The 57671-nt window shown below is 45.1% G+C and carries 38 protein-coding genes and 1 tRNA gene (2 of these 39 running past the window's edge); 8 read left to right on the forward strand and 31 right to left on the reverse strand.

The features are described from left to right. Nucleotides 1-872: the 5' portion of an alanine/glycine:cation symporter family protein gene (locus tag BC643_RS04695; RefSeq protein ID WP_120271999.1), read on the reverse strand. 808 nt of this gene lie to the left of the window's left edge; the window shows 872 of its 1680 coding nt (coding positions 1-872); it begins with the start codon at nucleotides 870-872; its stop codon lies off the left edge, out of view. Nucleotides 873-1188: 316 nt separating this feature from the next. On the opposite strand from BC643_RS04695, the gene BC643_RS04700 reads away from it, so the two are divergent. Then, nucleotides 1189-1449, forward strand: a complete 261-nt coding sequence (locus BC643_RS04700; protein WP_120272000.1) for a hypothetical protein — start codon at nucleotides 1189-1191, stop codon at nucleotides 1447-1449. Nucleotides 1450-1466: 17 nt separating this feature from the next. Beyond that, nucleotides 1467-1676 carry a PspC domain-containing protein gene (locus BC643_RS04705; protein ID WP_120272001.1) on the forward strand — a complete coding sequence of 70 codons (210 nt, stop codon included), beginning with the start codon at nucleotides 1467-1469 and terminating at the stop codon, nucleotides 1674-1676. 20 nt (nucleotides 1677-1696) lie between these two features. Here the strand turns inward: BC643_RS04705 and BC643_RS04710 are convergent, their stop codons facing one another. From BC643_RS04710 to BC643_RS04735, 6 genes are all read right to left on the reverse strand, one after another. Beyond that, a complete protein-coding gene (locus BC643_RS04710; protein WP_120272002.1) occupies nucleotides 1697-3832 on the reverse strand; it encodes a Tex family protein in 2136 nt (711 codons plus the stop codon). 237 nt (nucleotides 3833-4069) lie between these two features. Continuing rightward, nucleotides 4070-4414, reverse strand: coding sequence for a 50S ribosomal protein L20 (gene rplT, locus BC643_RS04715; protein ID WP_120272003.1), 345 nt, complete (start codon nucleotides 4412-4414; stop codon nucleotides 4070-4072). Between the two features lie 98 nt (nucleotides 4415-4512). After that, nucleotides 4513-4710, reverse strand: coding sequence for a 50S ribosomal protein L35 (rpmI, locus tag BC643_RS04720; protein ID WP_120272004.1), 198 nt, complete (start codon nucleotides 4708-4710; stop codon nucleotides 4513-4515). 55 nt (nucleotides 4711-4765) lie between these two features. Further along, nucleotides 4766-5287: a translation initiation factor IF-3 gene (gene infC, locus BC643_RS04725; protein WP_120272005.1), complete on the reverse strand. Its 522-nt coding sequence runs from the start codon at nucleotides 5285-5287 to the stop codon at nucleotides 4766-4768. Nucleotides 5288-5345: 58 nt separating this feature from the next. Then, the gene (gene thrS / locus BC643_RS04730) at nucleotides 5346-7295 is read right to left on the reverse strand and encodes a threonine--tRNA ligase (protein ID WP_120272006.1); all 1950 of its coding nucleotides are present in this window, start codon (nucleotides 7293-7295) and stop codon (nucleotides 5346-5348) included. A 367-nt stretch (nucleotides 7296-7662) separates the two neighbouring features. Next, a complete protein-coding gene (locus tag BC643_RS04735; protein WP_120272007.1) occupies nucleotides 7663-8748 on the reverse strand; it encodes a DUF6588 family protein in 1086 nt (361 codons plus the stop codon). A gap of 198 nt (nucleotides 8749-8946) precedes the next feature. Here BC643_RS04735 and BC643_RS04740 point away from each other — a divergent pair, with 198 nt between their 5' ends. Beyond that, the gene (locus BC643_RS04740; RefSeq protein ID WP_120272008.1) at nucleotides 8947-11148 is read left to right on the forward strand and encodes a S9 family peptidase; all 2202 of its coding nucleotides are present in this window, start codon (nucleotides 8947-8949) and stop codon (nucleotides 11146-11148) included. A 22-nt stretch (nucleotides 11149-11170) separates the two neighbouring features. On the opposite strand, the gene BC643_RS04745 is transcribed toward BC643_RS04740, so the two are convergent. Continuing rightward, nucleotides 11171-12445: a hypothetical protein gene (locus tag BC643_RS04745; protein ID WP_120272009.1), complete on the reverse strand. Its 1275-nt coding sequence runs from the start codon at nucleotides 12443-12445 to the stop codon at nucleotides 11171-11173. Nucleotides 12446-12698: 253 nt separating this feature from the next. Here BC643_RS04745 and BC643_RS04750 point away from each other — a divergent pair. Next, nucleotides 12699-12782: transfer RNA gene (locus BC643_RS04750), tRNA-Leu, on the forward strand. Nucleotides 12783-12866: 84 nt separating this feature from the next. On the opposite strand, the gene BC643_RS04755 is transcribed toward BC643_RS04750, so the two are convergent. The 13 genes from BC643_RS04755 to BC643_RS04815 form a co-directional block, all read right to left on the reverse strand. Beyond that, complete coding sequence (locus BC643_RS04755) at nucleotides 12867-15194, reverse strand: GH92 family glycosyl hydrolase (RefSeq protein WP_120272010.1); 2328 nt, start codon at nucleotides 15192-15194, stop codon at nucleotides 12867-12869. Between the two features lie 66 nt (nucleotides 15195-15260). Next, on the reverse strand, nucleotides 15261-16754 hold the full coding sequence (locus BC643_RS04760; RefSeq protein ID WP_120272011.1) for a RagB/SusD family nutrient uptake outer membrane protein: 1494 nt from the start codon (nucleotides 16752-16754) through the stop codon (nucleotides 15261-15263). Between the two features lie 22 nt (nucleotides 16755-16776). Then, entirely contained in the window at nucleotides 16777-20073 is a 3297-nt protein-coding gene (locus BC643_RS04765) for a TonB-dependent receptor (protein WP_211337984.1), read from the reverse strand. Between the two features lie 279 nt (nucleotides 20074-20352). Then, nucleotides 20353-21360: a FecR family protein gene (locus BC643_RS04770; protein ID WP_120272012.1), complete on the reverse strand. Its 1008-nt coding sequence runs from the start codon at nucleotides 21358-21360 to the stop codon at nucleotides 20353-20355. A 57-nt stretch (nucleotides 21361-21417) separates the two neighbouring features. After that, the gene (locus BC643_RS04775) at nucleotides 21418-21996 is read right to left on the reverse strand and encodes an RNA polymerase sigma-70 factor (RefSeq protein ID WP_120272013.1); all 579 of its coding nucleotides are present in this window, start codon (nucleotides 21994-21996) and stop codon (nucleotides 21418-21420) included. A gap of 143 nt (nucleotides 21997-22139) precedes the next feature. Beyond that, a complete protein-coding gene (locus tag BC643_RS04780) occupies nucleotides 22140-23024 on the reverse strand; it encodes a DUF808 domain-containing protein (protein ID WP_120272014.1) in 885 nt (294 codons plus the stop codon). Between the two features lie 205 nt (nucleotides 23025-23229). Beyond that, nucleotides 23230-24699 carry a glycoside hydrolase family 1 protein gene (locus tag BC643_RS04785; protein ID WP_211337985.1) on the reverse strand — a complete coding sequence of 490 codons (1470 nt, stop codon included), beginning with the start codon at nucleotides 24697-24699 and terminating at the stop codon, nucleotides 23230-23232. Nucleotides 24700-24748: 49 nt separating this feature from the next. Then, entirely contained in the window at nucleotides 24749-28126 is a 3378-nt protein-coding gene (locus BC643_RS04790; RefSeq protein ID WP_120272015.1) for a glycosyl hydrolase, read from the reverse strand. A 63-nt stretch (nucleotides 28127-28189) separates the two neighbouring features. Next, nucleotides 28190-31384 (reverse strand): TonB-dependent receptor domain-containing protein, encoded by a 3195-nt coding sequence (locus BC643_RS04795; RefSeq protein WP_120272016.1) that lies wholly within the window; start codon nucleotides 31382-31384, stop codon nucleotides 28190-28192. A gap of 92 nt (nucleotides 31385-31476) precedes the next feature. After that, complete coding sequence (locus tag BC643_RS04800; RefSeq protein ID WP_120272017.1) at nucleotides 31477-32712, reverse strand: FecR family protein; 1236 nt, start codon at nucleotides 32710-32712, stop codon at nucleotides 31477-31479. Between the two features lie 89 nt (nucleotides 32713-32801). Then, a complete protein-coding gene (locus tag BC643_RS04805; protein ID WP_120272018.1) occupies nucleotides 32802-33392 on the reverse strand; it encodes an RNA polymerase sigma factor in 591 nt (196 codons plus the stop codon). A gap of 233 nt (nucleotides 33393-33625) precedes the next feature. Then, nucleotides 33626-34390 carry a GDSL-type esterase/lipase family protein gene (locus tag BC643_RS04810; protein ID WP_120272019.1) on the reverse strand — a complete coding sequence of 255 codons (765 nt, stop codon included), beginning with the start codon at nucleotides 34388-34390 and terminating at the stop codon, nucleotides 33626-33628. 164 nt (nucleotides 34391-34554) lie between these two features. Further along, the gene (locus tag BC643_RS04815; RefSeq protein WP_120272020.1) at nucleotides 34555-35781 is read right to left on the reverse strand and encodes a glycoside hydrolase family 27 protein; all 1227 of its coding nucleotides are present in this window, start codon (nucleotides 35779-35781) and stop codon (nucleotides 34555-34557) included. Nucleotides 35782-36164: 383 nt separating this feature from the next. Between BC643_RS04815 and BC643_RS04820 the strand changes: the two genes are divergently transcribed. Next, nucleotides 36165-37286 carry a dipeptidase gene (locus tag BC643_RS04820; RefSeq protein ID WP_120272021.1) on the forward strand — a complete coding sequence of 374 codons (1122 nt, stop codon included), beginning with the start codon at nucleotides 36165-36167 and terminating at the stop codon, nucleotides 37284-37286. 252 nt (nucleotides 37287-37538) lie between these two features. Here BC643_RS04820 and BC643_RS04825 read toward each other — a convergent pair whose 3' ends face one another. Further along, nucleotides 37539-38408, reverse strand: a complete 870-nt coding sequence (locus tag BC643_RS04825; RefSeq protein WP_120272022.1) for an AraC family transcriptional regulator — start codon at nucleotides 38406-38408, stop codon at nucleotides 37539-37541. 170 nt (nucleotides 38409-38578) lie between these two features. Between BC643_RS04825 and BC643_RS04830 the strand changes: the two genes are divergently transcribed. The 3 genes from BC643_RS04830 to BC643_RS04840 all read left to right on the forward strand — a co-directional run bounded on the left by BC643_RS04830 (nucleotide 38579) and on the right by BC643_RS04840 (nucleotide 44240). After that, nucleotides 38579-39955, forward strand: a complete 1377-nt coding sequence (locus BC643_RS04830; protein ID WP_170154453.1) for a TolC family protein — start codon at nucleotides 38579-38581, stop codon at nucleotides 39953-39955. Between the two features lie 71 nt (nucleotides 39956-40026). Beyond that, nucleotides 40027-41094 (forward strand): efflux RND transporter periplasmic adaptor subunit, encoded by a 1068-nt coding sequence (locus tag BC643_RS04835; RefSeq protein ID WP_120272024.1) that lies wholly within the window; start codon nucleotides 40027-40029, stop codon nucleotides 41092-41094. A gap of 32 nt (nucleotides 41095-41126) precedes the next feature. Next, a complete protein-coding gene (locus BC643_RS04840) occupies nucleotides 41127-44240 on the forward strand; it encodes an efflux RND transporter permease subunit (protein ID WP_120272025.1) in 3114 nt (1037 codons plus the stop codon). A gap of 396 nt (nucleotides 44241-44636) precedes the next feature. On the opposite strand, the gene BC643_RS04845 is transcribed toward BC643_RS04840, so the two are convergent. From BC643_RS04845 to BC643_RS04885, 9 genes are all read right to left on the reverse strand, one after another. Next, nucleotides 44637-46199 carry a glycoside hydrolase family 28 protein gene (locus BC643_RS04845; protein ID WP_211337986.1) on the reverse strand — a complete coding sequence of 521 codons (1563 nt, stop codon included), beginning with the start codon at nucleotides 46197-46199 and terminating at the stop codon, nucleotides 44637-44639. After that, nucleotides 46192-47172 (reverse strand): pectinesterase family protein, encoded by a 981-nt coding sequence (locus tag BC643_RS04850; RefSeq protein ID WP_120272026.1) that lies wholly within the window; start codon nucleotides 47170-47172, stop codon nucleotides 46192-46194. Before BC643_RS04850 ends, BC643_RS04845 begins: the two co-directional genes overlap by 8 nt. A gap of 90 nt (nucleotides 47173-47262) precedes the next feature. After that, nucleotides 47263-49746 carry a glycoside hydrolase family 95 protein gene (locus BC643_RS04855; RefSeq protein WP_120272027.1) on the reverse strand — a complete coding sequence of 828 codons (2484 nt, stop codon included), beginning with the start codon at nucleotides 49744-49746 and terminating at the stop codon, nucleotides 47263-47265. A gap of 197 nt (nucleotides 49747-49943) precedes the next feature. Next, on the reverse strand, nucleotides 49944-51149 hold the full coding sequence (locus BC643_RS04860) for a glycoside hydrolase family 27 protein (RefSeq protein ID WP_120272028.1): 1206 nt from the start codon (nucleotides 51147-51149) through the stop codon (nucleotides 49944-49946). 143 nt (nucleotides 51150-51292) lie between these two features. Beyond that, entirely contained in the window at nucleotides 51293-52777 is a 1485-nt protein-coding gene (locus BC643_RS04865) for an MFS transporter (RefSeq protein WP_120272029.1), read from the reverse strand. Between the two features lie 6 nt (nucleotides 52778-52783). Beyond that, on the reverse strand, nucleotides 52784-53992 hold the full coding sequence (locus BC643_RS04870) for an AGE family epimerase/isomerase (protein WP_120272030.1): 1209 nt from the start codon (nucleotides 53990-53992) through the stop codon (nucleotides 52784-52786). Between the two features lie 11 nt (nucleotides 53993-54003). Further along, complete coding sequence (locus tag BC643_RS04875; RefSeq protein WP_120272031.1) at nucleotides 54004-55197, reverse strand: glycoside hydrolase family 130 protein; 1194 nt, start codon at nucleotides 55195-55197, stop codon at nucleotides 54004-54006. 10 nt (nucleotides 55198-55207) lie between these two features. Continuing rightward, nucleotides 55208-56332 carry a glycoside hydrolase family 26 protein gene (locus tag BC643_RS04880; RefSeq protein ID WP_120272032.1) on the reverse strand — a complete coding sequence of 375 codons (1125 nt, stop codon included), beginning with the start codon at nucleotides 56330-56332 and terminating at the stop codon, nucleotides 55208-55210. A 28-nt stretch (nucleotides 56333-56360) separates the two neighbouring features. Beyond that, nucleotides 56361-57671: the 3' portion of an acetylxylan esterase gene (locus BC643_RS04885; protein ID WP_120274148.1), read on the reverse strand. The gene runs 453 nt beyond the window's last position; 1311 of the gene's 1764 nt are visible here — the last part of the coding sequence; the start codon falls outside the window, past its right edge; it ends in the stop codon at nucleotides 56361-56363.

Below are 57671 nucleotides of genomic sequence, written 5' to 3' on the forward strand. Positions count from 1 at the left end.
GCTGCCGCGTGTGCAATTGGTGCAGACCCCTGCCCTGCTTCGTTGGAAAACAAGCCACGGTTCACACCCCGGTTAAAGGCAAAAGCAAAACCGGCACCTAAGAAACCACCGGTAGCTGCTGTTCCCGTGAAGACATTGCTGAAAATAGCAATGATCGACGGGATAATATTTTCGTAGTTGTACCCGATAACGGCAATGGCGCCAACAAAATAGATGAGCGCCATCAACGGAACCAATCGCGAGGTTACTTTGGCAATCCGCTGGATACCACCAATAATTACAAATCCCAAAAGAACCGCCAATACGAAACCTGTCAACACCTTGTTAATACCAAAGGTGGCAAACAAGGAGTTCGAGATGGAGTTAACCTGTGGCAAACTTCCGGTTCCGAATGACGACAAAACGGTTGCAATTGCGAAAATGACGGCCAGCCACTTCATGTTCAAGCGGTTTTTCATGTAGTACATCGGCCCACCGGCCATCGTACCGTCATCCGTTTTTTCGCGGTATTTATGAGAGAGCGTGACCTCTACAAATTTAGTCGTCATACCAAGGAGCGCTGTCACCAACATCCAGAATAAAGCAGCAGGCCCTCCCAGGTGAATGGCCAATGCCACACCGGCGATATTACCGGTTCCGACAGTGCCTGAAAGTGCTGTTGTCAAAGCCTGAAAGTGCGACGTATCACCAGTATCCCCTTCCCGGTCGAACTTACCCCGAACGATGCGGACTGCGTATTTCAAATAACGAAACTGCGGGAATTTCAGATAAATTGTGTAGAATAAACCCGTACCTAAAAGTAAGTAAACAAACCAGGAGCTACCTCCGATATATCCGTCTATTAAGGCAAGAATATCATTAAGCTTTGACATACATGAGATTTTAATTAGCGACTAAAATAGCATTTTGTCTTCTACAGCCGAAATTATTGATTCGATTAATAACATTTATTTCCAATTTGTAGAAAAAAGATGATTAACATCAGTAAAACCGCTCAGTCAACCTATTTTTAAACAAATAGAACACAATGGAATAGCCAATCGAAGTCAAACTAATTTGAAGATTTCAACGGAAAACTTCAACCTTGCTCCCGTGCCAACGTACTTCAAGAAAAATATAAATTGAAAAACAGCTTTTGAATGGCTTTTTCTCTATTTTTGCTCTATAACAATTAAACAAAAACGATTTATGTTACCAAAATTTTTACTTGCCGACAACTCACAAGAGTGCCCCGACACGATTTTCGTCGTTCACACTGAAGAACCGAAATTCATCGTTGAAAGTGACATTGAAGATTTTTGGACTAATCAGAAAGTTCATTGGTTAAGTGAGCCTCCTGTTTCCGAAGAAGTAATCAAAGCGTTGTTGGAAGATGCAGAAACCTTCCTGGACGATGAGTTTGAAAACCAGGATAACTTGTACGCAGAAGACGAAGACGACGAAGATTAATCGGATAAAATCGAACTATGAATACATTCGACGGCAAGAAAAGACTTACCCGTTCGAACGATAGGATGCTTGCCGGTGTACTTGCCGGTATAGCTGAATATTTGGACATGGACCCGACGATTGTCCGGATCATTTTTGTGTTACTCGCGGTCTTTAGCGCCGGATTCCCCGGCCTGTTGCTTTACATCATCCTTTGGATCGTTATTCCGGAGAAACCTCTCAACTAAAAATATTGAATTCAGCAAGGCTAATCCTGAGGGACATCTTTCAGGCTTAGCTGAATTCTCTTTCTGGCCAGATCCACTTCAGTTACTTTCACTTTCACATGCTGATGCAGTTTCACAATTTCGTTGGGGTCGCTGATAAAACGATCTGCCAATTGCGAAATATGAACCAATCCATCCTGCTTCACACCAACATCGACAAACGCACCAAACTTGGTAATGTTGGTGACAATACCCGGCAGCACCATACCAACCTGTAAATCTTCAACCTTATAAATTCCGTCGGCAAATTCGAAAACCTTGATGCCTTTGCGCGGATCCCTGCCTGGCTTGGCTAACTCAGCAACAATATCATTCAAGGTTGGCAAACCAACTTCCGGAGTCACATATTTTTTCAGATCAAGCGTTCCGAGTAAAGACGTATTGGCAACCAATTCGGCTACGGAACACTTCAGATCTTTAGCCATTTTCTGAACAACTGTGTACGATTCCGGGTGAACAGCTGAATTATCGAGCGGATTGTCCGCATCCGGGATTCGCAAGAAACCGGCTGATTGCTCAAATGCCTTTGCTCCCATGCGTGGTACTTTCATCAGCTCTTTTCGCGAACCAAAAGCGCCGTTTTCCTTTCGGTAATCGACCACATTTTGCGCCAATTGCGGACCAAGGCCCGAGATATAGGTCAACAAGTGTTTAGAGGCTGTATTAACATTCACGCCGACCTTGTTTACTGCCGACTCGACAACCGTGTCCAAACTTTCCTTTAACATTTTCTGATCAACATCATGCTGGTACTGCCCAACCCCGATCGATTTCGGATCGATTTTAACCAGCTCAGCCAAGGGGTCCATCAAACGTCGACCGATCGACACCGCTCCACGCACGGTAACATCGTATTGCGGAAACTCGTCGCGGGCAACCTTTGATGCTGAATAAACAGAAGCACCATCTTCAGAAACCACAAACACTTTCAAGTCGCGATCGTAGCGGAGCTTTTTCACAAAGTGCTCCGTTTCACGACTGGCTGTACCGTTTCCAATAGCGATCGCTTCAATTTGGTATGCACTCACCATCGAAGTGAGTTTCTTCGCGGCCATCTTGGTTTCTTCCTGTGGTTTGTGCGGATAAATCGTTTCGTTGTGCAACAGGTTACCCTGCGCATCCAAACAAACCACCTTGCAACCGGTACGATAACCGGGGTCAATTGCCAGCACGCGCTTTTGCCCGAGCGGAGCAGCCAGCAACAACTGCCGCAAATTTTCGGCAAAAACCTGAATCGCTTCCTGATCCGCTTTCCCTTTCGACAAATTGGAGAACTCTGTTTCCATCGAGGGAGACAAGAGACGCTTGTAACTATCTTTTAAGGCCAACGCTACCTGATCAGCAGACTCGTTCTTGGCACGAATAAACAACCGATCCAGACGTTCCAGAGTATCGGCGTCATCTGGAGAGATGCTAATACGCAGAACGCCTTCTGCTTCGCCACGACGCATCGCCAACAACCGGTGAGAAGGACAACGTTTGAGTTGCTCTTCCCAGTCGAAATAGTCGCGGTATTTGGCACCTTCTTCTTCTTTACCCTTCACGAGCTTTGCCCGGATAACAGCACCAACTTCAAACGACCGGCGTACAACCTGCCGTGCGCGTTCATTCTCATTCATCCATTCCGCAATGATATCGCGTGCACCAGACAGTGCTTCATCTGTTGATGCAACATCGCCTTTCACAAACGTCAACGCGCGACTTTCAACATCGCGCTCCTGTTGCTTCATCAAGATTTTGGCCAGTGGTTCCAAGCCTTTCTCGCGTGCGATTGTTGCCTTTGTTTTCCGCTTCGGTTTGTATGGAAGGTAGAGATCCTCCAGCTCGTTACTTTCCCAGCATTCTTCAATCCGCTTTTTCAACTCACCAGTCAACAGACCTTGCTCGTCAATGGTATTCAGGATGGTTTCCTTCCGCTTCGTTAGTTCCTCAAAACGGCTTTTCTCATCCTTAATCGCACCGATCTGAACCTCGTCCAAACTACCGGTTCGTTCTTTCCGGTAGCGCGAAATAAAGGGAACGGTAGCACCGTCGTTCAATAATTCGATGGTATTTTTTACCTGGTGTGAAGCAAGATTAAGCTTGCCCGATATGAGTTGAATGATTTCTGAAGTCATGGGTCAATTTTGAAAATGCACCCGAAGATAATAGAAAATTTGGGAGTTTTCAGTGACCAGTCGCAGTGTTCAGTGAAGAAGGATTTCTAGATTATCAGATTGCTGGATTCTTGGATATTCAGACAGTCTGACAATCCGAATATCCAATAATCTGAACGTCCGAACATCTAAAAAAGAAAGCCCCGCTCCGGATCCGGAACAGGGCTCTATGTTTATTTCGACCTTTTCTGTGATTTGTTATTTCACCTTATCAACGATAGCTTTGAAAGCTTGTGGTTGATACACAGCTAAATCAGCTAAAACTTTACGGTTGATTTCAATGTTTGCTTTTTTCAACAAACCAATCAATTGAGAATAGCTGAGTCCTTCCATACGGGCTGCAGCGTTGATACGCTGAATCCACAATGCACGGAAGTTACGTTTTTTGGCTTTGCGGTCGCGGTAAGCATATTGTAAACCTTTTTCATAGGTGTTTTTTGCTACCGTCCACACGTTTCTGCGGGCACCAAAGTTACCTTTAGTTTGCTTTAGAATTTTCTTTCTACGAGCCCGAGATGCGACATGATTTACTGATCTTGGCATAATCTTAAATTTTAAGTGCTAGCGCCCTGTCTTCACAGGAACTTTGTTGGCTAAATCACTTGTTACTAACTTTAATTCTTTAACTCTCCTGAAAAGGATTACTTCATTGCAAGCAACAGCTTAACGTTTTTCTCGTCTGCTTTGTCAACCAAAGTTGCATGAGTCAAGTTACGTTTTTGCTTTGTTGACTTTTTAGTCAAAATGTGACTTTTGAAAGCATGTTTCCTTTTCAATTTACCGGTACCGGTCAATTTGAACCGTTTTTTTGCACCGGAATTGGTTTTCATTTTTGGCATCTTGTCCTAAATTTAAATATTCAAAGAATCTGAAGCTCCGTCCAAAGTGTCCGGTTTACTTTTTCTTCTTAGGTGAAATAAACATCGTCATTCTTTTTCCTTCTAACTGAGGCATCTGCTCTACCTTGCCGATTTCTTCCAGCGCCTGAGCAAATTTCAGCAAAAGAATCTCGCCTTGTTCTTTAAAGAGGATTGAACGTCCTTTAAAGAATACAAAAGCCTTCACTTTTGCTCCTTCAGCTAAGAACTTTTCAGCATGCCGCAGCTTGAACTGGAAATCGTGATCGTCGGTTTGAGGACCGAAACGAATTTCTTTCACAGTTACTTTTACGGCCTTAGCCTTCATCTCTTTTTGTTTCTTTTTCTGTTGATAAAGAAACTTTTGATAGTCGATAATCTTACAAACAGGCGGATCGGCGTTTGGAGAAATCTCTACCAGGTCCAACTCCATTTCCTGAGCCATTGCTAAGGCTTCTTTCAGTGGAAAAACACCTTGATTTTCGATATTATCACCAACAAGACGTACCTGGTGGGTACGAATCCTTTCATTTAATCTATGCTGAGGTGTTGTATCCACACGTCCACCTCTGCGATTTGGCCTATTGACTGCGATAAGAAAAACCTCCTATTTCTTTTTAGTTATAAAATGCAGATAATTGTTCTTTAACTTCATCGTTCAGGAACTGAGCAAACTCTTCCATTGTCATATTGCCTTTGTCTCCTTCGCCTTGTTTACGAACAGAAACCTGGCCTGTTTCAGCCTCTTTCTCCCCGACAATCAGCAAGTAAGGAATTCGTTTAAGCTCATTATCCCGGATTTTCCGACCGATTTTTTCGTTCCGGTCGTCAATCAGGCTGCGAATATCGGAATTATTTAGATAATCTGAAACTTTTTGAGCATAATCGTTATATTTTTCGCTGATCGGTAACACCACTACCTGATCGGGAGTTAACCACAACGGGAATTTACCAGCTGTGTGCTCAATCAACACTGCCACAAATCGTTCCATAGATCCGAACGGTGCACGGTGGATCATAATCGGACGGTGACGTTTGTCATCCGCTCCAATATATTCCAGCTCAAAACGTTCCGGCAGGTTATAGTCAACCTGGATGGTACCCAACTGCCAGCTACGTCCCAAGGCATCTTTCACCATGAAATCCAATTTCGGTCCGTAGAATGCAGCTTCGCCCAACTCAGTTACTGTTTCCAGCCCTTTTTCGGCACAAGCTTCAATAATAGCAGCTTCTGCTTTGTCCCAGTTTTCGGGAGAACCAATGTATTTGTCCGGGTTGTTCGGATCACGCAGTGAGATTTGTGCTGTGTAATTATCCAATCCCAAACTGTTGAAAATAATGAAAACAATATCGATTACTTTCTTGAATTCGTCTTTCAACTGATCCGGACGGCAATACAAGTGTGCATCGTCCTGGGTAAAGCCACGTACACGCGTCAACCCGTGCAACTCACCACTTTGTTCGTAACGGTAAACAGTACCAAACTCGGCATAGCGAACCGGCAGGTCTTTGTACGAGTGTGGTTTGCTGGCGAAAATCTCGCAGTGGTGCGGACAGTTCATCGGCTTCAACATGTACTCTTCGCCTTCTGCCGGTGTTTTAATGGTTTGGAATGAATCCGCGCCATATTTCTGAAAGTGACCAGATGTTTTGTACAAAGCCACATCACCAATATGCGGAGTCATGACCTGCTGGTAACCGAATTTCTTCTGTACCTTTTTCAGGAAATCTTCCAGCTGCAAACGCAATTGGGTTCCTTTCGGCAACCACAACGGCAAGCCTTGTCCTACTTTCTGCGAGAAAGTGAACAGTTCCATTTCCTTACCGATTTTGCGGTGGTCGCGTTTTTTGGCTTCCTCCAGCAATACCAGGTATTCGTCCAGTAATTTTTGTTTTGGGAACGTCACCCCGTAAACACGGGTCAACATTTTATTTTTTTCGTTACCTCGCCAGTAAGCTCCGGCAATCGATGTCAATTTTACAGCTTTGATGTACGAAGTGTTCGGCAAGTGGGGCCCGCGACACAAGTCGGTAAAATTCCCCTGGTTATACAAAGTAATGGTACCATCTTCCAACTCGCTGATCAATTCCTGCTTCAGTTCATCGTGCTTTTCGGTGAACATGGCCAAGGCATCAGCTTTACTGATACTGCTGCGAACGATGTCGTTTTTCTCGCGCGAAAGCTCGATCATTTTTTTCTCAATCTGAGCCAGATCTTTCTCAGTCAACTGCTTGCCTTCCGGCAGATCAATATCGTAATAGAATCCCGTATCAACAGTTGGGCCGATACCGAATTTCGTGCCCGGATAAAAGAATTCAATGGCTTCGGCCATCAAGTGGGCAGACGAGTGCCAGAAAGTTTCTTTTCCTTCGCGATCGTCCCACGTGAATAATTTGATAGCTGAATCCTGATTAATGGGACGGTTTAAATCCCAAACTTGACCATTTACTGATACGGCCAACACGTCTTTGGCCAATCGACTGCTGATCGAATTGGCAATTTCGAGGCCGGTTACGCCGCTTTCGTATTCGCGGACACTGTTGTCAGGTAATGTAATCTTTATCATCTGTCAATACATGAAGAGGCTTTACACCTCAATTATTTTTAGCTTATAGCTTGTTTTACTGAAAGTTGCGAACCAATCGACTGAACAACTAGCGTTGACCCGCATTTTCAGCCTGCAAAGATAATGATTCTTGCTTGTTAGCGATGAGATTCAATGGATTTTATAGGAATTTAAAAGCTTGGGCGAACACCAATCGTTTTACTCGTCCCCTTCTAAAATCACAAACATGTTTTCCGAGAATCATAAGCATCATTTAAAAAACGGTAGGCATGAAATTTTGACCACAACTGCAGTAAGCCAAAACAAAAAAAGACGCCCACCAGGAGCGCCTTCAACTTAATTATTGTAACTGCGAAACTTGAAATCGTTAACGGAAACCAAAACTGAGACCAGCATTGTAAGTCACATAGTTTGTTTTGGCGATAGAACCAAACAAACTGAAGAAAGCCAACTTTAAACGGAAACCGGCATCAAGTCCTATGTAATTGTCTTTGTAGTGCAAAGCAATCGGATCTTCTTCATCAACCATCGCATCAATCAGCAAATCATCAATACTGGTGTAATCGTCGCTCAAACGTTCCGGATCCGGTATTGGAAATCGTCCTAAAATATCGAATGTTGTTTTACTGCTGTTACCGGTTACCGAGGCAAAGAAAGTGATCACCGCAATTTTCTTGGACACGATCAAACCATACTTGAAGTTTTTCGATTCGAGTTCACCGCGTTGATTTTCATCAACCACATATCCGGCGGGGTTCGAGTAACCGTAGTTTGTATAGTCGAAGTGCATGGTCGACTCGCCGCTCATTTTAGAATAGGCAGCAAACAGCGCAATGTCGATTGGCAAATGTTTGATAAATGGCAACGACTTGCGGATGTTGTGTTTGAAACCAATACCCCACAGACCAACGTCTGCCTTTTCGTTGTCAATATCGAACTTCACTTTCGGGATGTACCGACCGATGATATCGGTATTGGGTAACAAACCAAATGAAGCCTGAATAATTGGAACCGGAACCACATCAAAGTCGCTACCACCGGGAGTCGAAAAATATTCAACCGGAATTGTCATTCCCTGGTAGTTAGCATCGTAATACAAAGGTACTCCACCTGTACTTCCTGCCGCTGTCGAGGCAATGCTGTTTCCTTCCTGTGCATACAGGTACTTCAATCCCAATTTATTTACATCGAAGGTCTTGTCCGAATCGGCCACTTTGAAAGCGCTCACCGAAAATGCCAGGTCAAAGCCCCACAACTTGTGTGTTTCAGCCGTGTAATACCACGAGTTATTCATTCCAACACCAAGTCCTTTAGCGTAAGGCTCAACGTAAGCTCCGATCAGCAAATTGGCATCGTGCGTACCAAACCGCAACATGTCAGCCACATCCGACTGGGCAAAAGAAAACTTAAAACCGGCCAAAGCCACAAGCGCAACAAGTAATATCTTTTTCATGATAAAAATGATAGATTATAAGAGTCTAATTATACTGCAAATTGATAAAACGACACGTCATCCCGCCTAAACAGCTTGAAAATCGAATCGTAAAATGACTTATTGAATAACTGAGAAAATTGTGTTTTCGTATGATTTCCCCTTTTTTTATTGGGAAATTTTTCCCTGTTTTGAGCATTCCAAAAAATTCATGAAAACATGCACAAGATTATTTTTCTCTTCATCCTTTTCTGCGGAATCGGGTTTAGTTCTCTCGCACAAAAGCAAATAAGTATTGAAGACGTCCAGGCATACGGTACATTCTCTGAGCAAAAAGTAGAAGGTTTGTACTCGATGAACGACGGTCTGCATTACACCACCTTGGAATACGGAAATAAGATTGTAAAATACAACTATAAAAACGGCGAAAAAGCGGGCGTTGTGTTCGATCTCTCGACCGTGAAAGATGCAGCGATCAAAAGTTTCTCTGAATACGAATTCAGCGACGATGAAACCAAGATTTTGTTGACAACAGAAAAGGAGAAAATATACCGCCACTCGTCTTCAGCCAATTATTACGTTTGGAACTCAGTGACACAGGAGCTTTCTGAACTTTCAGCAAAAGGCAAGCAACAACTGGCAACTTTTTCTCCCGACGGGGAACGCGTTGCTTTTGTTCGCGACAACAACATTTTTGTAAAAAGTCTGAAGTTCGGAACCGAAAACCAGGTTACTACCGATGGTAAAGTCAACGAGATAATCAATGGTGCTCCCGATTGGGTTTACGAGGAAGAATTCAGTTTCAACAAAGCATTTGCCTGGTCGCCCGACTCCAAATTCCTGGCGTTTATGCGTTTCGACGAGACCAATGTTCCCGAATTCACCTTTCCGATGTACAAAGGCCTGGCTCCCGAACACAAGGAAAATTCGCTGTACCCGGGCGAATACATTTACAAATACCCGAAAGCAGGAGAAACAAATTCGACTGTCAGCGTACTTATTTATGATTTGAAGTCGAAAACAACTGTTTCGTCCGACCTGGGTAATGAAACTGACCAGTACATCCCGCGCATCAAATGGATGGCCGATGCAGCCGACCTTGCCGTAATGCGGTTAAACCGTTACCAAAACCAGATTGATATATTGTTGGTCAACCCGTACACGGGCGACAGTCGTCCTTTTTATACCGAAAAGAACAAACGCTATATCGCCGAGACATTCCTCGATGCCTTCACCATTCTTCCGGATAACGATTACTTCGTGGTTAACAGCGAGCGTGACGGCTATTCACACCTTTATTTATACAACCGCCAAGGTTTCGAAGTGCGCCAGCTCACCATCGGCGAGTTCGACGTAACCCAGTTTTACGGCTTCGACCCGAAAAAGAAGATTTTTTATTACCAGGCAGCCAAAGAATCGGCCATGCAACGCGAAGTGTATTTCGTGAGTCTCGATGGAAAAAAACAAGGCAAACTGAGCAGTGAATCCGGAACAAATGAAGCCGAATTCAGCAAAGGCTTTCAATATTACATCAACACCTACACCAACCTGAGCACTCCGCTGCAAACAACCTTGCACAGCAGCGACGGAAAACTGATCCGGGTGCTGGAAGACAATAAGGCACTGGAAGAAAAAGTAAAACAGTATGCCGTTAGCCCGAAAGAATTTTTTCAGTTTGAAACTTCGGAAGGCGTGACATTGAATGGCTGGATGCTGAAGCCATCAAACTTCGACCCGAACAAAAAATACCCGGTGGTGATGACGCAATACAGCGGGCCAGGTTCAAAAGCGCAGGAAGTACTTGACGTATTTTCGGTGGACTGGTACAACTACCTGGCTCAGGAAGGATTTATTGTGGCCTGCGTTGACCCGAGAGGCTCGTTTGGCCGTGGCGAAGATTTCAAAAAAGCGACCTACATGCAATTGGGTAAATATGAATCGGACGACCAGGTTGAAACAGCAAAATACCTGGGCAGCCTTCCCTATGTCGACAAAAGCAACATCGCTATTTGGGGATGGAGTTTTGGAGGTTTCACAACCCTGTTGAGCATGGAAAAAGGCGGCTCCGTTTTCAAAGCAGGAATCGCTGTGGCTCCGGTGACACACTGGAAATTTTATGATACAATCTACACAGAACGTTACATGCGTACCCCGCAACAAAACCCTGACGGATACGACGACAACTCGCCGCTGCTTCATCCGGAAGGCATTAAAGGACGCCTGTTCCTGATTCATGGCTCGGCCGATGACAACGTACATGTTCAAAATAGCATGGAGTTCTCGGAAGCTTTGGTCCAAGCTGGCATTCAATTCGACATGGCCATCTACACCAACCGCAATCACGGTATCTATGGCGGCAATACCCGCGTTCATTTGTATCACCGGATGACGGACTTTTTGAAAGCCAATCTGATGAAATAAGAATCGAACAGAATCAAAGATATTAGCTCAAGCCTGCTGTTTCAGCGGGCTTGTTTTGTAAAAACGGGAAGTCTTCTTCCGGCTCTCCGTCCAGCGCTTGCTGAATGAGCCGTTCGAATAACTGATTTTGGTAAGGCGAAAAAGTTCCTGTTTTCTTTTCAATCAAATCGAAACTGATCGGGGAACGACGATCAAAGGCCTCGACATACTCCGGACTGAAAAAGCGACTGTTCGCCTGAACCGCTTCAACCAAAAACAGCTCAATGCTCTTTTGCATCAACGACTGAAAAACAGGCACCTCGTCAGAATCCATTTCTTCAGCCTGCTGAATCACTCGCTGTCCCAGGTGAAAAGTTCGATTTAAAATCTGATCGAGCTGTTCTCCTTTTGCCGCAAACGCAAAAGCCGTCCAAACACGTTCGTTCACATCATCGCTTAAATCCTGGAAATCATCCAACAGCTGCAAGTATGCACCATAAGCATACAAAAACGCTTCTTTCTCCCGGCTTAAATTACCGGCCAACAAGTAACCATCAGCTACAACCGAGGTTCCGCCTTTATGAATGCAAATTGCCAAACGCTGCTCAAAATTCAATTCTTTAACACCTTCAATCAAGCAAACGCTCTCGGACTGAGCAGCATGAATCTCCAATAAACTTTGGTACAAATTGGGATACAAATCCCGCGACCACTCGCCCTCAATCAGTTCAACCATCTCAAAGATTTTCTCTTCCTGACTATTCTGCGGAATTTCCGGTTCTCCTGCCAAGCGGTTGGCAAAACGATCGCCAAAAGCGAGCTTCTCCAAAGTAGAAATGCTGGCATCGTCCAGATAATTGTCGGTGTATGGATAGAGCATACTGTATGCAAAAATTGAAGCCGTTAGCTCAACCGGTTTTCCCAGCAACAACTGCAGACCATTTAGGATCCAAACATTTCGCAATGCCTGGAAAATACTTTCGTGTGACAAAGTCGGATCATACTTTTTCGCCGCCTTCATAAACGTCCAAGTACTGCTGACCATTTTATCCGAAAGAATGGTCTCCACCTGTTCTTCAGAATAGTCCAACGTATAGCGAAAGAACGTCGTCAACTCATTCAACAATTCCGCCTTTTGTTTCCGGATTGCCTCCAATGAACCTCTTGCCTGCTTTGCTCTTGCCTTAATTTTTGCTGAAAATTGATCAAGCCGCTTTTCACGCAGCGACTGTTCCCGCAGAGAATAAACCGGTAAGTCTTCGGGGAATTCCAGACTTGCCTCTTTCCACCAGTTTAGCATTTGATCCGTCTTCATCATCGTATTCAGTTTTAGCCGTTTTGTTTTCTGATACCAAAGAGAATCAATTCAGTTTCAGCATCCTGCTAATTTCCGACGAACAATCGGGATTTATCGGTAAAAGACGACTTGAAAAAAATTAAATCAAAACGCCATAATTTTTTAACGGACGATAGTACGGGGATAAAATTTTTCTATATTTGCATCGCCTTTGAGGAAAACACCAACTCAAGGCGATGCGCCGAAAAGTCGGCAACAAGCATCAAAGTTTAATGCCCAGATGGTGGAATTGGTAGACACGCTAGTTTCAGGGACTAGTGACCGCAAGGTTGTGCAAGTTCGAGTCTTGTTCTGGGTACAAAAAAGCCGCGAAATTCGCGGCTTTTTTCATTTTAGATTAGTTCTTCTCTGAATCCCCATCTACATTCGTTTCTACATTTTATCAGTTTATTCCCCAATTTTCGTTCGGCTCGTCTCCCATCTCCAATATTATTTTTCCTCCTCCTGTCAGGCTTTCCTGCGAGATCCGCCAATCGGTTAGTTCAGCTCCATTGAAAGTGGCTGACTGGATGTAACAGTTTTCGGGACTGTTGTTGATCGTTTCAATTTCAATCGTTTTTCCGGAATAGTACGCCGGGTTCAAATGAATGACAACCTTATCAAACAACGGGCTACCCAACTCCAGTTGAGGGTCTGCCAGACAACCGCCATCCATCGAGAACAAACCGAGCTTCATTAACACAGACAACGACCCCATGAGCCCTTGATCTTCATCGCCATTGTACCCACGCTCCGGACTCAGTCCTTCGTAAACTGTTTCAACCACTTTGCGCGACCAATACTGCGTTAGCCAAGGCTTGCCCAGGTAATTGAAGATGAACGCCGTTTGTATGGAAGGCTGGTTTCCGTAGTTGATTGGTACGCGGTTGTATTCAGGGTGGTGCTCCACATCGTGCGATGTACCGATGGTGAAACCCTGTTTTTCAGCCAGCAGGAAAGATTCGTTCAACTTTGCAGACGCTTCTTCGTCTCCTCCCATTAGCTCCGCCAGACCTTTTAAATCATGGGGTACAAACCAGGTCGATTGCGCGCCATTTGACTCATTGAAGCCATGTTCGTGTTGGTGCGGGTCAAATCCGACAAACCATTTCCCATCGACATCTTTCGGACGCATCCAGCCACTGCCGCTATCATAAACGTTGCGATAATTCTTACTCCGCTTCATGAAATATTCGCAATCGCCTTCGTAACCGAGCTTGTGCGCAAGCTGCGCCAAAGCCCAATCCTGGTAAGCGTACTCCATTGTCAAACTGGCCCCCTCCTGATGCAAGCCAAATTCTCCTTCCGGGATCGGATACGGAACGTAACCATTTTCAATGTAATATTTCAATCCGCCTCCGAGGCTTGTGTCGTGTTCGTAGCCGGCCTTCTCCATAATTCCGCCAGGCATGTGATCTTTCTTCAATGCCTGATAAATTTCGTCAAGGCTGTCTTTCACAATTCCTTTCTGAATTGCGCTGACAATAAACGGTGTCGCCGAAGCACCTGTCATTACGAAAGTGAAATTTCCACCCGATGGCCCTCTCGGAACCATCCCGCTGTCTTTGTAATACTGCATCAGTGATTGTGTGAACTCGCTCATCATTTCCGGATAAACCAGGCCCCACAAAGTATTAATCGTCCATTGGGCTCCCCAAAATGCATCCGAATTGTAGTGATTAAACAACGGCCTACCATTACCATCCAATGGGATTTGTCCAATCCGGAACTCCTTACCTGTATTATCCGGATAGGCTCCGTTTACATCGCTGATGGTTCTTCGTCCCTGCAGCGAATGCCACAGGTCTGTATAAAATCGTTTCTGTTGTTCTACGGTTCCACCCTGCACTTCGATGCGTGAAAGCAGGCCATTCCATTCGCTTCGTGATTCCTTTACGATCTGGTCAAAGTTCCACTCCGGGATTTCTGCTTTCAGGTTTTCTGCTGCATTTCCAACCGAGGTGTATGAAATGGCAACTTTCATCAGTAAATCCTGCCCGCCCGAAAGATCGAGATTAACCAGGTAGTTTTTCGTTTCATCATCCAAAACAATTGTTCGAATGGGCTTACTTAATTCAATATGAAAGAAAACAGAGCAATCTTTGGGCCGGCGCATTGTAGGCGAATTAACCGTTTTCCCTTCCAATGTGTATGCGTCGACCTGTTTCAATTCACCATCTTTCATCACACTTGGCCCCAACATGCCATTCAGATTGAACAGCAGTGCTGCTCTTTCTTTTTCCCCGAACGTGTAGCGGTGAAATCCAACCCGTTTCGACGATGTTAACTCGGCTTTAATATTGTAGCGCTCCAATTCAAGCGAATGGTAGCCCGGAAATACGGTTTCCTGCTCGTGACTGAACTTCGATCCGTAGTCGTCAAAAATATCGCGCCCCTCTGTCTCGGTTAAAACAACCGGCATGACGGACACACCCGCAAGTTGCCACGCGTGAATGTGGCTAAATCCCTTCACTGTATCGGTGTTGTACCGGTAACCGCTGCCCCATGCTCCGCCAACCTGCGTATCGGGACTGAGGTTCACCATTCCAAAAGGACGGCAGGCCGAACTGAAGAAAAACCAGCGGGAATTGGCGCTATCGACGGTTGGAACAACCAGATCAACCACATCCTGCTCTTCGTTCGACTTGGTTGACGAACACGAATATAGAGCCAGCAAAGTGATTAACGCAGCAGCGAAAATCCGAAGTTTTGAAAAATTGAATCGTATCATATCGAAGTTTTGGTCTTAAAAAAGAATAACAGGCACAAAAGGCCTGTTATTCAATCAGTAGTTTATTTAGTAACCCGTGTTTTGCCACATTACACTGGTGTTGTCATAGCGGTCCATTTCGGCTTGCGGGATAGCAAACACCGAACGGAATGACTGCACATTCGATGAATAGCGGCCGTTGCCCTCATCAGCTTCATCCAGGAAGTCAGACATTACCGTGACAAAGTCGCCCCACCGTACCAAGTCGAACCAACGCAAAGCCTCGAACATAAATTCAACCCGACGTTCTTGCTTGATAGCGGTCAGCAAAGATGCTGCGTCTCCTGTTTGTGTTGATAAAAGATCGGCCAGTTCAGCGCGATTTCTTACTTCATTGACATATCCGATCGCCTCTGATGTAGGACCTTCGGTTGCATTAATCGCCTCAGCACACATTAGCAGAACATCCGAGTAGCGAATGATGGGCAAGTTATTAGCCCAGTCGGTACTGGATTGTGGCTCGTAGGAATGACGGCTGTATTTTGTACACCAGGTGTAACCTTCGGCACCGGTACCGGTAATTTCATCCGACGTAGCAATGGTCTCACGGTAGTCGCCATCTTCAAATGCACTCACCATATTCGTTGAAACCTGCATAGCAGCACTTGACCCACGCAACGCGTAGCCTTCACTTCCGGTATAGCCTTCCGGCATACAGGATTCACTAAAGGTTTGACCTTCGCCTGTTAAGCCACCAATGTACTGAACCTCCCAAACGCGGTCCTTTGTAACATCATTATCATAAGCATCCGTGAAACAGTCCTCGTAGTTTTCGGCTAACGAGTAAATTCCTGAATTAATAACAGCTTCCAAATACGGTTTGGCATTAGCTGGTTCGTTCATGAACATGTACAAGCGTCCGAGAGCAGCGTCGGCCGCATATTCGGTAATCCGGCCTATATCATCGCTATCCCAGCTTTCGGGCAACAAGCTGATCGCTGCTTTATAGTCGCTCACTGCTTGCGCAAATGTTTCATCTTGTGTTGAACGTGCAATGGCATAAGTTTCTGCGGTTGTGTATTCAGCATCAACGATCAATGGCACACCACCAAAGAATTTAGCTAAATTGTCGTAAGCCCAGGCACGCATGGCATAAGCTTCACCTTTGATATAATTCTTGGTTGATTCATCGTCAAAATCCACATCATCAATACGAATCAGAATACTGTTACAACGGATAACAATCACAAACATGCTCTCCCAAACATTGGCGATACATGACCCCGTAGATGTATCAATGAAAATATCAGCTCCGTCTGAGTAGGTATTTGTATTAACAGCATTTGCATCGTCACTCCGTGCAGTCAGGAAATGCAGCATCCCTGTTTGCCCATCGTAAACATCCTGTTGTTCTGCGTAAACTGCTGAAATTGCCAATTCAAAATCGGTTTGAGATGTATAGAAAGTTTGAGTTGTGTACAAGGACTCCGGATCCGGATTTAAAAAATCGCTGCAACTTGTGATCAACGAACCCGAAATACAAAGGGTGAGGACCCATATTATTTTCGATATATTTTTCATTTTGACTATTATTAGGGGTTAGTTAGAAAATTAAATTGACACCTAAAGTATATCTTCTGCTCAGAGGATAAGTACTGTAGTCAACACCGAGCTGGGTTGTTCCATTACCATAACTACTTGTTTCAGGTGTATAACCCGGATAATCGCTGAAAGTATAAACGTTGTCAACTGAGCCATATACTTTCAAGCTATTTACTTTCAAACTCTTAAGAACCTTTGCAGGCATATTGTAGCTCAATGTTATGTTCTTGATTCGCACATAAGTTGCATCGTAAACACGCGAATTGGTATCATCGGCCCAGTTGAAGAAGTTCTGTGTTTTGCCGTCCCACGACATGTCGATACCGTGTGCTTCAGCATATTCTGTTGGAATGGCAGGTTGCAAATATTCAGGTTTGTAGGTTCTCACCCAACGGGCATAAGATGTACGTCCGAAATATCCGGCATCAATGTGACGGGCACCCAGGAAATAAATCTCGCCACCGTACTGACCTTGCAACAGAACGCTCAACTCAAAGTTCTTGTAGCTGAACTTGTTGGTCAAACCCCAAGTCAAATCAGGCAAGTTACTTCCGTAAGGAATAAAGTCTTCTGAGTTGATGCTTCCGTCCTCATTGGTATCAACATACTTGAAGTTACCATCTTCTTCACCGGCAAGGATTGGTACCAGTGCGTTCCCGTCAGAGTCGAAGTCACTTGTCGACAAGAAACCATCTGTAGGCAAAATGTAGAACTGAGAAACCTGACCGCCAACCTTTGTAATGAACTGACCTCCGTTGATTGAGGAAATGATTTGAGTGGTGTTTGCTCCCATCTCCAACACTTCGTTGCTGTTATGCGATAAGTTCAAATTGGTATCCCATTTGAATGCTCTGTCGATGTTGTGTGAAGTCACATCAACTTCCCAGCCTGAGTTGCGGATTTTACCGATGTTCGTCAAGGTTGAGCTAAAACCGGTAGTGTACGGAATTGGAACATCAAACAACAGGTTTTTGGTGATATTCCGGTAGTAGTCGAAGTTGAACTGCAAACGGTTGTTGAAGGCTGAGAGGTCGAAACCGATATCAGTTGAACCGGTTTGTTCCCATTTCAGGTCAGGGTTGGCCACGTTGGCAGCAGCTGTACCCGATTGCTTCGTCTCGCCATAAGCTGAATAATAGCTTCCCAATTGCGACATGTATTCGTAATCACCAATACGGTCATTACCTGATGTACCGTAAGAAGCACGAACTTTCAACAAATCAACCCAATCAACGTCTTCCATGAAACCCTCTTCATTCAGTTTCCATCCGGCAGAGAACGAAGGGAAGGTACCCCATTTGGCATCGGCACCAAAGCGAGAAGAACCGTCATGACGTACACTGGCCGTGAAAAGATATTTCTCCATAAAATCGTAACTCACACGACCAAAGAAAGAAGCGTTGGTATAAGTTGTTTTTTCAGTCGTCGCGGTCACCGCTGTTGAAGCCTGGTTCAAAGTCGTCACTGTTTCGTAAGGCCATCCCGAAGCTTCCAAAGTTGCAAGATAATACTCTTGTTTTTCAGCACTTTGACCGGCCAAAACATTCAGGTGATGGTTTCCAAATTGCTTGTCAAAAGTCAAGGTATTCTGGAATACTTTATCGTTAGTCGTTGAAGAATAGCTGTTACCCGACGACATATAAGCACTGCGGTTTACCGATGCAGGCTGGAAGTATTCGTAGGTTATACCGTCATAACTTTTGCTATACTGCATTTTGTAGGTCAACGCTTTCAAGATTTTCCATTCGCCCCACAAAGCTGCTTGAATACGTGTCGTATTTGTCTCGTCAGTCGTCTGTTTCAACTGCGCCAACGGGTCAATCCAGGTTGCGCCCCAGTCATCCGATGTTTCAGTCGATGTTGGCACACCGGTGTAGTTGTTTTCAGCTGTTCTCACAGTTGTGCCCGGAGTTACCAAAGGCGACATCATCAAAGCATGGTGAACCGGTGAATCTTTTCCCTGGCGGTCACCAAGGTTGGCACTACCCAATCCCTGCGACGCATCCGAGAATGAGATGTTAGTCCCTACTTTGAAATTATCAGTGATCTTCAATGTTCCGTTCAAACGAATGTTGTAACGATCGAACTCAGTAGACTTGATGATACCTTCCTGATTCATGTAGCCAATTGACATGAAGATACTTCCTATATCGCCGCTTGCAGAAGCTGAAGCTTCGTAGTTTTGGATTGGAGCAGTACGTAAAATCTCACTCTGCCAGTCGGTAAAATCTGTTGTTGTATTCCAGAAAGTCGGAATTTGGTAGGCAGAAGGTCTGGATGACATTGGATCGTCCATGGAACCTCCGGCACGAATGTATTGAGCATTTCTTAAATACATTTGGTAAGCAACCCACTCAGGGCCAGTCATCAAATCAAGTTTTTTCTCCGGTGTTTGAAAGCCGTAATAGGCATCGAATGTCACCGTTGGTTTTCCGGTACCGGTTTTCGTTTCAATCAGGATTACCCCGTTTGCACCACGAGAACCGTAAATTGAAGTAGCCGAAGCATCCTTCAAAACCTGAATTGTAGCAATATCAGAAGGGTTTACACCATTCATATCGTCGCGAGGAACGCCGTCAATTACATACAGCGGGCTACTGCTTCCGTTGATTGTATTGACACCGCGAATCCGGATTGTCAAATCCTGTCCCGGGATACCACCACCTGTAGCCTGCGCGTTAACACCCGCCAACTGACCTTGGAATGCTTCGCTGACGTTTGTTACCGGTCGGCTTTCCAACGCTTCATTTGTAATCTTCGAAATTGAACTGGTCAGATTCGACTTTTTCACCGTACCATAACCAATCGCGACAACTTCATCCAGGCCAATCGATTCTTCTTCCAATTCCACATTAATAACCGATTTACCGGCCACCGGGATTTCCTGCGCGTGCATGCCGACAAACGAGAAGACAAGAATCGCGTCGGAGCTGACATCTTTCACGGTATAATTACCATCGAAATCCGTAATTGTTCCTTCGGTACTTCCTTTTACAATTACTGTTACACCCGGAAGAGGAGCGCCCGAAGCATCGGTCACGGTACCTTTTACCGTCAGCTGTTGCTGTACCGATTCACCAGTCGATTTTCCCGCTTCAATCAGGATATTGCGATCAACGATCCGGTAGGTCACCCCCGCTTCAGTTAAAATTTCGTCGAGAATGGCATTCACCGACTCATTTTCAACGTCAACTGAAACCACTCGGGAATCATCAAATAAATCGCGGTTGTAAAAGAAATAGTAACCGGTTTTCTCTTCTATAGAATTAAAGACATCAGAAATTTTAGAATCTTTCATCCGTAGGGTAAGTTTCGCATTTTGTGAGTAAACACTAGCGGTTACGGATATTGAGGCAAACAAAATCAGCAGTACACTCAACCTCAGCATAAGCCATAGTTTTTTAAGCCAGGAGGTGTAAAACTCCTGAAATTCATGATTTTTTTTCATAGATTTGAATGTTTATTTATTTAAAATGATTTGCCTTGGGCAAACATTTTATCAAGAGGGAATGCTTCGACCTATTCCCTCTTTTTATGTCTGCGAGGCTACTTATTTTCAACTCATAGTCGTCAGGTTTTAGTTCATTTTACTCAGCCAAACTTTTTTGTTTTCGATCCGGTAATCAATGTGAGATGTACTTTTGATGCGTTCAAGCACATCAATTAGGTTATTATTGTAGCTGAATCTCCCGCGGAATCGGAAGTCAGCCAGGTCCTGGTTTTCAATTTGAAATTCGATGCCGTAAACGCGTTCCAGCTCCTGCATCAGATCCAGCAAGGTGGCATCCTTAAATATGATCTCTCCATCTCGCCACGAAGAGTAGCGATCAACATCGACCTTCTGTATTTCAAAACTCCTGGTGTTGGATGCAAAGGTTGCCAGTTCGCCCGGGCTCAGTTTTACCGATTCTTTATCCTCATTCTTCGCAAACAGTAAAACACTTCCTTCACTCAGTGCCGTCTCAAAAACACTGTCCTCAGCAATTGCTTTTACATTGAATGAAGTACCCGTAACCCGAACATCTGCGAGCGCCGTGCGAACAATAAACGGAACTTTCTTGTTTTTAGCGACTTGAAAATAAGCCTCGCCGTCCAAACTAATTTCCCGTTCTTTCGAATTGAAGTCGGCATCGTTGTATTTGATGGTCGATCCGGAATTGATCCAGACGGTTGTTCCATCAGGCAATTTGCAGGATGCAACATTCCCAAGCGGGGCCGAGATCTCGGCCAAAGTCGCAACGGTTTTCCGGGATTGTATTTGGGGGTAGAATAAAATGCTCAAAGCAATGGCAACCGGGAACGCCAGAATGGCAACCAGTTTATAGATGGCAATTGTACGTTTATTGGATTGCAGTTCCTTTAGAATAGAAGCATTCAGCCTGCTTTGGGTTTTTACTTTATCGGCACGAACATCTTTTTCTGCAAGCCAGGCACTACGAGCCCAGACTTTTTGACTTTTGCTGAAAGCAGTGGCATATTCTTCCGATTCCGACAGCAATTTTTGGTGCATCGCTTCGTCGGCAGCCGACGCATTGCCGGACAATATTTTACCAATCAGCAGATCAATGTCGTCAATTTCTTTCATAGGTGCCTTTTAAACACCCCTATGACGAACAAGCCCCGAAACACCCTGTAAGAAAAATCAGTTTTTTTTCAGGAAAAATCCAATCAGCACATTAAAATACTGGTAGTCTGCAAGTTTTTCGCGCAATCTTTTTAACGCGATTGCCATTTGCGACTCCACCGTCTTCACCGAAATGTTGAGTTGCTCGGCGCACTGACTGTATTTCAATCCTTCGAAACGGCATAAAATGAACACTTCGCGGCATCGCTCCGGAAGCTCGTTGATCGATTTATTGACACGCGCTGTAATCTCGGCCTCTTCCACCCGGTCGTCAAACGGAACAAGCAGGTTGTTTTCCACGCCTTCCGAAAACTCGACGTTCCTTTTATTTCGTCGAAGATGATCCAAAGCCCGGTTTCGAACAGCAAAATAGAGGTAAGATTTGATCGAAAATTTAGGTGAGATGTTCTCGCGCTTCGTCCAGATACTGACAAACACGTCCTGCACAACCGAACGGGACATATCCAAGTCATCCAAATACTTGTCTGCAAAAAAGCACAATGCTTCATAATATTGATCAAACAAGCTGCTGAAATTCTCTTCGTTCCAATCCAATTGCGAATCCTGATTGCCTTTTGTATTGAATATCTTGTTCAAGCTGGTTTTAAACGGTCACCACAAATGTATAAGAATTCAGCATTCCGCAATGCGCAGAGCTGACGGAGACTGAAAAATAGCAAAATCTTGCAGACTGGCCGCGCGGTGTGGATCAAAAGAAAATGACTTGGGGGAATTATTGCCTATTTCTTCACTTTCCGAATTAGCCAGGCCACGCTTTTTACAAGGGCCAGCACCACAAATCCCAGGAATAAACCAACCAGAATTTCGGCAACCAACGGAGGAAGGGCGTGCAACCACTCGTGCACCTTTTCAATATTATGGACGTAAATACCACCGGCCACTGCCAGCATGGCAATGGTACCGACAACCGACAGAACTTTGATAATTATCGGTAACGACTTCACTAAAATCACACCAAATTGGCGCATCAATTTGCGATGATGCTCCTTGCTTTTAGCAATCAACGAATAGCCCATATCGTCCAACCGAACGATGAAAGCCACAATGCCATAAACACCGATGGTAGTGACAACTGAAATCACAATCAGCACCGGGATTTGTATTTTCAGTGGCTCATTGATAACGATACTTAAACCAACAATGATGATTTCGAGCGAAAGAATAAAGTCGGTGAATATCGCAGATTTGATCTTTTGCTTTTCCTGAAGGACGATTTCCTTTTTCGTCAGATGGGCTTTCTCCTCAATCTTGCTATCCTTTGGGTGGTGACGATGGAAGAAAAACTCGTAAATTTTCTCGGCACCTTCGTAGGCCAGGTACAAGCCTCCGCACAACAAAATCGGGATAACCACCTGCGGAGCGTATATACTCAAGACGATGATAAACGGCAGGATGATCATTTTATTCAAAAACGAACCTTTGGTAATGGCCCAAATAACCGGCAACTCCCGGGCTGAGATAAAGCCGGTCGCCTTTTCGGCGTTAACAGCCAAATCGTCACCGAGCAAGCCAGCCGTTTTCTTGGTTGCAATCTTGCTCATGGTGGCTAAATCATCCATCAAAGTTGCGACATCATCAAAGAGCGCGAAAAATCCCGAAGCCATACATTTTGTTTTAGATCCTTCCCATCACAAAGGATTGACGTTCTTGTAAACTGAAATTTAAAGCAAAAAATCAGGACTACCGGAGTAATCCTGATTTTCATAACACATTCTTCACATGGTCGCCAAACTTTCGAAGATAGCCTGGCTATCATTTTTATTTTATTCGCAACAATCGCCTTCGGTTCTGCGCGTCTCCTCCATCCTCTTATTGCTTATTTAAAAATGACTGGTACCAGTAATAACTGCTTTTCGGCGTTCGCAGCTGCGTGTCAAAATCAACATGAATTAAGCCGAAGCGAACGCTGTAGCCAAAAATCCACTCGAAATTATCCCAACCACTCCAAACACAATAGCCTTTTAGCTTTACCCCATCCTCAACGGCTTTTTCAGCAGCTGCAATGTGTCGCAGAAGATACTCGGTGCGCAGGGTGTCATTCACGTTCCCATCTACAACTTTATCCTCACCATTTTCGAAACTTGCACCATTTTCAGTAATGATAATTTCCGGATCACCATATTCCCGTTTGATCCGAATCAACAAATTGTATAGCTCTTCAGGCCGCGCAGGTCCGTTAGCCATTTTTACAGCATCGGTATTATTGCCCATCCACGAGACACCAAGCGGAGCAGCATCATCTTTCTTCACGAGTGCGGGGGCATAAAAATTGATGCCCAAAAAATCAGGTTGATTGTCCAGAATAAACTGCATATCCTGCTCCGACGGATGAAAATCGGGATTGTACTTTTGAATAGCAGTCAAAGCTTTATCCGGATATTTCCCCTTAAAAACCGGGTCGAGCATAATTCGGTTCAGCAAATCATCCTGCAACGAGACGGCCTCTACGTCTCCCTGGTTTTCTGTGTCAAAGGGTAAACATGGCGAAAGGTTGAAAGTTATACCAATCTGCCCGTTCAGCCCCATTTCGTGATAGAGTTTTATAGCTTCAGCACTGGCCAACAATTGGTGATGCACATTGTCCATTTCTGTTGCATACCGAACACTTGCCGACTCTTGACTTTGAGTTGGATTCATCAGAAAATCGGCCACAAAAAACTCGATATACGGCTCGTTGAAGGTGATAAAATGACTCACTTCGTTCCCGAAATTTTCGAAAATTACCTTTGCATAGTTCTTGTACCACTGAACAGATTCGCGATTCAGCCAGCCACCTTTCTGCAATAAAGCAAGCGGCAAATCGAAATGATACAGCGTAACGAGCGGTTCGATCCCTGCTTCTTTTAAATCCTCAATCAACAAATGATAGTGGGCAATCGCTTTAGGGTTCACTTCGCCCGCTCCTTGCGGAATAATCCGGCTCCAGGGTATAGAAAAGCGATACGTGTTGATCCCCAACTCTTTAATTAGCTGAATATCCTTCAGATATTGTTCGCGATCGTACTGATTAATCGTCACATTTGCCGTTTGCTTCTCGCCTATTGTAAACTGAGTTACTCCGATTGTATTGGTAAAAAAGTCCCATTTACTTTCTCCCTTGTCATCGGCCTGCCAGGCACCTTCCACCTGGTAAGCAGCGCTGGCAACTCCCCACATAAAATCATCCGGGAATTGATCTCTCGAAGGTTCCTGTGCACGGACTTGTGCCACCGGAACCAAGACGGCAAACAGCCCCACAATCACACCCATTTGTCGTAGTATATTTTTAATGTCAATCATTTTGAATGCTGTTTAATTCAATTGGTTTTAAATGTCGTTTCTTTTTCAACTATTGAACACCTGCTTCTAACAAGCGCACTGGCCCCAACAAGCCGGAAGTCAGCAAACCGGATTCTGCCCTGTAAAAAGGCATTGTTGTGTAAGTTATTTTCTCAAAGACGCCTGGTTGCGCATCACCAATCAATCGGTTCACCCAAAGGTTGGTCACCTGAACTTCCAATTGGTTCTCGCCAGCCTGCACTGCATTCGTGATATCGACCCGGAATGGTGTTTTCCACACGATACCACAATTCTTACCGTTGACAATCACCTCGGCCAGATTCTTCACCTCGCCCAGATCGAGAATAATGCGACTTCCCTCCTGCATGTTATCGAGTTTGAAGCTGTTTTTGTAGCTGGCAGTACCCGAGAAGTATTTGATTCCCGCGTCTTCATTGTCCGTCCAGCTATCTAAATTCTCAAAGGTGCTTTCAGCCGGCGCACCTCTTTCAGGTTGGAAACCAACTTGCCATGGACCTTTGATTTCCTGAGCTACAGACTCAACAGTCATTGGTAATATCACAGACTTTTGTTTTGCTTTTTGTCCAAAGACTATAAAATCAGCATCATCCGGTTTTAGCGACAACGAGATGGTCGTCTGACCTTCTGCAATGTTATAGGATAGCGCAGACTTCTCTCCCGTTTCCGGGTTCCACAGTTCAGGTATTTTCCCATCAACCCTAAAAGTCAAGTCTACTTTTTCGCTCCTGGATTTTCGGTTATTCACCCAGTAAACTTCTGCTCCATCAACTGAACGATGCACATACATCAGGTCTGTATCCGGCTCAGGCATGCTGTATTCAAAATCAGGTTTCAGCCCGATCGCGTTCATGGCCGACTTAACCGTCATTCCCGAATAAACTGTACCATTGCCGATAGATTTTGCTTCACCTGCCACCCCGAATAAATCGTCGCACAAGCGGTTAAATTCAGTCTGATCATCTGATAAACTCAAATCCAAAGTTGGTCGGTTTCCAACAACAGTAGCGCCTGCCTGCACCAATTCGCGAATCTTCAGCAAAACCGGCAAAGTCATTTGCTTACAACTTTCGTCCAAAACCAGCACGCGATAAGTCGTTCCCGTTTTAGTTGTTAACCTTCCGTCCTGCACACCAATGACATTAATCAGGGCATCAGCATTGACAAAATCATAATTGTACCCCTCCGGAATTTCAGGTAGTTTATCGGCAAATAGCGCGGTAATATTTTGATCCTCCCCGTAGAGGTAAAGCACATCGGCAACGAAATGTCCTTGTTGCAGCAAATAGGAGCTGCGCGACAGATAGTCGCACCAAGCATGTGCCTGTTCGGCCCAGGTTTCGTGGCGATTAAACCACTGTCCGAAAGGTCCCAAGCCAAGTCCGGGAATTTTATCGTCTACCGGCTGATGCACTGAACAGTGAATGACAAATCGATTTAATCCGCTGGCTAACTCAAGATCGGCAGTCGGTTTTAAATTTTCTGGAGAATATTTCCAGGCAGCTTCCGGAACACCCAAAGCAGTTAAAGACTCTGCAGCTACTAAATTTTGGCCGTAAATATGAGCAACCGACGCCGATTCGCGGATATCCGCTTCGTGCCGGATCTGATCAGGACTGAGTCCTCCGGGCGTCCACATTGCTGCCATCGGCACTGCTGCCGTACGCTTCACCTCCATCCCGTCAGCGATCATCGCACGACCATTCTCGTGCGATTCAGAATAACGCTTCATCCCGTATTCATTCAAGATTGACGTTAAACCATCGTAATGATAATCGGACACCATTTCACTCAGGGTTTCGCGGAAATCAAACAAAAACTTCTCGCTCTCTTCCGCGCTTCCGACAATTGTGCCTGTTAAAACCGGCATCCACGGTAGCATGCTGTAACCTCTTCTCGCTTGAAACTCTTCGGGTAACTTCGCAGTCCAGTTTTGCGCCCCGGCTTCCCAACTATCGGTGACTAGGTATTGTAAGCCTCCTTGCTCTCCCATCAAGCCGCCAGTAGCATCCTTGTACTGATCGAGATAATTCGTGAAATATCTTCTGATGGCATCCGGGTCAAGCTTATCGACTTCCAAGCCTGTCGCTTCTTCCGATGCCGGGTGGTTTTCAATACCCAATAAGGAATAACCGAATCGAACGACTTTCCAACCTCCTTCGGGAGCTGTCCAGTTTAAATTCCCATCAGAATCCATCTGAGCTGTCAAATCCAAAATGGTAGCTGCATCTACGACATCGCTTGTTTCCCTTGTTAGTTTCTTATTCATAGCAGCAACCGGCGCATAAGCCGCTTTTTCTTCAAAACAGTTTACCACATCAATCGGATGCAGAACAATTTCAGCGATTTCAGTCCCCGGCAAAACTTCAGGCTTCACATCCATCCCAACGGCTGCTGCCAAGGGATTAAACTTCGGCGGTGGATTTTTGAAGGTTACGCGAAAATATTTAGCTGTTATTTCCGGGATGGCAAGCGTTTGTTGCAGGATCGCCCCCGGCGGAATATTACATACAAATTGAAATTCTTTTCCATCGTTACTCGCCAGCAACTGACGAGCGTCGGGAGCTGTAGCACCTTCGCCAAACATTCCGGGCTCTCCTCCTCCAACGACAGTTATTGCTTTGATTGTCTGCGCTTGTGGAAAAGCGAACTGAATCCAACCGGTTCCGGAAGAATGGTTTGGTAAAAGTGAGGTGGTTGCCAAATCACCGTCGGTTAGTTGATCGACCGTAAATTTGCCACCACTGGAACTTACGACTGCTCCCAAATCTTGTAGCGAACGATCGGCTTCAACGACCTTGTAAGCAACAACAGCCACATCCTGATAATAAGCAGGCAAGCGGGCAATATCCACAGGAACTCCAAACTCCGGCTGTTTCGGTATGTTTTGGAACGGCCCGGTCATATCTGATGGTTTCGCCAATTGAATGCCCGAATCTCCGGAATTCGCCCGGGTTTCAGTCCAAACCAATTTTTTCATGCCATCGGCAGGTTCAACCCAGGGACCTCCTGACTCGCTCCAGCCGGGAGAGCCGGCAATGGCCATTTCCAAATTCAGCGAATCAGCCAAATGGGCTGTCAGCTGAAAGGCTTCTTTCCATTCGGGCGTCATGTAAGTCAATCGCTTTTCTACGATTTGCGGCGTCATTAAAGCGGCATCAAAATTCTGAAAGCCACCAATCCCAACCCGCCTCATCCATGCCAGATCTTTACGAATACCATCCTGTGTAATATTGCCGTTCATCCAATGCCACCATACCCTTGGTTTGGCACTATCCGGTGGGCTCTGAAATTCAGTGTATAATTTATCGATCCGGTTATCACGTTGATCTGAACAACCAAAAAATCCAACGACTGCAACTGTGATGACGAGTGCCAGTATTCTTCGCTTAAAGGGTGCTTTTCTCATTTTTTACGGGTTTAGTAGTGCCCGCCATCCATATTGACTAAATGGCGGGCTATTGGTTTGTTATCAAAATTTATAAGACAATGTCACAAAATAGGCTCTTGGTGGCAAGCTCAAGGTTGAATAAACGGCGTCAGGATTGGCATCCAAGTCTTCCTGTGTAAATCCCTGGCGATCTAATGAACTCGGGAAACCACCCGGTGCCGACCAGCCCATCACACCATTTTGGTTGAACACATTGTTGATATTTAGCTGAATCTGCCATTTTGAGGTGAAATTATACCCAAAATTCAGATTTGTTTGGTTGTACGACGGTAAGTCGAAAACATTGGCCACATTTGCTGCCCGTTTTCCCAAGTAAGAGAAATCGGCAGAAACAAACATTTTGTCGGTGTTGTAGCTCGGAGATATCCGGATAATCGCATGAGCGCTGTTGTCCGTTTTATTTCCTGAAAAATCGATGATCACATCGTCGCCGCTTCCATTGTCACCCACATCCCAGGTTTGGAATTTTGTAGCAACTGCATCCTGGAACGTCGCGACAGTTCGTACGCTAAACCGATCTGTGAAATCATAAATACTCTCAATTTCAACACCAAAAGTGCGATATTCATTGTACAGTGTTGGCAAAGAATACATACCGTCTACACTTCCATCTTCACTTGCTACAGTTTGCTGTGGCACATTACTTAAGAAACTCAAAAATGGTGTCACAAATAAATTGTGCTTACGACCATTCATTTTATAACCAACTTCCAGCTGTTGAATTTTCTGACTTTGCGGGTCGAGATTGTCCAAAGCAAATTGATTGTCGATAGCAACAAAGATGCTCAGGTCCGGAGCTTTCTCCCCCTGTGAATAGCGACCGTAGACTGCAGATACATCTGTAAACTTGTAGTTCACACCGGCAGAAAATGAGAATGTATTCACAACCTGGTTATCATAAGAATACACTTCCGCAATATCCGATTCGTAATTGTCGTAAAGCGTGTAAATATTACCGTCATTCCCCCCATCATCGACCGCAGTTTCTGCTGCCCACTGGTTTTCTCCTTTTATCGCAATTCTCTCATAACGAATTCCCCAATCCAGGTTCAAGCCTTCGGTAATTTCCCAATTGTGCCCGAAGAAAAAAGCGGTCTGACTCTGCGTTGCTGCGATATAATCGAAAGGTGCACTGGCGCCAGTCCCGCCAATAATTCCATCCGGGTTCGTCACGTAATAAGTTTGTCCGTCAAATCCTTCCAACGTAATTTCAGTTTGGCTGGGGCGGGGTGAAGTCATTTGCGAGAATGACTCAGCGGCTCCAAAACCAGATAGCTGATCCAGCTTGGAATGGGCATAAAACATACCAGCGGTGAAACTCATGTTATTCAGCTTTTTCGAGATTGTCAGCTGATCGATGTATTCATCCATTTCATTTTCGAGATATACTACCGGGTTCATGAGCAACGAATTGGCCTGAATCGACTCTCCGGGAAAATTACTATCCAGCATGGTAAAATTGAATCCGGCAAAATTACCGTCAATGATATTTGGCGATTGCAATACTTTACCTAACAAATTACCGGTTTTCAGATCGTTAAAGGTATAAGTTCCAAAATGGCCCAATGTTCCGGCAATCGCATGGAAGATCAGGTTGTCAACTGCTATTGGATAGGCTACGGCAGTGGTATTCCAAACCGAGCTCTTCATGGAATAGCGCATTTTATTGTCGATTTTCCAGCCTTCGCCAAAATTCTGCTCCCAATTCATTCCGAATGATTTATCGATGGAATGAATTTTATCTCTTGAATCGAAATGGACGATCTTATCGGTTTGATTCACCCGAAAATCAGCTGTTACCGGTGGAATAAGCACGGAGTAATATTGTTTAACCCCATCAGCTAAACGTGGGTTATCGAAATCAACCGACGGTAAAAACTCAAACCAGGCATTTTTATCGTTTAAATATTTCGCATAAAATTTAATGCGTCCGGTAGTATAATTCTTAAGCAGGTTTGCTTTTATCTGTCCTCCCTCGTTCATCGGATAACCGGGATAACGCGCACCATCAGCACGACGGTAAAAACCCCCAATATTATAGCGCAATGTCTTCTCCGGATCGAGCGATCCTCCTAAGTCAAAATCGGCCCGATAATACGGATTCCGACCATTGCCTTCCAATCCGTACTTGGCCCGTACTTCGCCTTCAAACTTTTCACCACCGGTTTTCGACACGTAGTTGAAAATTCCACCCGGAGCATTATTTCCTAAAATAGAAGCGGTACCTCCGCGAACAGCTTCCAGTCTTCCTAAAGTTGCATCGGGACGTAAGTAGTAGTCGGGGCCATAGTTTCCAAAAGTAGCATTGGTTACCGGCAAACCGTCTTCCTGCATCGATACGTAATAGTAACCCGACTCACCATCGTTAGAACCAACAGAAACACCACGCGAATAAACGGTGTTGCGAATTTCACCTAAAGAAGTATTTACGAAAACACCCGGAACATTCTTCAATAAGTCGCCGGCACTGGTTACTGCAAGCTGTTCAATCTGCTGCGATTTTATGGCAGTGATTGCAACTGAAGCTTCCATACGGCTACGTGGGTCGAATACACCTGTTACAACAACTTCATCAACCCCCTGGGTGGATTCCTTTAAAACCACCTGAAACGAAGTTTGAGTACCGATAATAATGTCTTGCGATTCGAAACCAACAAAGGAGATTGAAAGAACCTGCGCATCAATGGGAACATCCAACGCAAAATATCCGTCCGGGTCGGTTATTGTACCAATGGTTGTGCCCTTCACAATCACGGTAGCACCAGGCACAGGATTCCCTTTGTCATCGTGAACAGTCCCTGAAATTTCCTTTTCTTTTTTCTGTTCGGCAGGAACAACAGAAGGCTCCGGACTGTCTTTCGGTTTGATAACGATTTGGCGATCGTAAATTTTATAAGTGGTGCCACTTCCTTCGAGCGCTTGTTCCAGAACGGCTTCGATATTGCCGTTTTCCACAATCACACTCACTTGCCGGTTCACATCCAGCTGGTTTTCGTTATAGAGTAATATGAATTCGCTGTTTTGCTCAATTTCCTGAAAAACTTCACCAACCGTCACCTTATTCAGTTTGAAGCTGAATTTGGTTTGTTGCGAGTAACTGCTGGCCGCCGACGAGACCAACGATATCAACACAAATAGAGTTAGCAGTTTCATTTTCAGCAAAATTTCGGACATACCTCTTCCGGAGAAGTACTTCCCTGTACGATTTTTTTTCATAATTTTGAACTGTTTAGATTTAACAATCGTAGTTTCTAAAACTACGTCAGTCGGTAAGTTTGCAGACTTGCCGACTTTTTTATTTCACTCGACTAGTTTGGTTTCATGCTAACATTGATTTGATTTCCCTGAATTTCGTATTGCATCCCACTTACGTCTGACAATACCATCAGCACGCTTTCCAAGGAGTCTTTTAAATCCAGTTTACCGGAGATGAATGCAAAATCGTCCATTTCTTGCACCTGCTTTTTTGCGCTTCCCTCAACAATAAACTTCACGTTATAATATCGTTCCAGTTTCGACATAACACGGTTCAGCGGTTGCTGGTGGAATTCCAGCCAGCCTTCAATCCAGGCAATCGACAAATCAGCATCAGGATCATCCTGGACCGAAATTGCCCGTTGCTCCTTGTTGAAACTCCCCTTTTGGTTGGGAGTTAAAATGGTTTCTCCCCTAAAAAGTTGATTCCGGGTCAAATCGCGCATCGCAACTTTCCCTTCCAGTAAAGTGGTTTCGATGACAGACTCGGATGAATAGGCGGTTAGGTTAAATTTCGTTCCCAGTACTTTCACTGCAATCGCCTCGGTGTTGACAATAAAGGGCTGTGCTGCGTTGTGAGCAACCTCAAAATAAGCCTCGCCCTCTAAAAATATCTTTCTCTCTTTCCCGTTGAACTGGTTTGGAAATGCCAGGCGACTTCCCGCGTTGAGCCAAACTTTAGTTCCGTCGGCCAACACAATTTTGGAGCGTTTGCCGTAAGGAATCACCACCTCGTTCATCTTTGTCGGATCGGTTGGCAGTTGTTTCATATCAATAACCCGTGTGCTGTCAATAATCAACTGCTCGTTGCCGGTCATTGCAATGTCCGAAGATTCGCTTTCCAACGGAACGGTTGTTCCGTCGGCTAAAACAATTTGCGATTGCTGTTGACCTGCCTCTTCCTGAGTGTTATTAAAAACATAGCCCGAAGGTTGTTTTTGTTGGCTGAAGTAGAACGCCGAAGCGCCAGCCACCAACAAACCAACAAATATGGCGGCGTAACGCATCGCCTTTTTGAACGGGTGAAGCTTGCGTTCTTTTTGGTACATCTGGTCGAACGATTCAATGTTCTTCCAGATCGTTTGAAAGTCTTCAGGCTTTAAGTTATCCGTCTGGTCGCGCAACATTTCAATCAAACGCCGGGCTTCATTCACAGATGGTTCAAAATCTGGATGATTGCTGAGAAACTGTTCCCAAAGCTCGTTGTGCGTTCCGTTGACAACCCAGGCGATAAAATCGCTGTTGTCAACCAATTCCTCAATTTTATAATGTAGATATTCTTTTTTCACGGTCGTATTCGATGCTTTTAACAGGATAAAGACACGGCCGTTATTTTTGTGGACAGGATTTTGGAGTTTTTTTCAAATTTTCACACAAATCACTGAAAATTAAGAACCAACAAAATCAATTGTTTGTCATTTTCAAGATGCTCCCGTAAAATTTTAATCGCACGGAATACCATTTTTCGGGCCGAATCGTATTTCAGCTTCATCAGCTCACAAATCTGTTCGTAATCGAAATCGCAGGTAAAACGATAATAGATAATTTCCCGCTGTTTGGGGCTTAGCTGTTGAAGGCTTCTCAGAATAATGCGTTCCCGATTATCCAGACTTTCCTTTTGCAGCAACTCTTCTTCCAGGTGATATCTGAGTTGCATTGCAGGCAAGTCGGTATTTAGTTGAAAGACTTTCGTATTCTCCGTTTTCTTCAAATTACGGCTCAATGCACGTCTATATGAACGTAGCAGATAAAAATAGACATTGTCGGTTGTTCCTAGTTTTGAACGGGTACGAATGAGATTGAAGAACAAATCCTGAATGGTGTCCTTGACGATTTCGCTATTGGAAGTGAATTTCTTGCCATAACTATAAAGCGAGTCTGCATAACGGCTATAAATTTCAGCAAGAGCATATTCCTCTCCATTCCTGAAATCATTCCACAGTAGAAAATCCTCGCTTGGTTTAGGCATTAGTAGGTTATTGTTTAACCAAAGATAGAATTTTGCGCATGATTGCAAAATGAGAAACAGCTATTCTGCAGGGGTAACTATTTTAAAACATCCGGATATTCGACGGGCGCCGCATTACCAACTGTTATTCCTCCATCATGATCAGAAAAGGTAGATTATTCAACTTTATCATTTATATGACGCTTCTCTTTTCTAAAAATCAACAGATAACAATCCTGCCAAATAACAGCTCGCTAGTTTCCAACCAACTCTTCCAGAATCGGCTTTTCAAAGGCCACCCACTTCTCATAGCCTTTCTCGCTCAGGTGAACGCCGTCAACCGTAAGTTCATTGGTTAATCCACCATCGGCATCAACAAACTGGGCGTACAGATCAATGAGCTTGTAATTTCCTTTTGCCTCGTTGGTTCTGATAATTTCGTTGACAACAAGAATATCGTCCTTCAGAAAAGGTCGGTTTGTTGGCAAAACTGTCCGAACAAAAATCCTGGTGTCCGGCGATTTACGATGAATCTCGCGGGCGATTTTCTCGATGTTTTTACCAACATACTCCGGCGAAGGCACAATCTTGTCGTACTTAAACCTTCCGCCGTCCATATCGTGATGCAGGTTAAACAAGTCATTGATCCCGATCAAAATGAAAACCGCCTTCGGTTTGAAATAGACAATCTCATCCATGCGTTTCAGCACACCATCGGTCAGGTCACCGGCAATTCCCCGGTTTCGAACTTCGACAGTCCCGAATTTCTCGCTCCAGTCCCGACCTTTCTCCGTGATGCTGTTACCAATAAACACGATGTCGCCAAAGTTCAGCGGCTCGCTCTTGAATACCTTAATGCGATCGCGGTAATGGCGTTGCGTCCAGTCGTTATGGTAGCGGGACACAATTTCACCACTTGGATACAAATTGTCCCTTTGCTCTGCTGAAAGTTCTATCGATTGCCCAAAGGATGCACTGCAGAAAGCGATCGTAAGCAGCAGGAATAGCGTTTTTTTCATGATCTTTAATTTGTTCTATTTTCTATTTAACAGACGAAAAAACAAGCTTAATCCCCACACTGAAGTTGCCGAAATACAGATAAAGAAGAATGTTTAGATTTTTAAAAACGCTCTGCCCAAATCCCGGTCTCCGACTTACTGTCGGCCATTCAAAACAGAAGTCACTATTTTACTTTTAAGACAACAATACCGTGTTCTGGAATTGAAAATTCCATCCCATCCTCTATCATTCCCAGATCTTCGTGCTTCCAAAGATCCCGAAAAGTTGCATTTTTATCAATTCCAAAGTCGCCGGTATTGAGTTCAAAATCAACCGCATCCTCTCCCCGATTCATAATAGCAATAGCCTTGGAATCACCGGCTTCACCCACCGGCTTTACCCAAACTTCAATACTACCTTCGGTGAGCACCCGTGTTGCCTGCTTAAAACCAGGATCCTGGTTTAGGGCGATTATTTCGGTATTTGTCAATATTTCGATGGTCTCCTCGGACATGTCGCGTAAATCATTGCCAGCCAGCAAGGGCGAGTTCAGCATGCACCACATCGAGAAGTGCGTTTTGTCTTCCTCGTAAGTCATTCCGCGGCCAACCTGCAGCATGTCCATATCGTTGTAATGCCCGGCTGAAGCGTATTTGGCTAAATCAACGTTGAGATCAATGATGTGTAAAATAGAAGAAAAATTAGCCTGAATATCTCCGGATATCCGCCAGGAGTCAGCTTTATGAATAGCCCATACACCTGGAAATTGCCACCTGCAAATATTGAAGACAATCGCACGATCAACGGCTTTCACTGCATCAATAATTTTCGTGTATTCGGTCTGCTCATCCAGTTGCATTTTCTCGCCACCGCACCAATCAACTTTCAAAAAATCATATCCCCACTTGTAGAAGAAAAGGTCGCAATCATCCTCCCAATGCCCGTAGATCCCGACACCAATACCGTTTTTATCATGGTCCCAAATGGAGCCACAGGTGTTTCGGCCAGCATCGGTGTAAATTCCGGCTTTCAATCCCAAACCATGAATGTAGTCGACTAACAGTTTCATCCCGGAGGGAAATTTTGCACGATCAACAAACAACTTGCCGGTTGAATCCCTTCCCCCGAAATATCCGTCGTCAATATTGATAAACCGGTAACCGGCATCATACAAACCGGAAGATATCATTGCATCAGCCTGCTCTTTGATCATCTCTTCATCAATATTCACGCGGAAATTGTTCCAGCTGCTCCAGCCCATGATTGGCGGTTTCGCTGTTCGAATTGTATCTGAATTCGTCCCCCCTGGCAACGTGTTCACATCCGGATTGTTTGCAGATGAATTATTTACGAAGGGTGACAACAATAGTACGGCTGCGGTAAACAGCGATCGATATTTCAATTTTTTCATCTTCTAGCAGGTTTGATTAGTTTGAAAAAAATAGTCGGAGACCGAAGCTAAAAAATTTAGCCCGGTATCCGACTATTCATTCACCAAAATCTACTAGCTGTCAACTTAATTGAAGTTGACGCCAGGCCGGAAATTGATGTCGCAATCCCCAAACCACCATTTACGAATATTTACATTTTAAGCCGGCAAATTCTCTAGAAACACCGCCTGACGCACATTTGAGTAATTTGAGAAGCGCACAACTCTTAATTTTACTTAAAAACAATTTTTTCAAAAACTTTTGCTCTTCCCGCTCAGTTAGAGGCTCTGACTTTCGTCCCATGTCGGGATGTGGTTTTATCAATCTTTGGTAGCGTTGAAAAACAAAATAGCATAAATCGATTATGGAGAGTACAAACAGAAATTGGTCGAGAAGACAGTTCATGGGAAGTATTGCCGGCGCAGGCGCCGCAGTGATGATGAATCCTTTTTCATCCTGGGCTAAAAGCCCCGTGGATCCGACAGTAGCGGCCATCATTGCCAAAACAATCGGAACTGACACGCACAACCATATGGATGTTCCGTTCAATGCGGAAGAATTCAAAACCCTGCAATATGATTTATTCGGAGAGATGAAGCAATCCGGCTTCTCGGCCATCTGCATGACCTTTTGTGTTGACCGCCCTAAGCTGACAAAAATGGGAGAAGCTTACGAGCGCTTTATCCTGAGCCTGGATGAAATGGACGAGATGCTGAAAGCCAACAAAATGAAGCGAGCACTGAATTTGGCTGATTTAAAGGAAGCACACAAAAAGAACCACCCTATCGTTGTTCAATCCGTTGAAGGCGGGCACTTTATTGAAGGAAAAATTGACCGGATTGAGGTGGCTTACCAAAGAGGATTGAGACATCTAGGCTTGCTGCATGATGGACAATCACTTGTTCCGCTTGGCGATATTTATACCAACCCGCCACACTTTGGCGGACTGACCGAATCGGGAATCGAAGTCGTCAAGGAATGTAACCGGCTCGGTATTTTGGTTGACCTCGCGCACTGCAGCAACGAAGGGATTGACGATGCGCTAAAAATATCAACCAAGCCAATGCTTGTTTCGCACACCGGGCTGAATACCCAGCTTGGCAGCAACGAAAAAATGGCCCAAATGATGATGCCCCGCCTGATCAGTAAAGAGCAGGCTAAAATATTGGCCAACGCCGGCGGTGTTATCGGCGTTTGGACGCACCTTGCCGACTCGCCAACCGTGTATGCTAAAAATGTCCGGGCCATGGTCGATGTGGTTGGTGCAGATCATGTTTGCATTGGCACCGACTCAAAAATGGCCCCGCCAAGTAATTCGAACGAACGATTTGGCAGAAAAACCAACCTGACATGGGGAGATGGACAGGAAGGATTCCTCTACTATGTTGTAGATGCGATGCTTAAAGTCGGTTTTACCGAAGATGAAATCGTGAAAATTGCGGGAGGCAACTACTGTCGCATTTTTGACGCGGCAACCAGCGTTTAATTTCGTAAGGCACCATTATATACAAGAAAGGTGTTCCGCAAATTTTTGCCGTACACCTTTTCTTTTTCCTTGATTTTCGAGCACCAACAACGCGGTCCGATTAATTATCAATGCCGGCGGCCTCAATGAGGCTAACGGAACATATAAGTTGGACACAAAAACTAAAAGGAATCGTGACTTGCATTCTCTGATGGATAAACATGGTGGTGTTGGAGACCGTCCACTTTTACACCACACAAATGATAAAACTGTTCAGCTTTCCCGGTAAGTTTTAGGAGACTCTCCGGAATAACGTTTGAAATATTTACCGAAAAAAGATTGTGAAGGGAAATTCAGGGAGTGACTAATTTGCTGGATAGTCATATTCGTCGACTTCAATAAGGCTTTTGCTTCCAGAATCACAAAATCGTTGATCCAGTCACTAGCCGATTTGCCACTAGTATCTTTCACTACTTTCGATAGGTACTTCGGTGTCAAAAACAACTCATCAGCATAGTAGTCAAGGCCTCGCTGCTCCCTGTACTTCTCCTTCACCAGGTGAAAAAAGCGTTCCGTCAACAATTCTTGCTTCGATTTCTTACTCTCCAAATCCAAATTCTGAAACTTGTGATTCAATGCATAAAAGAAGGCCCGGCTCAAATGCCTGATCATCTCAGCGCGATTCGAATTGTCCTTCATCCGCACCGTTTTTAAAAACATGTTATAATAATCCAATGCCAGGTCTAATTCATCTGGATTCAGTGGTAGCCATGGATGATCAGAAATAGACCGAAAAAGCGGAAAACGATCATAGGCATCAATTATAAGTGTATTCGAAAATTGTTTGGACATGGTAATAAATCGCCCTTCGAAATCATCGCTCGTCCCCTTGTTTTGCAGGATCTGGTCAGGCATAATAATCAAAATGCCAGGACCAGTCACGTTGTATTCCTTTAAATTGAGAAGTCCATTCAAGGTTCCCTTTATGCAAATAACAATAACACTGATATCGAGCTTAAACGGGTATTGAGTTTCAGGGAGGGCGACATACTCATCTTTTAAGATATAATCCAAATCAATGGAATCAATCTCCGAAAGCTGAATCTTACTTCGCCAGTTCAAAGGCGTAACAACATTTTCCATTTTCGACTTTTCAGACAAATTTAGGACTTATTTTCTCAATTTTAAATCTAAATACACCATATAGTCCAATTTAGTAGTCCTTTAAACCTTTTTTGGCCAATACCGCACTTATATCTTTGCACCCAACAAAAGTCTCAAAGCATATGAAAAGCAGAAAAGCAAGAACAATTATGAAATTAAAGTTACTCGTTTTGATTTTCCTATTTGCCATTCCCGGGGTAGAAGCACAGGACCAGCAAAAAATGAACATTTCGCAGATGCTGGAATTTGCAACCAAAAACAATTATGATTTACGCGAGGCAAAGTTCAACCAAATGCAAAGTGAACTGTCTGTCAGAGAAACCAAAGCACATGGACTTCCTAAAGTGGACGGAGAAATGGATTACAAAAACTACCTGAGTCTCCCGACGATAATCCTACCGGGAGAATTGACAGGTGTTTCGGGTGCTCCGGATATTGAAGCTCAGTTCGGGAAAAAACATAACCTGGACGCCTCGATCCAGTACTCACAATTACTTTTCTCGCTAAAATATGTCAACTCGGTAAAAACCACTGAAAAAGTACAGGAGATCAGGGGCCTTGAGGTTGAAAAATCGAAAGAGGAACTGGTTCAATTGCTTTACTCTGAATATTACAACTTGCTGGCGATCTACAAAAACCTCGAAATTATTGAGGGAAATATGGAATCGTTGCAATTGAACCGGCAAACTGTTTCAGCAATGGTTACGTCGGGCGTTGCACTGCAAACCGATTTGGATAAGATCGATGTCAGCTATGCAAACCTGGAGGCCAGCCGCGAAAACGTCTTGTCGGGCATTAAGGTACAAACCAATAACCTGAAATACATCATCGGAATGGAGCCGGATGTTCAGCTGGAAGTCGATACGACGGGCTTTAGCCAACAGTTTGCCAATGCACAATTCATCAACAAATACCAGGATGGCGATTTCGACGCGGACAATCTGATTGAGGTAGAGATCCTGAATAAAAACCTGGAATTGAACGACCGCCAAATAAAACTGGCCAAGTCGGAAGTTACACCAACAGTTTCATTCTATGGAAGCTACATATACCAGGCCCAGCGCGATGAATTCAATCTATTTAAGTCGGGGGAAAACTGGTTCAACACAAACCTGATTGGTGTTAAAGCGACCATCCCGATTTTCTCAGGATTAGGCAACAAAGTAAAAGTAAACCAAGCGAAAATTGATCTGGAAATTACGCAGGACAAACTTGCAAAAGCCAAACAAGGGCTAAACCTGAAATATCAAAATGCCATGAACACCTACCAGTCGAGCTTGAAGAACTGTCGCATTCAGACAAAGAATGTGGCCCTGGCCGAAAATGTAAAAAAACAGGAGGAAGTGAAATACAAAGAAGGCATTGGGACACTCACCGACTACCTGATTTCGGAAACAGATTACAGAAATGCCCAAATCAATTTTGTTCAGAATTTTCTGAATATGAAAAAAGCAGAGATTGATGTTCTGAAAGCGAAGGGATTGCTTACCTCATATGCACACATAAATCAAGATAATCCACAATAAATCAACACATCCCCAAGGATTGAGACCAATCAAATTAGTTCTGTTAACTCGAAAAAATAAATAATCGAACAATGAAAAAGACATTTAAAACATCGCTTTACATCATAACTGCTCTGCTGGTTTGCGGATTGGTATTTTTCCAGCTAAAGCGCAACAAAGCCGAAACGGCAAAGATCACTGCATTAGCCTCCATGACCGGTAATTTCTACCCGGTTAAAGCTACAACAATTGAAGAGCAGGAAATAAATAACACCATCGAAACCAACGGTTTTTTACGTTCGGAAACCGACCTCGATGTTCTTTCGGAAACGCAAGGAATTATCCAGAAGATTTACAAGGAAAAAGGCGACTACGTTCGCAAAGGCGACATTATAGCAAAGGTTGACGACGAACTGTTTGCCGCTCAGCTTTCGGCTGCCAAAGCAGCATACGAGCAACTGAAAAAAGAGGTCGACCGATTTACAACGCTACACGAACAACACGCCGTGACCAGCCAGAAGTTGGAAGAAATCAAGTTAAACTACCAATCAGCAGAAGCGCAGTATATTTCGGCCAAACGCCAGTTTGAAGACACACGCGTAAAAGCACCGATTGACGGGTTTATTGAAAACGACTTCATCGAGGAAGGACAATACCTCAATCGCAACCAAAAAGTATGCAACATCATCGATGCTCAAAAGTTAAAACTTGATATCGCAGTCTCAGAGCAAAACTACCGCTACATTTCCTTGGGGCAACAAACAACAATCACCTCTCCGGTTTACCCGAATGTAAAATTTGAAGGCAAGATCAGCTACATCGGTAAAAAAGCGGGATACGGCAACACTTTCGATGCCGATGTGCAAATCGTCAACGATGATAATCACCAGTTGAAAGCAGGTATGTTTGTTACCGCATCAATTGCCCAAACAAAAGAAATCCCTGGAATTTACATTCCCCGTAACGCCATCAACGGATCACTTAAAGATGCGTCGGTTTACGTCATCGAAAACGAAATCGCTAAATCGCGCGAAGTGACTACCGGCCAGATTGTGAACGATCAGGTTGAGATCGTTGCTGGTCTAAAGGCAGGCGATCAAATTGTAACTGAAGGAAATTACAGCATTTTCGATGGTGCAAAAATTAGAATTACACAATAAGCCCAACTAATAATTTTAAAAAGTTTGAATAGATGAAACTCGTAAGTTTATCGATACGACGGAGCACTGTTCCGATCGTATTGTTCACCATATTGATTCTTCTGGGCTTATTCTCTGCATCCAAAATCAAGTATGCACTGATGCCCGAGATTACAACAGCCACCGTTGTTGTTTCTACGGTTTACCCGGGAGCAGGACCAAACGAAGTACAGCAGTCTGTCACCATCCCTATTGAAGATGCTGTCGCATCGCTAAGTGGAATTGAAGAAATAGAATCCAGCTCGATTGAGAACCTTTCATTGGTAAAGCTCTCTCTGAAACTGGATGCCGATGTTGATGTTGCCATTCAGGAAGCAACACAGAAAATCAACAGTATCGTAGCCGACCTTCCATCAGAAATCCGAACGCCCTCTATCGAAAAGTTCGACCTGAACGCGCTCCCGATTTTCATCGCCGGGGTGACATCTGACAAACCTGCTAATGAATTCTACGAATTCGTCGACAACCGGATCAAGCCCGAATTGGCGAGCATCCCCGGAGTCTCAAGGGTTGAACTGGCCGGTGGTCTGCACCGTGAAATAAAAATCATGCTTGATCCCCATAAGCTGGAAGCCAACAAGCTCAACCTACTGGAAGTATCGAAAATGGTTGAGTTTGCCAATATGGATTTGCCTACCGGAAAATTGAAGACGAAGACCAATGAAATGACCATTCGGCTATCCGGCAAAATCCGCACGATCGACCAGCTGAAAGATATTATTGTCGGAGCCTCGGACAACGGTACCGTCGTAAAACTGGGAGATATCGCCGACATTTATGACGGTGTGGCCGATCCTGACAAAATAACCCGGATAGATGGTAGCGAGACAATCGGTATTGAAATCAGCAAGCAAAAAGATGCCAATTCGGTCGAAGTTGCCAAGTTGGTTCGCCTGAAGTTTGACGAACTGGAGGCAAGTTACGAAAAAGACAATCTCAAGTTCAAAACGGCCGACGACCAGTCCCGTTTTACCATCGCTGCATCCGACGCCGTAATGCACGACCTCGTACTGGCAATCATCCTGGTATCGCTCATTATGTTGGTGTTTCTGCACAGTATGCGTAACTCGATTTTCGTATTGGTAGCGATCCCTACTTCCTTGATTTCGACCTTCACTGCCATGTACCTGTTCGGTTTCTCCTTCGACCTCATTAGTTTAACATCGCTCTCTCTTGTGGTAGGTTCGTTGGTTGACGACGCGATTGTGGTTATTGAAAACATCTACCGTCACATGGAAATGGGCAAAAACCGGATACAGGCATCGTACTTCGCCGTTAAAGAATTGGGGATGACCGTTACAGCCATTACGCTGGTTTTGGTCGCTGTATTCCTTCCGATCGCCTTTGTGACCGGAGTCGTTGGCGATATTTTGCGCGAGTATGCTGTAACCATCGTGGTGTCCATGCTCCTGAGTTTGCTTGTATCGTTCACTCTTGTACCATGGATGACTTCCAAATGGGCCAAACTGGCTACGCCGAAAAATAACTTCCTTGGCAAACTACTCGCTATTTTTGAAAGCGGAATCGATCGCTTCAATAAAGTTATTCATGGAGCCATGCTTTGGTCTCTCAAGCACAAAGTTCTAACTCTTATTGCCTCAGGCGTTTTGTTCTTTGGAACGTTCTACCTCTTCCCTGCCGGATACATTGGAGCCGAATTTACATCGGCCGGAGACCGTGGTTCTTTCATACTAAGAATGGAATTTCCGCACAATATCAGCCTGGAAGAGAATAACAACACGACGCGTAAAGTTGAAGAGTTTTTAATGAATCAGCCGGAAGTGGACATGGTTTATGCAACCGTTGGTAAAAAATCGGGCATGGTTACTACATCTACAACGCCCTACTTCAGTGAGGTTAGTGTGAATATGATTCCACTGGATCAGCGTTCCGTATCAACCAATATTTTTGCTCGTAAAATCCGGGCAAAGCTCGAAGAAATGATCATCGGGGCAAAGATCAAAGCGGTATCTGTTAATATCATGGGTAGCGAAGATGTTCCGCTGAAATATTACGTTGTCGGACAGGACATTGACAGTGTAATGGAATACTCTCAAAAAGCTCTTCAGGCTCTAAAATCGATCGACGGTACTGTCGAAACCGAACTCAGTGTAGACCTGGCAAACCCGGAGTACAAGATTGAGGTTGATCGTGATAAAATGACCAAGCTGGGATTGAACCTGGCCAGCGTTGGAGGTGTCCTGAGAACTTCGTTCGCCGGTAACACCGATAACAAGTTTCGTGATGGCGAACAGGAATATGACATTAACATTCAATTGAACGAAGCAGACCGTCGTACAAAAAAGGACCTTGAGAATATTACCTTCATCTCATCGAGTAGCGGCGAGTTGATTAAGCTGTCGCAATTTGCGGACATCACCGAAAGCTCAGGCCCTTCAAATCTGGAGCGCTACAATCGTTCGCCGTCTGTTCAATTAACAAGCCAGATAATCGGAGTATCACAAAGTAAAGTGCAAAGTGAATTTGATCAAAAGCTGAAAGAGATCAAAGCTCCTGAATCAACCAAGGTAACAACTTCCAAGCAGACGCAATTGATGGCTGATTCGTTTACTGACCTGGGAATGGCCTTTTTAGCCGCAATTATCTTCGTGTATTTGATTATGGTTGTTCTTTACAACAGCTGGGCCGACCCGTTCATTGTGATGTTCTCCATCCCGTTGTCGATTACCGGTGCTATTTGGGCACTCGCCTTGACAAACCTCACCTTAAACATTTTCTCTATTTTGGGGATCATCATGCTTGTCGGTCTGGTTGCTAAAAACGCGATCCTGATTGTAGACTTTGCCAACGACCTGATGCGTGAAGGAAAAGCACTGACTGCAGCAATCTCGGAAGCAGTAGAGCTTCGTTTCCGCCCAATCCTGATGACCAACGTTTCGATGATCATCGGTTTGCTCCCACTCGCCTTCTCGCAAAGTGAAGGTGCCGAATGGAAAAACGGTATTGGTTGGACCCTAATTGGTGGGATGACCGTTTCAATGGTTCTCTCCATGATTATCGTCCCCGTCGTCTATTACATCGTAAAAAGACTTCAGCAAAAAATGGGCTTAGACAAAAAAGAAGAGATTGTATTCGAAGAAGCATAGATACCTCGAGTTTCATATAATTTGCTTATGAAACGTGAATCCGTTAATCCATGAACAGAACAGAAACAAAAGCCAGGGAGAATATTTCCCCTGGCTCTTTTGTTTTACTGAACTCCACGTGGATTACCATCCATGTCTTTCAGTACAAAGCAAACACCGTCGTTAGTCCTGAAATCTCCGTTCTACGGGTCTGCAAACAAGTCGTATGTTGTTCTATCGAATTTCTGAATAACCGCAAACTCATACTTGTCAATGGCAAGAGCATTGGATCAGTAGAGCTTGTTCCAACCAAGCTGACCTTTGCAAATGGAGCAAATTCTCAGCATTACCAACAAAGGCTGTCCAAATTTAAATTGAACAGCCTTCGATATATCTTCAACGGACGTAGCCCGAATATTATTTATCGTTGTTTTGGATTCCCTGCTTCACCGCATTCATAAAGTTGGTGCCCCAAACAACATCGCTGTCGTCGGTTTGCAGAAATACATCAGCAGGAACAGTCTGAAAACAATTGTTCACCAGCACGCTCTTCGACTCCTTTACTTCAACAATAGCCTGATCCGCCAGTGGTGCCATTGAGCGAACATCATTCAATACAACACCGTCGCATTTCGTGAAACTCAACGAGGGACCTTTTTCGGTTGCAATAGAAATATTGTTGAAATGCAGATTCGTGGCGGTCTCTGCGGTGAAACCTTCTTTGGCGGTCATATTGATGTTGCTGAAAGAAATCTCGTTAACAGGCATTTCTTCAATTCCCGTAATAAAGCCAACTTTATTCACATCGACTCCCGTTACATTGCTGATGTGTACGTTCCGGAAAACAGGAGTCCGTTCGGTAACCGGTTCGGGCGTTGATGTCTTGTCGTAAAACAGGTTGAAGATGAAGGCATTTTTACTGATGTTGCGCATCACAATATTTTCCACCCGGATATTCTCAACCACGCCTCCACGCCCGCGCGAAGCTTTCAAACGAATACCCGCATCGGTACCATTAAATACACAGTTTGAAATGGCGACATTGCGCACGCCGCCCGACATTTCGCTGCCAATAACCACACCGCCGTGACCGGAAAGCATGATACAATTGGTGATGGTGATGTTTTCGCAAGGTTTCCCGTAATCGCGACCGTTAAAGTCGCGCCCCGACTTGATGGTTACACAGTCGTCGCCAACGCTGATAAAGCAATCCGACACGCGCAAATTACTGCACGACGAGGGGTTGATGCCGTCGGTATTCCAACCGTCATCGGGGTTCTTGATTTTGATGCCATGCACCAGCAAATCGTCGCAACCAACCGGATTAACCGTCCAAAAAGGTGAATTCTGAATGGTTACACCTTCGATGGTAACATGATTACACTCCTGAAACTGGATAAACGGCGGCCTGAAAAAGCGATGCTGCAACGATTTCTCATAGTATTTCTCGACCTTTAAATCAGCATTTTGGTCGAGCCACATTTGCTGAAATTTATTCGGTTGCAGAATGGAGCCATCAGCATACACTTTATACTGCTGTTTTTTGACCTCCTCCCACCAGGCTTTACCGTTTCCTTCCAGCGTACCTTCACCTTTGATTGCAATATTCTCGGCACCCTTCGCATAAATCAGCGGCGAAAAGGTTTGCATGAAAATCCCTTCCCAACGCACCTCGCGAAAAGGCAGGTAATCGTCAAAATCGGTCGAGAAGCTGAGCGTCGCACCCGCTTCAATTTGCAGGGTAATGTTGCTCTGCATGGTAATAGCCCCGGTCAGATAAGTTCCGGCCGGAAAATAGATCGTTCCCCCTCCAGCCTCAGCTGCCTTTTGAATCGTCTGATTAATTAGTTCGGTGCATTTAACCTGCCCTTTTGTATCAGCTCCCAATTCCTTTATATTATAAGTTTCTGCTTTTAGCTGTAACGCCATAAGCAGAAGTATAATTCCCAGAGTACATTTCAATTTCATCGATTTATTCATTTTTATCCGATTTTGGTCCATCCAAATTCCATTCACTGCAAGAGCTAAAAATAGTCTTCAGTGTATATTTCTTCGCTTTTTTTTTACTCAACTGATGCGACCAGCTGACACGCTCCGAAATGTCAGCACCTTTGCCAGTATTCCCGTATTCCGCGTAAAAGCTCGTCTTTTCGCGTTCCGGTTTCGACCAATTGTGCCAACCTTCGGGTCGAATATGGCCTCCCATTTCGCAAGCGATAAAAACAACCTTTGCATAATCGCGCCAGGGACGCCCCAGGTAAACTTCAGTCACCTCCGGATCGGCGGTCAATTTACAATTTCGAAAAAGATAGCCATACACATTTCCCTGCGGCGTGCTCGCTGCGGTGATGTACGAATTCTTTTTACTGTGAATCGTACAATCGTCGAACACGGCCGTTGAAGCACCGAAAATAAAATCGGTTGTTCCTGAAATGTAACAGTCAGCGAAATACTGCCGGCTCTTTTGTCCGGCGGCATAAATCGTGTCCTGATCACCCAAAATGTTACAGTTTACCGCTTTAAAATAGTCGCCCTCCACATGCAAAGCAACCGCCTGGCCCACCTCACCTGCTGAATTCTCGATGGTGAGGTTTTGAATGGTCACATGATCGGCTGTGATTTTCACCGTGTAACTGTTAAAAGTCCCGATTCCTGGTTGTCCGGCGTGATCGTCATTGGTAATAATAGTATGCTCGCGGCTTTCACCGACGAGCGTCAGGTTGGTTTGAAAAGAGTCGATCAGAACTTTCTCATGATATGTTCCGTCTTTTATGAAAATTTCTTTCGTCTCGGAAGGAAAAGCTCCACAAGCTGTTACAGCCTCCTGAATACTGGTATAATCACCCGAGCCATCGAGCGCTACAACCATTTGCTTTTTTCCGCTTGCAAAAACCTGCGGCATAGCCATCAAGCAGAAGCAAACAGCAATTAAAACAGCGTTTATTTTATTCATTTGTTTTAGTCGATTTAGGTCGAGAGAAAGTCCCCCCTGAGCAAATGGTCACTTTCTTTCGACTCTTTTATCTTATTGCGTTCTTATCAACTAGTTTGCAGATTGAGCCGTGAAGTGATACACGCCACCTGCTTCCGTAGCAAAATCGAACAGTTGTGATGGTGCCAGTTCAACGGTTTTCAACTCCGCCTTTTCGCTAACCAACGGCTTTTTGATAGCAGCTGTTTTAAAGAGCGGATTACTGTTCGCCGTTCCTTCGTCAACTTTGGTCAGTTCTGCATCGCCGGCAAGCCCGAAAGCCGACCGTAAACGACAGTTTCCACCAATCGACGAATAAACAGTGAGCTCTTTTACCTGGCCATTTTCCCAACTCAAGTCAACGGTAAATCCACCGCGGGCACGCAAGCCTTTCACTGAACCGGAAGGCCATTTCGACGGAAGTGCCGGCAACAGAAAGATGTCTCCATCCTGACTTTGAACAAGCATCTCGGCAATACCTGCTGTGCAACCAAAGTTTCCGTCGATCTGGAAAGGAGGATGCGCATCGAAAAGGTTCGGATAGGTACCTCCTTTTTCACCTTTTTTCTCCAGAGGCGACGGAGTTAACTGATCTTCAATCAGCTTATACGCGCGATCTCCGTTCAGCAGACGGGCCCAAAAGTTCACTTTCCAGCCCATTGACCAACCAGTCGATTTATCGCCACGGTATTCCAAGGTGTGCTGTGCTGCCTGGAAAAGTTCCGGCGACTCAAACGGCGAAATCTGGTTACTTGGATACAGTCCATACAAGTGTGAGATGTGCCGGTGTTTGTCGTCCACACGATCCCAATCTTCCAACCACTCCTGCAACTGCGTGTGTTGCCCGATTTGCATCGGCGCCAGGCGGTCTTTCATCGATTGCACCGAATCAGCAAAAGCTTTGTCGGTATCCAACACAGAAGATGCTTCTATCAGGTTTGAAAAGACATCGAAAACCAACTCGTTATCCATTGTTGTCCCGGCAAACATAGAAGTTCCGCCGGGGTGACGATTTTCGGGCGACATGGACGGACTTACCACCAGCCAGCCATGTGTGGGTTCTTCCTGAAGCGCATCAACATAATACAATGCAACTCCTTTCAGAATAGGGTAAACTTTCTTCAGGAATTCCTTATCGCCGGAGAACAGGTAATGTTGCCACATGTGCTGGGTCAGCCAGGCACCGCCCATCGGCCACATTCCGTAGAAAGCGCCATCGATCGGGCCGGTGATCCGCCAAATGTCGGTATTGTGGTGCATCACCCAACCACGGGCCCCGTACATTTCGCGTGCCGATTGCTGCCCCGTTTCCGACAGGTCCTTCACCATTGAAAACAAAGGCTCGTGCATTTCCGAAAGATTGGTGACCTCGGCGGGCCAGTAGTTCATTTCGGTGTTGATGTTCACTGTGTATTTGCTGTCCCACGGGGGTGAGATCAGGTTGTTCCAAATTCCCTGTAAATTGGCAGGCTGTGTTCCCGGGCGCGACGACGAAATCAGCAGGTAACGCCCAAACTGGAAGTACAGCGACACCAGTTGCGGATCGTTGCCTGTTGCAAAATCGGCAATCCGCTGATCGGTCGGATTTTTTACCGAGTCGGTTACACCAAGGTTCAACTCAACCCGCTGAAAATATTTTTGATAATCGGCAACGTGTGCACTTTTAACAGCCTCGAAGTCTTTCGTCGTAGCCTCTGCTAAATAGCCCTTAGCAACTTCCTCGGCATCGCCGCTTATGTCTTTATAATTTTTGAAGTTTGTTCCGATTGAGATAAATATCGTTACGGCATCTGCATCCTCAACCATGAGCGAAGAATCGTTTTGAACCAAACGGCCGCCTTCTATTTTCGGATAAACGCGCGCATTAAATTCTATTTTACCTTCTTTGTTATCAACCGACTCTCCTTTCCCGGTCAACACCAACTCTTCACCATCAATCGCAACCTGATTGACAGAATGCGGGCTCGTTGCTTTCACAGTAAAGGATATCTTACCTTTTTCACTGGCCGTAAAACGAACAGCAATTACCTGATCAACGGCCGTCGACAGGAATTCCCGCTTGTAACTAACCCCATCTGCGTCATAAGTTACTGAGCTCACTGCATTTTGCAAATCCAGTTCCCGGTGGTAATTTGTAACCGCGCCTTGACCTGGGAAATCAAAATACAGATCGCCAACCGTTTGGTAAGGCATCCCATAGTTGTTGCCTTCCGGCGCATGCCGCGGTACCCGACTCATCGTCAGCGCCTCAGCTTCTTTATATTTTCCCTCGAAAAGCAATTTCCGAACTTGCGGCAATATCTCCTTAAATCCTGTTGGTAAATTATTTCCCGGTTCACCGGCCCAAACTGTCTCTTCATTTAGCTGAAGATGTTCCGTTTGAGGATCTCCGAAGACCATCGCGCCCAATCGGCCATTCCCGATCGGTAAGGCCTCTTCCCACTGCGATGCGGGTTTATTGTACCAAAGTTTTAAGAGATTTTCTTCCTGTTTCGCAGGCATTGTGCACGAAACCAAAACAAGAAAAACGGAAAGCCATAAGATTTGCTTTTTCATCGGTTCGATAATTATTGTTTGAACGCAAAGTTAGAGTCAAACGCATTGCAAAGATACGGCCGTTTTGCCCAAACAAGGGGGAGATATCACCTGAAGAATGCGGAGAAAATGCCAAACAGCTTTGTCTGACCTGCCTATAACGAAAAAAGGGGGAACAATTCCCCCTCTTCTCAATTTACAAATTTAACTAAAAAAACTTACTTCTTTAGTCTCAACATCAATACGTCGTGTACATCAATTTTTGCTCTAAGTGGTACCGAAGTATTTCCTAAATCTTTATGATTATATAAGTCGCGGAGTTGATAAGTTGTGCGGTCCAGATGGGCAAACTTCTGATTCAGATCGTCGCCCATGTCGTGCTTCTGCCAATTGAAATTCAGTTCGACAGGCTCATCATTCATATTAACAAACACAATCGCCCATTCATCGTTGGCCAAAGGTTTAATCCAAATTTCAATATTGTTCTCATTTAAGAATCGAAAACCCTGAATCCCCAATGCATCCTGGCTAACAGCAACCACTTCTTTGTTGGTCAATGTTATGCGGGTTTCTTCGCTCATCGTGCGAATGTCGTTACCCATAATCAGCGGCGACGCCAGCATGCTCCACATGGCCAAATGGCTTCGGTTTTCGGCATCGGTAAATTCGTTACCCAGTTCCATCATGTCCAGGTCATTCCAATGACCTGGTCCAGCATATTTGCGGATATCTTTTCGCATGTTAATCACTTTCCAAAGTCCCCACGACGACCAGGAACCGTGACCGTACTCGCAGTCCCAGCAGTTTACAATATCACCGGAAACACGCCACAGATGACCCATCTCAGTTCCCCATTCCCAGGGTTTGTTGTCGCCCCACTCACAAATGCTGAATACAATCGGTCGTCCGGTTGCATACAACGCATCGCGCATAGTTTGGTAGGCACCTTTCGCATTCAGGTTTTCGGTGTTGCACCAGTCGTATTTCAGGAAATCAACGCCCCAGTCGGCGTAACTCTGTGCGTCCATGTATTCGTGCCCGCGACTTCCGGGATAGCCACCGCAGGTTTTGCTTCCGGCACAGTTATAAATACCGAATTTCAAGCCTTTCGAGTGGATGTACTCGCCCAAGGCTTCCATACCGCTGGGGAATTTTTTCGGATCGCCGTAAAGCCGCCCCTGTGCGTCGCGTTCCATCGCCATCCAGCCGTCGTCCAAAACCAAATAAACGTAGCCGGCATCGCGCAGACCGCTTTCAACCATCGCATCGGCAATTCCTTTAATCAAATCCTCATCGATATTCGTCGCGAACGTGTTCCAGCTGTTCCACCCCATTGGCGGCGTCAACGCAAGCCCTTCGATTTTCTGGCTAAATCCGTTCAGGCAGCCGACAATCAGCAAAGTAAAAATCAAATATTTTTTCATCCGTTTAAAATTTTATTTTATTGATAAATAATAATTCAAAATTTGAGAACGGATGTAACCGCTCCGCTCTCACATGAACTTATTTTAATCATGTTTATTTGTATAATTTTGATTAAAAAAGTTCATGTTCGTTTCACTGTTTCTTAGTTGATGTTCACAGAAGCGTCTGCATGTAAATCACTTCTCATTCTATTTTTAACGGACATGCCCGTCTCATTAAGATCTTGTTTTTGTATCGTCTCTTTCCCCTGATGCTGACGTTTTTCCTCCAACTCTGCTGTCACCTGCAGCATGAATTTGTCGCTTAGTTGGTAACCTAAAATGAATACTGCCGAGATGGCCGCACCCAACGCCGGGTAGATACTCAGCGTCATTTTAATGCCCGTCAGCCCCAGTTGCGTTTGATCTAAATTAGCTTGAAATCCGTAAGCAGCCAAAATCCAAAGCGTGATTGCTCCGCCTAAAGCACCTCCCATTTTTTGCGACATGGAAGATGAAGAAAAGATCAAGCCGGTCGCTCGCCTGCCGGTCTTCCATTCCGAGAAATCGGCAATATCGGCATACATAGCCCAAATGAGCGGCATAATAATGCCTGCGGAAATTCCAACTAACACATTCAATCCGAAAATTAGTGCGATCTGTCCGGGTTGAAGCCAAAACATCATCAGGCTAATTCCGGCTGAAACCAGCATGGCCACTCCAAAAGTGCGTTTTTTACCAAAGAGTGCGGAAACCGGTTTGGCTAAAATCACACCTAGCATATTGCTGGCGAGCCACATCGTCATGTAAACCGAAGCCAGCTTTTCCCAGCCAACCAACCCAAAGTAAGGCAGCTCCTGATCCTTCACAAAATATTTGAAATAATACATCATCGATCCATCTCGCAGCGACAGGAAAATCAACGCAAAAACGCCTGCTCCCAGTACGATAAACCAGGGGCGGTTTTTCGAGAGATCTTTAAAATCTTCGCGTACCGACGACTTCTCTTGCCGGACTGGTTTCACACGTTCATTGGTCCAGGCAAAGGTGAGCCAGAAGAAAAGAACGGCCAAAATCGCGTAAATGATGACGGTGTATTGATAGCCTTGTGCTTCAGTGGCTCCGCCGTTTTTGAAAAAGTCGATCAGGTGAGCCGCAGTGGCTGTTACGAAAATCCCTCCGGAGAACGCGCCAATAAACCGGAACGAAGCCAACGTGGTTCGCTCGGCCGGCACCGGGCTCATCACGCCCATCAACGAGGAATACGGAACGTTGACCGCTGTGTAAACCATCATCATCAAGGTGTAAGTCACGTAAGCATATATCAGTTTCCCGGTCGGCCCAAAGTCAAACTTGGTAAAAGTAAGTACGCCAACCAGGGCAAACGGAATGGCCACCCATAACAAATAGGGGCGGAACTTCCCTCGCCGCGTGTGGGTTCGGTCGCATATAACGCCCATCATCGGATCGTTAATGCTGTCCCAAACGCGGGTAAGCAACAGCATAGTTCCAACTGCCGCCGGGGTCAGTTCGATAACATCTGTGTAAAAGATCGTCAGGAACATGGTGAACAGCTTCCAAAACATCGACGATGCAAAATCGCCGAAGCTGTACCCGACTTTCTCTTTTAGTTTTATTGGTTGTGTCATTTTTGTCTACTGTTTTGCCAATCGGTGAATGATCTCGATCAGCGCCCGGGTATTGTGATAAGGACATTTCCAGAACCCCGCTTTGTCTTCTTTGTCGTTCGGTTTGCCATCGTCCCGGATACTCCAAAACCATTCGCCGTGTTCGCGGTCAAGCAAATTTTGCTGAATGAAATCCCAAGTCTTCCCAGCCAATTGCAGATAGCTTTCATCGCCACTGATCTGCCAGGCATCCGTCAATCCAACCATCGCCTCGGCCTGTGGCCACCAGTGACGATCCTTGTCCAAATGGTCCCCTTCCTTCTCGTAGTAGATGGAGCCATCGGCTGTCATCGCTTCCCGAACCGTCGCATCAACCATTTTCAATGCAATACCTTGAATGGGCTGAATCAGCTGATTATCGTCGATCTCCATCGCCGCTTCATTCATGAGCCAGGCTCCTTCAATATCGTGGCCGTATGAAACCATTGTTGACTGCACCGTCCAATCATCATCAAAAAACAGGTTGAAGTGACCAGTTTCCCGATCAATAATTTTATCGGAAAAAATAGAAAGTAAGTCAGAAATATTTTGCTTCAACTTTTCGTCTGGACTAACACGATACAGGTTCGTGTAGGGCTCCAAAATATGCAGATGCGTATTCATCGACTTCGGCGAGTTATCATCCTTCAGACTGAGCCGCATGTCTTCCATCCGGTTCCACGAAGCATCCAATGCTTCCAGGTAGCCTCCGTTCGTTTTGTCCTTGAACTTCGATTCCAGAATCTCATAGAGCTTTTTCGCAAAAACCAGACTTTCTTTATTGCCGGTCGCGCGGAAATATTCTGAAAAAGCATAAATACCAAAGCCTTGCGCATAGGCTTGTTTACGGGTATTAAGCGGATGCCCCTCGAAATCGACAGACCATATCAATCCACCGTTTTCTACGTCCCAGAAATAATTCAACAAATAATCGAAAGCCCTTGCTGCCAGCGAGCGGTACTGTTCGTTTCCCAAATGTTTGTATGCTGCTGAAAAAGTCCACAAAATACGGGCATTCAAAACAACTCCCTTGAGTGCTCTTGGATTGGTTTTTCCCCAATGGTCAACCTGCCCGACAAAGCCGCCAAACCCATCATCCACAGCTGTTGTACTCCAGAAATTCAGGATACGGACCAACTCCGATTCCATTTCCGGAACCTGTTTCTTCAGCAATTCTAAAGCATTCAATTCATTCATAAAAAAAGCAATTAAAGCAGGTTCATAAAGTCTTTGTTCTGGTCAATCAGCTTTTTGATGTTTTGAACAGAAAGATGCGAATGCAACTGATCCTGCGGTGAATTCAGACAATAGTCGACAAGCTTATCAACCGTCGTTGTTGCCACGTGCATGCGTGTATCCGACGATGCGTAGTAGATAAACACGGAACCATCCTCGTCTTTGATCCAACCATTTGCAAACAAAACGTTCGATACATCGCCAACTCGCTCACCCTTGAGCGGCGCAATGAAATGGCCGTTTGGCTTGTGCGTTACAATCCAGGGCTTTTCCAGATCAGTCATGAACACATAAAGTGTGTAACGAAGGCCTGCCGCTGTGTTGCGAACACCATGAGCCAGCTGCAGCCAACCGTGCTCCGTCCGAATCGGTGCAGGCCCAAGGCCGTTTTTCACTTCGTAAATGGTATGATACGTTTTTGCATCCACGATCACTTCTTCTTTCACCTCCGGCTTTTCAATGTCATCTGCCAAACCGAAACCAATGCCACCACCTTTACCGGTATCTATAAATCCGTCCTGAGGACGTGTGTAGAAGGCGTATTTTCCGTCAACCAGGTGCGGAAAAAGCACCACATTGCGTTGCTGGCCACTGGTCGAAATCAAATCCGGCAAACGCTCCCACTCCACCAGGTCTTTGGTTCGGGCAATCCCGGCCGCTGCAACGGCACTGGATGTATCTCCGTCCGGAGCATCAGGGTCTTTGCGCTCGGTACAAAAGACACCGTAAATCCAGCCGTCATCATGTTGCGTCAAACGCATATCGTAGACATTAGTATCCGGATTTTCAGTTTGAGGCAGCGTAATTGGCCGGTCCCAAAACTTGAAGTTATCGATCCCGTTTGGACTCTCAGCCACTGCAAAAAACGACTTCCGATCGTTTCCTTCAGTACGCACCACCAGGATATATTTTCCATTGAACTTCATGGCACCGGCATTGAATGCCGCGTTAAAACCAATACGCTCCATAAAAAACGGGTTCGTCTCCTTGTTCAGGTCGTATCGCCAATGCAACGGAATGTGTTCCCGTGTCAGGATCGGATATTCGTAACGGTTATAAATACCGTTGTCGCTGAAAAGCTCGGTATTTTTTCGGGTAATTAAATTGTGCTGTTTTTGCTTTACCAGCTCCAATCTCTCCTCAAACAAATTAACAGGTATATTCATGGTTTTTGATTTATTTTTTCAGTTGATTGAATTCGTCGAGCAGCAGAATATTCGGCTGATCGAGTAAGTTCTTGACATCGTCTGCCGCCGGATGTCCCGGGTATGGAAAGAAGAAATGTTTCTTCGAGTCGTTGCGCCAAACCATCACATAGCTCAATTCCTTTTGCACCGTTGAATCTTTCAAAACTGCTCCGAGCGTTTGAGAATACCAGCTTGAGTCCGAAACCAGTTCCAATCCGGTCTCAGTCAAAGCGGCTAGCTTGTTCTTTCCTTTCGCCAGGTCAATGACGATATGTATTTTTCGGATGGCTTCTTTTTCACCACCCACTCGTCCAAGGTCGTAATAGTTATCCATCCCCAGAATATCGACAATGTCGTCTCCGGGATACCATTGCAGGTACTCTTCCGGGGTATCAAAATTCCGGTCGGGCGAATAAGCAACGACCATTTGGCTTAAGCCTTTTTTCCGCAGGTATTCAATGGTGTACCGAAACAATGCTTTCAACTCCGCAGGTGAGCAAGCTTTTGATCCCCACCAAAACCAACCGCCATCCATTTCGTGCCAAGGGCGAAAGATGAACGGAACCGGCTGACCTGCCTTGTCTTTCAAATCCAGGAAGAACGCAGCTATCCGATCCAATTGCTGATCAAATTGAGCGTGGTAAGTGCCACCGGGTAAAATGTGTTTGACAACGACTGAGTCTCCATGCCAGGCATTGATCGAGTCGATTGGAGAATGCGGGTGCCAGCTGAACGTATTAATCGCGCCGTGTTCGAAGCCCCAAACAGCCAATTCCTTCATTTTAGAGAATGGAACACTGTCCAGATTGACTTCGTGCCCCAACTCCAAACCACCCAACTCCCAGCCGAACAGTGCAGGATAATCTCCGGCCACGCGCTTAACATCTGATTCGCCATCAATGTATTCCCAGCCCACACCGTAAGCCAGATCGTCTTGATGTCCGAATAAAATCCCCTTTCCTTTTTTTGCCTGCAATTGCAGCACGATCGAATTTTCGGGTGCTGTTTTACTGACTGCCGAGCTGGTTGGTCCACAAGCAACCCAAGAACACGCGCCAACCAAAAGTGCCAGTGTGCCAAACACCATCCGTCTATTTTTTTTGTTCTCTCGCATCCTCTTGTTTCTAACTAAAGTTTGGTAACTATTTTACCTGAAGTTTCTCTTTTATAAATTCTGTCGCCGCCTCATGATAGGCTTGGCTGGCAGCGTGTCCGTAATCGGGACAAGCCATCCATTTTTTCTCCGACTGCACTTGGTTGAAGGCCGCGAAATTGGTGTGCGGAGGGCAAACATTATCCTGCACCCCCATACCCATATAAAGCGGACAGGTGATCCATTGCGCTAAATTTTTAATATCGAAATAGGAAAGCACATCGTAAACCTGTTCCCAGCTTGCCTCCGGATGCTCTTTCATATAGGTATCGAAATCACTTTTGGGCCAGGGCTCAATTTTGAAATAGTCGGGAAAATCAGACAAGAAAGGGATACTGGGTGTAGCAACCTTGACGCGCTTATCCAGTGAAGCAGCTGCAATTGATAAAGCTCCCCCTTGGCTTCCGCCGCGAACCGCAATGCGCGAAGCGTCAATCTCAGGACGGCTGCACACGAAATCCAGTGCGCGAACAACGTCCATGTAAGCACCGCGATAATAATAATTTTCTTTGCTGTCCAAGCCGTAAGTCACCCAGGTCCCGAAGCGGTTGGTTGGCAAATTCAGCGCTTGCCCGCGAATGGACAGCACATAATAAGCGAAGCCATCCCAAGTCTGAGTTGGCGGGTAAGGTCCCGAGCCATAACCCATGTATTCAACAATAACCGGGAACTTACCATCGCGTTTAGGCTTACCATAGTAGCCACGAATCAGTTCATTGTCGAGGGAATACATTTCAACCCAATAAATATCGTAGTCGAGTTTTGAATACTCGGGCTGCAAAGTCAGTTTATATTTGGGTGCTACTTTGGCGAGTTCTTGCAGATTGTCATCCCAAAAACTTCTTAAATCCTCTTTCGCATCAATGGGCGACTGAATTTTCTCCGGTTCAACGCCCAGGTTGAATTTCTTTGCCTCTCCTGTTTTGCCATTTCGCTTCACGAAAACCTGGTAGCGATAAAATCCGGGAGCTGCACCGGGATAGCTAAATTCCTGCGAGAAAGAATCCTGCCCTTCCAAATCGACAGCAACAGAATCGGTTTTAACCGGTTCGTAAGTGTCGGTCGTAATCGCGACATACAACATTCCCTGTACATCCGATTGATTGTGATTTTTCAGGTTGACCAGGATGCTCATTGGCTCGTCGCCCAGGAAAACCCAATCTGAATCCTGAACTTCAACATCAAGAATCAGTTTTTCATCAATGGTTGCAGAAGTCAGGCTTTGCGACATCCCTCCCAGGAAGCCACCGGTTCCCCAGCCATCATTAAATTTGATGGCAACCAGGTTTTCGCCGTCTTT

This window comes from Mangrovibacterium diazotrophicum, from assembly GCF_003610535.1.
Lineage (GTDB): Bacteria > Bacteroidota > Bacteroidia > Bacteroidales > Prolixibacteraceae > Mangrovibacterium > Mangrovibacterium diazotrophicum.

Coding starts and splice junctions, on each gene's coding strand:
- BC643_RS04700 (WP_120272000.1), top strand. CDS start 1,189: ATGTTACCAAAATTTTTACTTGCCGACAACTCACAAGAGTGCCCCGAC.
- BC643_RS04705 (WP_120272001.1), top strand. CDS start 1,467: ATGAATACATTCGACGGCAAGAAAAGACTTACCCGTTCGAACGATAGG.
- BC643_RS04710 (WP_120272002.1), bottom strand. CDS start 3,832: ATGACTTCAGAAATCATTCAACTCATATCGGGCAAGCTTAATCTTGCT.
- rplT (WP_120272003.1), bottom strand. CDS start 4,414: ATGCCAAGATCAGTAAATCATGTCGCATCTCGGGCTCGTAGAAAGAAA.
- rpmI (WP_120272004.1), bottom strand. CDS start 4,710: ATGCCAAAAATGAAAACCAATTCCGGTGCAAAAAAACGGTTCAAATTG.
- thrS (WP_120272006.1), bottom strand. CDS start 7,295: ATGATAAAGATTACATTACCTGACAACAGTGTCCGCGAATACGAAAGC.
- BC643_RS04735 (WP_120272007.1), bottom strand. CDS start 8,748: ATGAAAAAGATATTACTTGTTGCGCTTGTGGCTTTGGCCGGTTTTAAG.
- BC643_RS04740 (WP_120272008.1), top strand. CDS start 8,947: ATGCACAAGATTATTTTTCTCTTCATCCTTTTCTGCGGAATCGGGTTT.
- BC643_RS04745 (WP_120272009.1), bottom strand. CDS start 12,445: ATGATGAAGACGGATCAAATGCTAAACTGGTGGAAAGAGGCAAGTCTG.
- BC643_RS04755 (WP_120272010.1), bottom strand. CDS start 15,194: ATGATACGATTCAATTTTTCAAAACTTCGGATTTTCGCTGCTGCGTTA.
- BC643_RS04760 (WP_120272011.1), bottom strand. CDS start 16,754: ATGAAAAATATATCGAAAATAATATGGGTCCTCACCCTTTGTATTTCG.
- BC643_RS04765 (WP_211337984.1), bottom strand. CDS start 20,073: ATGAAAGATTCTAAAATTTCTGATGTCTTTAATTCTATAGAAGAGAAA.
- BC643_RS04770 (WP_120272012.1), bottom strand. CDS start 21,360: ATGAAAGAAATTGACGACATTGATCTGCTGATTGGTAAAATATTGTCC.
- BC643_RS04780 (WP_120272014.1), bottom strand. CDS start 23,024: ATGGCTTCGGGATTTTTCGCGCTCTTTGATGATGTCGCAACTTTGATG.
- BC643_RS04785 (WP_211337985.1), bottom strand. CDS start 24,699: ATGATTGACATTAAAAATATACTACGACAAATGGGTGTGATTGTGGGG.
- BC643_RS04790 (WP_120272015.1), bottom strand. CDS start 28,126: ATGAGAAAAGCACCCTTTAAGCGAAGAATACTGGCACTCGTCATCACA.
- BC643_RS04795 (WP_120272016.1), bottom strand. CDS start 31,384: ATGAAAAAAAATCGTACAGGGAAGTACTTCTCCGGAAGAGGTATGTCC.
- BC643_RS04805 (WP_120272018.1), bottom strand. CDS start 33,392: ATGCCTAAACCAAGCGAGGATTTTCTACTGTGGAATGATTTCAGGAAT.
- BC643_RS04810 (WP_120272019.1), bottom strand. CDS start 34,390: ATGAAAAAAACGCTATTCCTGCTGCTTACGATCGCTTTCTGCAGTGCA.
- BC643_RS04815 (WP_120272020.1), bottom strand. CDS start 35,781: ATGAAAAAATTGAAATATCGATCGCTGTTTACCGCAGCCGTACTATTG.
- BC643_RS04820 (WP_120272021.1), top strand. CDS start 36,165: ATGGAGAGTACAAACAGAAATTGGTCGAGAAGACAGTTCATGGGAAGT.
- BC643_RS04825 (WP_120272022.1), bottom strand. CDS start 38,408: ATGGAAAATGTTGTTACGCCTTTGAACTGGCGAAGTAAGATTCAGCTT.
- BC643_RS04830 (WP_170154453.1), top strand. CDS start 38,579: ATGAAATTAAAGTTACTCGTTTTGATTTTCCTATTTGCCATTCCCGGG.
- BC643_RS04835 (WP_120272024.1), top strand. CDS start 40,027: ATGAAAAAGACATTTAAAACATCGCTTTACATCATAACTGCTCTGCTG.
- BC643_RS04840 (WP_120272025.1), top strand. CDS start 41,127: ATGAAACTCGTAAGTTTATCGATACGACGGAGCACTGTTCCGATCGTA.
- BC643_RS04845 (WP_211337986.1), bottom strand. CDS start 46,199: ATGAATAAATCGATGAAATTGAAATGTACTCTGGGAATTATACTTCTG.
- BC643_RS04850 (WP_120272026.1), bottom strand. CDS start 47,172: ATGAATAAAATAAACGCTGTTTTAATTGCTGTTTGCTTCTGCTTGATG.
- BC643_RS04855 (WP_120272027.1), bottom strand. CDS start 49,746: ATGAAAAAGCAAATCTTATGGCTTTCCGTTTTTCTTGTTTTGGTTTCG.
- BC643_RS04860 (WP_120272028.1), bottom strand. CDS start 51,149: ATGAAAAAATATTTGATTTTTACTTTGCTGATTGTCGGCTGCCTGAAC.
- BC643_RS04865 (WP_120272029.1), bottom strand. CDS start 52,777: ATGACACAACCAATAAAACTAAAAGAGAAAGTCGGGTACAGCTTCGGC.
- BC643_RS04870 (WP_120272030.1), bottom strand. CDS start 53,992: ATGAATGAATTGAATGCTTTAGAATTGCTGAAGAAACAGGTTCCGGAA.
- BC643_RS04875 (WP_120272031.1), bottom strand. CDS start 55,197: ATGAATATACCTGTTAATTTGTTTGAGGAGAGATTGGAGCTGGTAAAG.
- BC643_RS04880 (WP_120272032.1), bottom strand. CDS start 56,332: ATGCGAGAGAACAAAAAAAATAGACGGATGGTGTTTGGCACACTGGCA.